The following is a 56976-nucleotide window of genomic DNA, read 5'->3' as shown; positions in this document are numbered from 1 at the left end:
ACGAATAGCCGAAACTGCCCGGCGCCCGCACGGTTTCGCCGCCGCGCACCACCGCCAGCTCGGCATCGGTGCGATAGGCGAACACCGGGCCCTTCGCGGCCTGCTCCTCGGCCGGCGTCAGCCGGGGCGGTGCGGGCTGGTCGACCTCACCGCAGCCCGCGACGACCGCCACGGCACCGAGCACCGCGATCCGCGCACGCCATCCGCTCGTCTTCGTCGCAATTCCCACAGCTCACACCCCTGCAATGTGTCGTCGGGCCCGGTCTCGCGCAGCAGCCTAGCCCGGGGCCGCGCCGAATCGGGCCTACTCCGCTACAACGTCCAGGCCGCGTCGAGCCTGGTCGCCACGTCGATATTGCGGACAGCCGCGATCTCCGGCTTGCGGATCTCTTGAGCGACGTACCGGGCGACGAACCGGCGGATCTCGTGGTCGACACTGGCCAGCACCCGCAGCAACTCACCGCGCTTGGAGCTGCTGGCGACGTTGACCCGCACGTCGCCGGGACGCGGCTCGGCGATATCGATGACCACCCGCAGCGGGTCGGCGGTGCGCGCGGTGAGGTGCAGATGCACGGTGCCGTCCACCCGGAACCGCGACCGGTCGACCGCCAGATCGAGAACCAGATCCACGTGCAGGGGAATGGTCAGTTCGAAGGAGATGAAAGCGTCGACGAAACGTACGATGCGTGGTTGCCCGAGCTCCACCTGCGCGGTGACCTTCGCCAGTCGGCCCGGCCCCACCCCGATCGGCCCGAAATCGAATGCGGCTCCGGTGAGTTGGCTGAACGCGTCGGCGATGCGCTGCTCGGAGACGGCGTATTCCAGGAAACGCCTGCCGAATTCCTCATAACTGATGTAAGAAGGCTGTCCGGGTTCCACTGACCGCAGAGTACGCGACGGCTACGCCATCACACGCCGAAACGGCGGTGGCGCGCCGCGTAATCCCTTAGTGCGCGCAGGAAATCGACACGCCGGAACTCCGGCCAATACGCCTCGGTGAACCAGATCTCCGAATACGCGCTCTGCCACAACAGGAATCCCGAAAGTCGCTGCTCGCCAGATGTTCTGATCACCAGATCCGGGTCCGGCTGACCGGAGGTGTAGAGGTGCTGGCCGATCGCGTCGACCGTGATCGACTGCACCAGATCCTCACCCGACTCGCCCGAGGCGATCTCCTGGCGCACCAGCGAGCGCACCGCGTCGGTGATCTCCTGGCGTCCGCCGTAACCCACCGCGACATTCACGTGCACGCCATCGCGCCCGCTCGTGCGCTCGGCGGCCACCCGCAGACGTTTGGCGATCAGCTCGGGGAACCCCTCGAGCGACCCGACGATCCGCACACTCCAGTTCTGCTCCGGGGCGGACAGTTCCTCGACGACATCGGTGATGACCTCGAACAGGGTCTCGAGCTCTTCGGGGTCGCGGCGCAGATTCTCGGTGGAGAGCAGGTAGACGGTGACCATCTCGATGCCCTGGTCGGAGCACCAGCCGACGAGCTCGGCGATCTTCAGCGCGCCGACGCGATGGCCGTGGCTCACATCGGTGAACCCGTTCTCACGCGCCCAGCGTCGATTGCCGTCGCACATGACGGCGACGTGGCGAGGGTGCTGCTTGTCTGCCAGCTGCTGCGACAGCCTGGCTTCGTAGATGCGGTACGGCAATCCACGCACCCGACCAAGAAACTCCACAGCCGCACCCTACGCCTGGACCGCCTCGCGCCCCCGCCTCCCCAGGGTTTGCCGTAACCTGAGGACGGTAACCTACGGTACCGTAGGTTTTGGCTCGGGAGGTTACGTGGACGATGTCCTGACTGAGATCGCCACGGTGATCAAGCCGCGCTTTCGCGGCTGGATCCATACGTGGGCGGTCGGAGTCGCCGCTGTCGCGGTGACCGTACTGGTGGTGTTCGGGTTCCTCACGTCGTTGACCGCGGGCTGGTCGACGCTGCTCTACGGGATCTCGGTGTGCGCGCTGTTCGGGGTGAGCGCGGTGTATCACCGGGTCACCTGGGCGAGCGTGCGCACGCGAGTGCGGATGAAGCGGGCCGACCATTCGATGATCTTTCTGTTCATCGCGGGCAGTTACACGCCGTTCGCGCTGCTCGGGTTGCCCGGGCGGACCGGGCAGATCCTGCTGGTCGTGGTGTGGGCGGGGGCCATCGCCGGGATCGCGTTGAAGTTGTTGTGGCCGACCGCGCCCGCGTGGGTGGGGGTGCCGCTGTACCTGCTGCTGGGGTGGGCGATCGTGCCGGTGATCCCCGAGCTGCTGCACAACGTCGGCGTGGCGCCGCTGGTGCTGCTCGCGATCGGTGGCGTGATCTACAGCGTGGGGGCTGTTCTCTACGCGACCAAGTGGCCCAACCCCTGGCCCGACTTCGGGCACCACGAGTTCTTCCACGCCGCGACGGTCGTCGCGGCACTGTGCCATTACCTCGCGATCTGGCTGGTCGTACTCGGCTGAACGGCGCGTGCGCGTCGCCTCGACCCGGGCGCCTTCTATGCTCGGTAGTTGTGTCACCCGTCAGCGCAGCTCGTGATGCCCGGGCGTCCTCGGGCGCCGGGCTCGGGCGTGCGCGGTGAACCGGCTGGTCCGGTGGGCGCTGCGGTCCTACTGGGGACTCGCGCTGGTAGTCATCACCGCCAACATGGTCGGGGTCGCGGCCATCTTCCTGGTCAGCTGGGCGGGTGGCGTGTTCACCCGGATCGGCGACGACTGGAGTGACGCGGCGGTACTGATCCTGATCTACCCGGTCCTCGCCTTCTGCCTCGGGATCGGGATCGCGCTCTACGACCGGCGCCGCTATATGCGCTGGCTCGACGACAACCGCAAACCGACGCCGGAGGAAGCGCGAGTCCTGATCCGGCTGCCCGCCGCGATCACCCTGCGCGCGATCATCCTGTGGACACCGGGCGTCGCGTTGACCGTCTGGCTCGTGGACCGGTTCACCGACTATCACAACATCACCGTGCTGCTGGCCGGATTCACCCTCGGCGGGCTGGAGGCGGCGGGCGCGATCTACCTGATCCTGGACCGCCTGATCCGCCCGGCCGTGCCGATCATCACCGCGGTGCTCGGGCCGACCGTGCACCCCAGTTCGACCGTGCTGGTGCGGGTGCTCGTCACCTGGGCGGTATCCAGTGCGCTGCCGGGGCTGATCATCATCGTCGTCCTCAGCGATACGACCACGCCCGCATCCGATCGAGTGCGCGCGGCGTGGTTGTTCTCGATCGTCGCGCTCGGCGTCGGCGCCCTCGCCACCGCCCTGCTCGCGCGCTCGGTGGCCACGCCGATGCGCGCGATGTACCGGGCGCTGGACCGGATCACCCGCGGCGAACTCGATGTGCGGGTGCCCGTCGGCAGCGCGAGCGAGATCGGCCGCCTCGAACACTCCGTCAACGAACTCGCCGCCACCCTGCGCGACCAGATGCACACCGAGGACGTGTTCGGCAGGCACGTCGGCTCCACGGTGGCCGAACGCGCCCTGTCGGGCAGCAGCGATCTCACCGGCGATGTGCGCATCGTCTCGGCGCTGTTCGTCGACGTCACCGGCTCGGTGCAGCTCTCCGCCGAAATGGCCCCCGAGGATTTCGTCCACAAACTCAACCGGCTGCTCGCCACCGTCGTAGCGGCCACCGAGGACAACGGCGGCCTGGTGAACAAATTCGCCGGCGACGCCGCGCTGTGCATCTTCGGCGCCCCCTCCGCCCTCCAGGACAACGCCACCCCCGCCCTGCGCGCCGCGCGCCGCATCCGCGACGAAGTAGTCGCCACCGGCGAACTCGACGTCGGCATCGGCGTCGCCCGCGGACAGGTGTTCGCGGGCGACGTAGGCGCCGACACCCGCCTCGAGTTCACGGTCATCGGCGACGCGGTCAACGAGGCGGCCCGCCTCACCACGGTGGCGAAGGAAGCGCCACGGCGGGTGCTGGTGAGCGATGCGATCTGGCAGGCCGCGACCCCCGCCGAACGCGCCAAGTGGAAGCGCTACAAGGACTTACGGCTGCGCGGAATCCCCGGCCGAACCCGGACCTGGACCGACATCTCACCGAGACAGTGAGACTCAGGCCCGTTACCGCCGAAGCGACGCCGTCAGCGCGGCGGGGTCGGTGACCGGGAGGTCGCAGACCGAGCCTCGGCAGACATAGGCGGCGGGGGTGCCGTTGACGAGGGGACAGTCGGTGAGCAGCGGGGCGGTGTTCGGTGGGGCCGCGAGGATGATCGAGCCGCCAGGCGCGGATGCGCGGGCGGCGGCTAGCAGTTCCATTGCGGTGGAGGTCTTTTCGGTGGCCGCGATGGCCACCTGGTAGGGACCGCGGACCGCCGCTTCGGCGACGGAGAGCCAGTTGCCCGCCGTGCGGGGTGCGCGGGCCAGCAGGATCGCGCCGAGGGCCAGGGTCTGGTCGGCGAGTTCGCGGTAGCGGATCGCGCGGTCGGGATCGGCGAGCGCCGAGGCGGTGAGCAGGGCCTCGGCCAGGGCGGAGGCGCCGGCGGGGGTGGCACCGTCGACGGGGTCGCGGGGACGGGCGACCAGGGTTTCGGCATCGTCGGCGGTATCGAACCAGCTGCCGGGGCGTTCGGCGTCGGCGAAGTGGTCGATCGTGTTGTCCAGCAACAGTTGTGCGGCGGCGAGCCAGTCGGGTTCACCGGTGGCCTGGTAGAGGGCGAGCAGGCCGTTGACGAACCAGGCGTAGTCCTCGAGAACACCGGGCGGGGCGCCCGCGACACCGTCGAGGGAGGCGCGGCGCAGCCGCCCGCCGACGAGGTGGACGTCGAGCAGGTAGCGGGCGCACCGCACGGCGGCGGCGATCCACGACGGTTCTTCCAGTGCCGCACCGGATTCCGCGAGCGCGGTGATGGCCATGCCGTTCCAGGCGGTGACCACTTTGTCGTCGCGGGCGGGCTGCGGGCGCCGGGTGCGGGCCTCGAACAGCTGGGCGCGCAGTCGATCGAAACGCGACGACTGATCGGCGTCGACGGGGTCGCTGTGCCGGGTGAGCACCGAGGTGCCCTGTTCGAAATTGCCCCCGGTGGTGACGCCGAGAGCGTCGGCGGCCCACATGCCGTCGAGCGGGCCGAGTTCGCCGATCAGCTCGGCGGGCGTCCACACATAGGTCGCGCCTTCGACGCCGGGCCCCTCCGGTTCGAGGTGGGTATCGGCGTCGAGAGCCGAGGCGAAACCGCCCTGCGCCGTCCCGAGATCACCGAGCAGGAATTCGACCGTTTCCCGGGTCACCCGGTGCGGCAACGACTCCAGTGGAGTCACGGGCGCGCGACGCGCGAGATGGGCGTAGGCGCGCAGCAGCAGAGCGTTGTCGTAGAGCATCTTCTCGAAGTGCGGGACGAGCCACCCGGCGTCGACCGAGTAGCGCGCGAACCCGCCGCGCAACTGGTCGTAGATCCCGCCGCGCGCCATCGCCTCGGCCGTGCGCTCGACCACGTCGAACACCGATCGGTCGCCGGTCCGCTCCCAGTGCCGCAGCAGTCCTTCCAGCAACGCCGACGGCGGAAACTTCGGCGCCCCACCGAATCCGCCGTGCGTCGAGTCCTCGTCGGCGACGATCGCGGACACCGCCTGGTCGAGAAGGTCAGGGGCAATGGCGAATTCGGCGTCGGGCAGTCCCGATGCCTGCGCCTGCAGCGCATCGGTCACCTGCCGCGCGGCCTTGTCCACGTCGTCGCGCCGGTTGCGCCAGGTCTCGGTCACCGCGCTGAGCAACTGCGTGAACGACGGCATGCCGCCGCGCGGCTGCTTCGGGTAGTAGGTACCGCAGTAGAACGGTGCGCCGTCGGGCGTGAGGAAGCACGTCATGGGCCAGCCGCCCTGCCCGGTCATGGCCACGGTGGCGTTCATGTACACCGCGTCCAGATCGGGACGCTCCTCCCGATCCACCTTCACGCAGACGAAGTCGGCGTTCATCTGCTCGGCCGTCGCGAGGTCCTCGAAGGACTCGTGAGCCATCACATGGCACCAGTGGCAGCTCGCGTATCCGATCGACAGCAGGATCGGCACATTCCGCTCGGCGGCCTCGGCTAGCGCGTCGGCATTCCACTCCCGCCAGTGGACGGGGTTGTCGGCGTGTTGACGCAGATAGGGCGAGGTAGCACCGGCCAATCGGTTCACAAGTTCCACCCTGCCATACGCGCCGAGCACAGGCCGCGCCCCATGTGCTGGGCGCGCCTTTCGTCCGGCCCGAAGTGCTCAGGCAATTTCTTCGCATCCACGCTGCGACGCACCGCGCGGTCACGAATCCGCCATCGATCATTAACCTTTCACGCTCAAATCAACGCGATCGCAACGGTGTTCGGCCGCTCCGCCTGGCCGTATACCTAGAACCCGGATCCAGCATCCTTCGTGATTCGCTCGGCCATAGGGGAGTGCATTGTCTGTGCAAGCGGAAACCGGCGAAATTCCGGCTTCCGCGGCAACACGCCGAGCAGTTGTCACAACGGCATGTGTCGCGGTCGCGGTCGCCCAAATGGCGACGACCATCTACCTGCCGAGCATGCCCGCGCTCGGCGCCGACATCGGTGCCGGTGACAGCGTCCTGCAGCTGTCGGTGGCCGTGTTCGTGGTGTTCGCCGCGCTCCCGGTGGTCGCGTGGGGAAGGGCAGCGGAAAGGTTCGGCCGGGTACCCGCCTTCGTGGCGGCCGGGCTGTGTTTCGTCCTCGCCAGCGCGGGCCTCGCGCTGATCACCAGCGCTCCGGAATTGCTCGGGCTGCGCGTGGTCCAGGCGATCGGCGCGGGCGGTATCGCGGTCGTCGGCCGGATGATGATCAAGGATCTGTTCACCGGCGCGGAGCTCGCGCGCCAACTCGCGCTGTTGTCGATGGCGTTCGTCGTCGCGCTCGGCGGCGGGCAGGTGATCGGCGGCATCGTCACCTCGACGGTGGGATGGCGCTACGGATTCGTCGTGCTGGCCGTGCTCGCCGCGGTGCCGGTCGCCTTCGCCCTGCGCATCTCACTGCCCCGGCGCGAACCGGGACCGAGGGACAAAGGCGCAGCTGGACGTCTTTTCACCGACCGCGTCTTCGTGGTCAGCGCGGTAGCGGGCGGGGTCGGATTCGCCGTCATCGTGATGATCCAGCAGAAGTCCGCGTTCATCTTCACCGACCGTTTCGCGCTCTCGCCGTGGGTGTTCGGCCTGTTCGGTGTCCTCTACGGCGCTGCCTACCTCGGCGGGGCGACCTACGTCCGGCAGCGCGTGCGAGGGGTGGGAGCGCACGCCATGATGCGCCAGGGCGCCGCGATCATGCTCGCGGGCTGCGTGCTCATCACCGCCGTGTGGGCCGTCGATCTGCCCAGGGCGCTCGCACTGCCGATTTTCCTCGCCGGCTACATCACCACGACCTTCGGCCAGGCGACGCTGTTCCCCAACAGCGCCGCGCACGCTGTCAGCCACCTCGCCACCGGAGCCGCCATCGCCGTCTCGTGGTGCGCGCTGGTGCAGCAGGGCCTGGCGGGCATCGCCTCGCTGGCCGGCCCCACCCTGTCCGGGCTGCTCCCCTGGTCCCTCGCCATCACGCTGCTCGCCGCGGTGAACGTCCTCGTCGTCGCGGCGCCCGAGAAAACTGACGCACCCTCGCCAACAAAGGAATGAACGGAATGGCCAGAAACCAATTCGCAAATATCCGCAGGCAGTTGCAACTGAGCAATACATTTTGGGACGACAGCACCGCCCACGGACTGGTCGATATCATCGCCGATGATATGCGCGAGGGAATTGTCCATTCTCGCGACGGCCGAACGATCGTCAACTTCTCATCCTATTCCTATCTCGGTCTTGACAGCGATCCACGAATCATCGAGGGCGCCCATCGCGGGCTCGACGAAACCGCGACGATCAATTCCTCCATTTCCCGGATGCGCATCCGGCTCGGTCTGCTGGAGGAGGCCGAACAGCGGCTCTCCCGGACCTTCGACGCGCAGGCGGTCACCGTGTCGTCGTGTGCGGCCGCCGCGTGGGCGACCTTGCCGCTGCTCGCCTCCGGTGAGCTCACCGACGGGCACCCGCCGCTGGTGGTCTTCGACAAGAACGCGCACTTCTGCCTGAACGCGATGAAGCCGCTGGTCGCGGACGAGACCGAGTTGGTCACGATCGAGCACAACGACATCGCCGCCTTGGAACAGTTGTGCCGCAGCCATTCGCACGTGGCCTATGTCGCCGACGGGGTCTACAGCACCGGCGGCGGCGCACCGCTCGCCGAGTTGCACCGGCTCCAGGATCGATACGGCCTGTTCCTGTATTTCGATGAGGCGCACGGCATTTCGACGCTGGGCAGCCACGGCCGCGGCTATGTTCTCGGAGCCTACGAGGGCTGGCGCGAACGGACCCTCGTGATCGCCTCGCTCAACAAAGGCTTCGGCGCCAGCGGCGGCGTGATCTTCTTCGGCGCGGCGGGCGACGCGTCGCGTACACCCACCCTGTTGCGCACGAGCGGCCCGCTGATGTGGTCGCAGCGCGTCAACACGGCCGGACTCGGCGCCATCATCGCCGCGTGCGACCTCCACGACGACGGCACCGTCGATCGGCTCCAGGTCGCGCTCCAGGAGCGGGTTCGCCTGTTCGACTCGCTGGTCGACACCGACCTCGCCGGTGACGGCCTGCCGATCAGATTCGTGAGCATCGGCCGCGAGGACGTCACCGTCGCCGTGGCTCGGGACATGCTCGACGCCGGTTTCTACACCTCGCCGGTGTTCTTCCCGATCATCCGCCGTGGCAGCGCGGGCCTGCGCCTGATGCTGCGGGCCGATCTGGACCCCGACACGATCCGCCGCTTCGCCGACACCCTGAGCTCGAGCCTCGCCGCGCATCAGGACCGGGAGGAACTACCAGCATGACCGCCGTCATCGAGAACACCCTCGGGTTCGAAGCCCAACGCGCCCTGCTGCGCGACCACACCGCCGAGATCGTGGCGCCGCGCCGCCGCCACGGCGACGCCAAACTGCCTGTGCGCGAACGGGTCAACCGCATTCTGGACCCGGGGACGCCGTTCCTGGAGATCGGTCGCCTCGCCGCGCACGAGGTCTACGACACCGATCTGCCCGCCGCCGCGCTGATCGTCGGCATCGGCACCATCCACGGCAGACCGTGCATGGTGTTCGCCAACGACCCGCACGTGAAGGGCGGAACCTTCTATCCGCTCACGATCAAGAAGCATCTGCGCGGGCAGAAGCTGGCCAGGGAGTACCGCCTGCCGTGCGTGTATCTGGCGGACTCGGGCGGTATCTACCTGCCGTTGCAGGAGGAGATCTTCCCCGACGAGGAACACCTCGGAAAGATGTTCCGCAATATCGCGGAGATGTCGGCCCTCGGCTTGCCGCAGATCTCGGCCGTGCTCGGCATCTGCACAGCGGGCGGCGCCTACATCCCGGCGATGAGCGACGAGACCGTGATGGTCAAGGATCTGAGCACCGTCTTCCTCGGCGGACCGCAGCTGGTGGAGGCCGCCACGGGCGTGGTGGTCGACGCGCAGACCCTCGGCGGCGCCGATCTGCACGTGCGCGACACCGCGGTGGCCGACCATCTCGCGGCCAACGAGCTGGAAGCGCTGGCGATGGTGCGCGACATCGTGTCCCGTACCCCCGGCGACCGCGTGCATCCGCCTGCCTTCGAGGCGCTCGAGCCCGCCGATGATCCGGCGCGACTGCCGGATCTGATTCCGGCGACCACCAAGAAGGAGATGGACGTCCGCGCGATTCTGCGCTGCGTGGTCGATGCCACCTCGTGGGTCGAGTACCGCAAGGACTACGGCATCACGATCGTGTGCGCGACCGCCCGGGTCGCGGGTTACGAGGTCGGGATCATCGCGAACCAGGGCGTGATCTTCCCCGACAGCGCGCTCAAGGCCACCAACTTCATCCAGATCTGCGAACAGCGCCGCATCCCACTGTTGTTCGTGCACAACGTGAGTGGGTTCATGGTCGGCGAGGAGTACGAGCGCGCCGGGATCGCCAAACACGGCGCGAAGATGGTGAACGCGGTCTCGTGCGCCACGGTGCCCAAGATCTCGCTGGTGATCGGCGGCAGTTTCGGCGCCGCCAACTTCGCGATGTCGGGGCGGTCGATGGGTGGCCAGTTCATGGCGATGTGGCCGAATGCCCGCTCCACCGGGGTCGGTGGCGAGCAGGCGGCGGCGGTGATGGCGATCCTCAAGCGCGACCGGTTGCGCCGCGAGGGCAAGGAGCTCAGCGCCGCCGAGGAAGCCGCCATCAAGCAGCCGATCATCGACAGTTTCGAGCGCCAATCGCTGCCGACCTACATCGCGGCCCGCATGTGGATCGACGCCGTGGTCGAACCGGAGGACACCCGCTCGTGGTTGGCGCGGTGCCTGTCGCTGGCGCACGAGCGCTGGGATCGGCCGCAACCCTCGGGTTCGAACTTCGGGGTGTTCCGGCTGTGATCTCCCGGCTACTCATCGCGAACCGGGGCGAGATCGCCGCCCGGATCGCCCGCACCTGCGATCGCCTCGGCATCGAGTACGTGACGGTGAGCGTGGCGGCGGACCGGTCGCTCACCTATCACGCGGCGGCGGTGTCGACCGTCGCGCTGCCCGAGCGTGACAGCCGCGACGCCGCGGCCACCAGGGCCGATACGTCGAACGGCTCGACGCGTGGCGAATCCGCGACCACCCGGCCCACCGGCTACCTCGACATCGACGCCCTGGTGCGCGCCGCGACCGAAACAGGTTGTGACGCGGTGCATCCCGGATACGGATTCCTGTCCGAGAACGCCGATTTCGCGCGTGCGGTCCGGGCGGCCGGATTGGTGTTCGCCGGCCCGAGTTCGCGGGTGATCGAGACGATGGCCGACAAGTCCTCCGCGCGCCAGGTCATGGCCGAGGCGGGTGTACCCGTGCTGCCCGGCACCGTGCGGGCGAGCGACGACCTCGATGCCCTGGTGGGCGGGGCAGCCGACATCGGGTACCCGCTGATCGTCAAGCCCGCGGGCGGTGGTGGCGGCAAGGGCATGTCGGTGGTGCGCTCGGCCGCCGGGCTGCGCGAGGCACTGGCGTCGGCTTCACGCACCGCGACAGCGGCTTTCGCCGACGGCCGCCTGCATCTGGAGCGGTACGTCGAGCGCGCACGCCACATCGAGGTGCAGGTCTTCGGCGACGAATTCGGCCACGCCGTCCACCTTTTCGATCGTGACTGCTCGCTGCAACGGCGGCATCAGAAGGTGATCGAGGAAGCACCGGCCCCACGGATTCCCGAGGCGGTGCGCGCGGCGATGTTCGCCGCCGCGGTGCAGGGCACGAAGGCTTTGCAGTACGTGGGCGCGGGCACGTTCGAGTTCCTGCTGGTCGGTGACGAGTTCTTCTTCATCGAGATGAACACACGATTGCAGGTGGAGCACACCGTCACCGAGGAGATCACCGGTCTCGACCTGGTGGAGTGGCAATTGCGGGTCGCCGCGGGCGAACCGCTGCCCGCCGACCAGGCCGAGATCGCCTACTCGGGCGCTTCGGTGCAGGTGCGGATGTATGCCGAGGACCCGTTCCGGTCGTTCCTGCCGTGCCCGGGCGGGCTCGAGGTCACCCACTGGCCGGATGTTCGCGTCGAACGCGCCTTCGCCCGCCACCTCGACGTCACCGGCGGGTTCGATCCGATGATCGCCAAACTCGTCGCGACCGGCGCCACCCGCGACGACGCGCTCACCGCGGCCCGCCGGGCCTGCGAAGACCTTCGCTGGCAGGGCATCTCGACCAACCTCGGTTTCGTCGCCCGCGTCCTGGCCGCCCCGATCGTCGCGGCGGCCGAGCACGACACCGCCTACCTGGACCGGATCGACCCGGTCGCCGAATTCGGCGATCCCGACGAGCTCAGCGCCCTCGCGGTGGCCGCCGCGCTCACCGCACCCGACCGCGCGACCCCCTGGTCGACCGGTGCGCCAGGGGGTGATCGAGCCTGGCTCGATCCCGCCGATCGCGACCTCGGCAGTCTCGACCTGTCGGTCGACGGGCGCGCGGTCACGGTGCGAGTCGGCGGCTACGAGGGCGACGCGGTGCTCGTGCGCGCCGACACCCTCGACCCGAGCGGCCCCGCTGCGCAGACCACCGACCGCAGCGCCGACACCCGGCAGACGACCGAGGTGGGCGTCACCGCTCGACGAACCGACAGCGACACGATCGCGGTCGGCTCGACCCCCTGCGTCGTACGACGCGACGGCGAGGGCTGGACCTGCCAGGTAGCCGGGGTTTCCCGGCAGGTGCGCTACGCCGAATACCGCTCGCTCGGCACGACCGCGACGGATCCCGAGATCCGCTCGCCCATGCCGGGCACTCTCGTGCAGCTCCACGTCGAATCGGGCAACCCGGTCGAGAAGGGACAGCTGCTCGGCGTGGTCGAGGCCATGAAGCTCGAACACGAACTGACCGCCACCCATGCGGGGATCGTCACCGTGACCGCGGCCGAAGGCGCCGTGGTCACCACAGCTCAATCACTGTTTCTCATCGAAGAGAGGGGCGCCGCGCTGTGATGCGACATCGGCGACTACTTGCCACAGCTCTGGTATCGGCGGTGGCCGTGCTGGCGACCGCGTGTGGTGGCACGGACACCACCGCGAGAGAATCGGCGCAACCGGTCAGCGGCGGCTCGTTGACGTGGGGGGTGGAGACCGAGCCGACCACGTTGAACCCGCACCTCAACGGCCAGAGCAATACGCACCTGATGCTGCGCAACGTCTTCGAGTCGCTCCTGTCTCGCACGACCGAGGGCGGTTTCGTCCCGTGGCTGGCCACCGGTCACGAGATCTCGCCCGACGGACTCACCTACACCTTCCCCCTGCGCGAGGGCGTGAAGTTCACCGACGGCAATCCGCTCACCGCGACCGCCGTGGCCCGCAACTTCACCACGATGCAGGATGTGTCCTATTCCGGCGGCTGGTCCGCCGGGCCGCTGTCACATCTGGCCGCGGTCACCGCCCGCGATGAGCGCACCGTGGTGTTCACCCTGAAGGACCCGTACGCGCCGTTCCTCGACTTCGCCGCCGGTTTCCCCATCATCTCCTCGGCCGCGTGGGACAAGCCGCAGCTCAAGGCCGGTGGGCCGGAGATCACGGGGACCGGTCCGTTCATCCTCGACCGCTATGTGAAGGGTCAGGAACTGCACTTCCGCAAGAACCCCGACTACAACTGGGCGCCGCAGAGCGCGAAGCATCAGGGTCCGGCCTACCTCGACGAGGTGACCTACCGTTTCCTGCCCGAGTCGTCGGTGCGCACCGGCGCGCTCACCTCCGGTCAGGTCGACCTCATCGAAGGCGTCTCCGGCAACGATGCCGCGCTGTTCCGGGACAACCCCGACTTCACCTATTCGACCGGGCTGAACAACGGCAGCCCGTACACGCTGTACTGGAACGCGACCTCCGGCCCCGCCACCGATGAACGAGTCCGCAAGGCGCTCAACAACTCCGTCGACGTGAACGCGGTGCTGCAGTCGATCTATCGCGGCGAGCGCACCCGCGGCTGGGGTATCGCCTCCAGCGTCGACACCCTGTTCTACGACAAGAGCATCGAGGGCACCTACGGCGCCGACAAGGCCGCGTCGAACCGGCTGCTCGACGAAGCCGGTTGGACGGCCAAGGATTCCGAAGGGTTCCGAACCAAGGACGGCCAGCGGCTGACCATCGAACTGGTGCAGGCCCAGTCGACGGTGCGCGATCAGCGTGAGGTGCTGTTGCAGGCGGTGCAGGCACAGGCCAAGCAGAACGCGGGCATCGATCTGAAGCTGTCCTACGTCGACCTGGGCACCTACAGCGAGCTCCGCAAGAAGAACGCCTTCGGGTCGATCGCCAACTCCGACACCATCACCGGCGGCATCGACATCGAGAACCACTGGTACCCGCCGACGCCGCTGGGCACGCTGAACTACAGCCGCGCCACCGATCCCGAACTGTCCACCTGGCTGCGGGCCGCCGCCTCGACCACCGACCCCGCCGAGCGGGCGAAGCAGTATGCGCAGTTGCAGCGGTTCGCGATCGTCGACAAGGCCTACGGTCTGCCGCTCTACATTCCCGAGAACCAGATCGCGACGGGAGCCCACGTGTACGGCGCGGGATACCGTCCGTACAAGCAGCTCGCGGAGAACGCCTACGACATCTGGGTCGATCGTGGATAGGCGCCGATGACGACGGAAGCGATCGCACCGGACGTCGTGACCGCCACGGCGGACAGCGACCGCGGTGCTCGCGCCGGCACTGCCAAACGGATTGTGCTGCGGGTGATCACGGGTTTCGGCGTGCTGTGGGGTGCGACCACGCTGTCGTTCCTCGGTGTGCGGCTGGCGCCGGGCGACACGGTCGACGTGTTGCTCGGCGAACAGCAGCGCACCCCGGAGGTCGAGGCGGCCATCCGCGCCGAATGGGGTCTCGACAGTCCGGCCGTTGTCCAGTACGCCCGCTACCTGTGGAATGTGGCGCACGGGGATTTCGGGCGCTCCTATGTGTTGCAGCGGCCGGTGTCGGAAGTCATCGGCTCGCAAGCCGGTCCCACCTTGGCGCTGACCGGCGCCGCGTTGCTGGTGGCGCTGGTGTTCGCGGTGGTCGTCGCCACGAGCACGGCACAGCGGCGGCGATCGCGGTCCATCGCGAATGCTGTTGAACTGGCCCTTGTTTCGACGCCTTCCTTCTGGCTGGGCATCGTGTTGCTGTCGGTGTTCAGCTTTCAGCTGAAGGTCTTCCCGGTGGCGGCGAACAAGGGACTGTCGGCCTTGGTCCTGCCCGCACTCGCGCTCGGTCTGTCGCTGGGCGCGGTGATCTCCCAGGTGCTGCGCGACGGGCTCGAGCGCGCGCTCGACGAACCGTTCGCGGTGACGGTGCGGTCGTGGTCGGTGAGCGAGAGCGCGTTGCGGCGGCGGCACTGTCTGCGGCACGCGGCCCTGCCCGCGGTGACCCTGACCGGCTGGCTGGTCGGCGGACTACTCGGCGGGGCGGTGATCATCGAAGAGGTCTTCGGCCGCCCCGGACTGGGACGGGTGACCGTCGAAGCCGTTCTCGCGCAGGACCTGCCCGTCGTGCTGGCCGTGGCGATTCTCTCGGCGTTCGTCTACGTCGTGATCAGCACGCTGGTCGATCTGCTCTACCTGTGGCTCGACCCGCGTCTGCGCCGCGACTCACGCAATGGAGGGCGACGATGACTGCCATCGAATCGCGGCGCACCGCCGGTCGCGCACCATCTTCACATTCACGACCCGGCTGCCGGCAAGGAGCGGCGTGATGACGATCGCGGATCTTCCGCGCGCAGCGGTCGACCGAATCAGCCAGCGCGCACGAGGTTTCGCGGTATCACCCGGCGTAGCCATCGCAGCACTGACGGTGGGGCTGGTCGCGATCGCGGTGCTCGCCCCCGCCCTGCTGACCGGCGCCGACCCGCTCGCGGCCGATCCGCTCGCCGCCCAGCTACCGCCGAGTGCGCGGCACTGGTTCGGTACCGATCACCTGGGGCGGGACGTCTTCACCCGGGTCATCCACGGCGCGCGCTACTCGCTGCTCATCGGCATCACCGCTGTCGCGATCGCGGTCGTCGCGGGCACGGCGCTCGGCCTGCTGTCCGGATTGGCGCGCGGGCCGCTCGACGAGCTGATCACCCGATTCCTCGACGTGGTCTCGGCGTTCCCCGATCTGCTGCTCGCGCTGGTCCTGATCTCGTTCACCGGCCCCGGCACCACGAACCTCATCTTCGCGCTCGGCATCGCCTCGATCCCCCGGTTCGCCCGGGTGGTGCGCGCGCAGACCCTCGTCGTGCAGGAGTCCGGGTACGTCGAACAGGCGAGGACCTTCGGGCTCACCAGAGCGACGCTGGTGCGGCGCCACGTCCTGCCGCACGCGGTCGCGCAGGTCCCCATCCTGGCCACCATCGGCCTCGGCACCGCCATTCTCGGCGCGGCCGGTCTGAGCTTTCTGGGGATGGGTCCGCAACCGCCGGAACCGGAATGGGGCGCGATGCTCGCCGAGGGACGCAACTATCTGCGCAATGCCTGGTGGATCGCGGTGCTGCCCGGCGTGGCGGTGACCGCCACGGTCATCGCGGTGAGCTCGCTCGGCCGGCACTGGCAGCGGCACTACGACGGAAGGCCATCGGTATGAGTCTGATCGCGGTCGAGAATCTGCGGGTCGGGTTCGCGGGCAAGGAGGTGGTGCACGGCATCGATCTGCGGATCGAGCCGGGCGAGGCCGTCGCCCTCGTCGGTGAATCCGGGTCGGGCAAATCGGTGACGGCACGCGCGCTGGTCGGCCTGGCCGGCCCTGGCGCCGGCGTGCGAGCCGACCGTCTCGAACTCTTCGGGCAGGACGCGCGCGGTCATCGCGAGCGGCAGTGGCGGCGAATCCGCGGCAGCGACATCGGATTCGTGCTCCAGGACGCGTTGGTCTCCCTCGATCCGCTGTACTCGATCGGTAGCCAACTCGGCGAAGCGCAACGCGCGCTGACCGACCTGCGCGGGCAGGCGCTCACCGCCCGCAGCGTGCGACTGCTCACCGATGTCGGCGTCCCCGAACCCGAACTGCGGCTGCGGCAGTATCCCCACGAGCTGTCCGGTGGGCTGCGTCAGCGCGTGCTGATCGCGACGGCCCTGGCAGGCGATCCGCGTCTCATCGTCGCCGACGAGCCGACCACCGCACTCGATGTGACTGTGCAGCAACAGATCCTGGAACTCCTTCGCGCCCGCAAGGCCGACGGCACGGCACTGCTGTTGATCAGCCATGACCTGGCGGTGGTCGCCGAGGTGGCCGACCGGGTGCTGGTCATGCGTGATGGGGAGGTCGTCGAGGAGGGCAGCACGCTCGACGTACTGACCCGACCGGAGCACCCGTACACGAAGAAACTGCTGGCGGCCGTACCGTCAGCCGCTTCCCGCGGTTCGAAACTGTCGGTTCCTGACCACCCCGGCGAAACACGGCTGCCCAGCGAGCCACCCCTCCCATCGCCGACTCCGGTCGCTACCGGATCGCCGCAAGCGGAGCCGCCAGCTCGCGCCGAACCATGCACGCGGACAAGCGAAATCGACCTGCGTGAGCTGCTGCCCCCGCGTTCGGTGGACAACACCCGGGTCGTACTTTCGGTCCGCGACCTGAGCAAGACCTACGGCTCCGGATCGGCCGCCCGCACCGTGGTGGACAACGTCGACTTCGACCTGTTCGGCGGCGAAACCCTCGGCATCGTCGGCGAATCCGGTTCGGGCAAGACCACGACGGCCCGCCTCGCGCTGCGGCTAGTCACACCGTCGTCGGGCCGGGTGGTCGTCGACGGGCAACCGTGGAGCGAGCTCTCCGACACGGCATTGCGCCCGCACCGCGGTGCCGCCCAACTGATCGCCCAGGACCCGCTCAGCTCCTTCGACCCTCGCTACACCGTGGAGCGTGTCATCGGCGAAAGCCTCGACACGGTCGGGCTGCGCGGCAAAGCCCGTACCGAGCGCGTCCGCGAAATCCTCGACGCGGTCGGCCTCGCCCGCGACCTGCTCCGTCGCCACCCCCGCACCCTCTCCGGCGGCCAACGCCAGCGCGTAGCCATCGCCCGCGCCCTCGCCCCCAACCCCGCCCTCCTGGTCGCCGACGAACCCCTCTCCGCCCTCGACGTCTCCGTGCAAGCCCAGATCCTCGACCTCCTCGCCGAACTCCGATCCGAATTCGGCACCGCCCTCCTGCTCATCTCCCACGACCTCGGCGTAGTCCACCACCTCGCCGACCGCGTCCTCGTGATGAAGGACGGCAAGATCGTCGAATCCGGCGAGGCCGACACGGTCCTGCGCTCACCCCAGCACGAGTACACCCGCCAACTCGTCGCCTCGGTCCCCCGCCTTCCCGAAGCCGTCGATCGCCGATGACCACCAGAGGGACACCGACCCGAATCACCGGTCGCGGCACACCCGGCGACACGTCGATACCCTGGTACGGGTGAGCGTCGATACCCGTTCGAAGATCCGCGGTGGCGCGCGGATGCCGACCGCGTGGACACGGCCGGGCCACATCGGGTACATCGGGCCGGATCTGCGGCCCGATACGCACGCGCCGCCGGTCGCGATGCTCACCGTGGGCCTGGACGGACCGCTGATCGTGCACACCACCCGCGGTCTGATTCGCACGGGCAGCTCCTTCGCGCCTGCCCGCACCGCCCACCGCGTCGTTGCCACCCAGGGGTGGATCCTGGTGTTGTTCATCGACCCGTCGAGTGCGCCCGCGACCATGATCGCCGACGAGATGACGGCTGCGGCAGGCACTTTCGGTCTCGGTCACCGCCGCGAGCGCGAACTCGTCGAGCTGTGTGGCCAACCCGTCGTCGACCCGGATCTGCTCTACAACCGCGCCGTCGCGGGCCCGAACCTCGGCACGGACGCACGCATCGCCAGACTCACCGCCGCGATCCGTGACCAGCCTGCCAACGCCCTGCGCGCCGACCAGATCGCCGCGAACCTCGGCCTGTCCACAGGCCATTTCCTGCACCTGTTCACCCAGCACTGCGGCACCACGTTCCGCGGCTACCAACGCTGGAACCGCATGGTCTCCGCGATCACCAACGCCGTGAACGGCCACGATCTCACCCGCTCCGCCATCGACGCCGGCTTCGCCACCCCATCCCACTTCAGCGAATCCTTCCGCGCCATGATCGGCCTACCCGCCACCACGATGCTGCAGGCCGGCATCCACTTCGACCTGGGTGCCGGGGCCGTCCGGCCCGGATGAGCAACTCGGCTGCGCGATCAGAGCAGCAGCCGCGCCAGATTCTTCCCCGCCGAACGCTCGGGTAGTTCGGCCTGACGAAACCGCTGCTCAGCGGGTGGCGCTGGGGCATGATGAAATGTGGAATCCTCGCCCAGTTCGTCTAGTAGGAAGAACCGAGATGGTGCAGCTCACGCTTTCCGCGCAGCGGGCTGCGCTGGAGCGGGAGTGGGCGATGTGGGTGCCGGGCGGGGTGGGGGTTTCGGGGGCGGGGGTGCGGACCGAGGTGGCGCAGTCCTGGTCGCGGTCGTTGCGGACCGTGGATCCGGGGCGCGATCACGCGCCGGTCAGTGAGACCGATATCGGGCCACGGTGGGCGGAGTCGCCGTTGCGAGGGCCGGTGACCGAGCTGAAAGAGCAGTTGCACAGCGTCGCCGATGACGCGGGCTACGTCGCGGCGGTCACCGATGCTTCGGGGACGATTCTGTGGACATATGGCGGACCCGTGATGCGCAGGCGCGCCGAGCAGGTGAACTTCGCGCCGGGTGGCCGGTGGGACGAGGCCCACATGGGGACCAACGCACTGTCGCTGGCGTTGCGCACCGACCAGCCGCACACGGTGTTCTCGGCCGAGCATCTCGTCGCGGCACTGCACGGTTGGGTCTGTTATTGCGCACCGATCCGCGCCGCCGACGGGACCTTGCTCGGCGTGCTCGACCTGTCGACGACCTGGAAACGCTCACATCCGCTGGCCATGGCCACCGTGCGCACCATGACCAGCGCCATCGAAGCGAAATTGCACGCCGCCGCGCCCGCGCCCGCGGGAATGCGGCTGACCTGTCTCGGCACCGGCCGGTTGATGCGTGACGGTCAGCAGATCCGGTTGCGGCCACGCCACCTCGAGATCCTGACCCTGCTCGCCCTCGACGACGACGGCTACAGCCACGAACGCCTGCACTACGCCGTCTACGGTGATCGCGCGGTCGGCGCCAGCACGCTCAAATCGGAGATGTCGTACCTGCGCCGCGCCACCGGCGGCGAGATCACCAGTCGCGTCTACCGCTTCACCACTGCCCTGTCCTGCGACGCCGTCGACGTGCTGCGCGCCATCGAACGAGGCGACCTGGACACGGCCGTTCGCCTGTATCACGGTCCGCTGCTTCCCGATTCGGATACACCGGGTATCAGCGAATGGCGCGACTACCTCGAAGTCGCCATGCGCAACGCGGTTCTGAACAGCCCGGATGCGAACCACGCACTGGCATACGGTGATTGCGCCCCCGACGACATCGCCGTCCACGAACACGCCCTCGCCCTGCTCCCCGCCCGCGACGCGCGTCGCGCCGTCGCCGCCGCGCGCTTGCACAGCGCCCTTCGCGCCTGATCGGTCCGGCTTCAACGTTTTATCAACCCTCGTACCGGATAGTGATGGGCGTCACGATTCACCGGAATCAGCGAGGAGCCACCGCACATGATCTACGCCAAGCCGGGCACCGAGGGCAGCGTCGTCAGCTACGCGCCGCGATACGACAATTTCATCGACGGCAAGTGGATTCCGCCGGTCGAAGGCCGCTATTTCGAGAACACCTCGCCGGTGGACGGGCAACCGTTCTGCGAGATCGCCCGCTCGAGCGCCGCCGATGTGGAATTGGCCCTCGACGCCGCCCACCGCGCGGCGCCGGCCTGGGGTGAGACCTCGGCCGCCGAGCGCGCCAATATCCTCAACAAGATCGCCGACCGCATCGAGGCCAACCTCGAGGCCCTCGCCGTCGCCGAAACCTGGGACAACGGCAAGCCGGTCCGCGAGACCCTGGCCGCCGACCTGCCCCTCGCGGTCGACCACTTCCGCTACTTCGCGGGCGTGCTGCGCGCGCAGGAAGGCGGCATCAGCGAGGTCGACAAAGACACCATCGCCTACCACTTCCACGAGCCGCTCGGCGTTGTCGCACAGATCATTCCGTGGAACTTCCCGATCCTGATGGCCACCTGGAAGCTGGCGCCCGCGCTGGCCGCCGGAAACGCGGTGGTGCTCAAGCCCGCCGAGCAGACCCCGGCCTCGATCATGAAGGTCGTCGAACTCGTCGCGGATCTGCTGCCGCCGGGAGTTCTCAACGTGATCAACGGTTTCGGTGTCGAAGCGGGCAAGCCGCTGGCCTCCAGCCCGCGCGTGGCGAAGGTCGCGTTCACCGGCGAGACCACCACCGGGCGGCTGATCATGCAGTACGCCAGCGAGAACATCATCCCGGTCACCCTCGAACTGGGCGGCAAGAGCCCCAACATCTTCCTCCCCGACGTGCTGGCCGCCGACGACGACTACCTCGACAAGGCGATCGAGGGGTTCGTCATGTTCGCCCTCAACCAGGGCGAGGTGTGCACCTGTCCGTCGCGCGCGCTGATCGCCTCGTCGATCTACGACGAGTTCATGGCACGCTGCGTCGAGCGCACCAAGGCCATCATCAGCGGCAACCCCCTCGACGAGGCGACCATGATCGGCGCCCAGGCCAGCAACGATCAGTTCGAGAAGATCCTGTCCTACATCGACATCGGCAAGAAGGAGGGCGCCGAGGTGCTCACCGGCGGCGCGGTCCGCAGCGTCGACGGGCTGGCCGAGGGCTTCTACATCGAGCCGACGATCTTCAAGGGCAGCAACGACATGCGCGTGTTCCAGGAGGAGATCTTCGGACCCGTCGTCGCGGTCACCACCTTCGACACCACCGAGGAGGCGCTCTCGATCGCCAACGACACCCTCTACGGTCTCGGCGCCGGTGTGTGGACGCGCGATATGAACACCGCCTACCGCCTCGGCCGCGGCATCAAGGCGGGCCGGGTCTGGACCAACTGCTACCACGCCTACCCCGCGCACGCGGCGTTCGGCGGCTACAAGAAGTCCGGCATCGGGCGCGAGAACCACAAGATGATGCTCGATCACTACCAGCAGACCAAGAACATCCTGGTCAGCTACTCGGCGACGAAGCTCGGCTTCTTCTGATGGTGCAGCGCGTCGACCTCACCGAACAGGCGGCGGCGCTGCTGCGGGACTTGACCGGGCAGCACGGCCCGGTCATGTTCCACCAGTCCGGTGGTTGCTGCGACGGCAGCTCGCCGATGTGTTACCCGCGTGGCGAGTTCCGGGTGGGCGGTTCGGACGTGCTGCTCGGGTACCTGCCCGGCGACACCCCGTTCTGGATGAGCGCCGACCAGTTCGAGTACTGGAAACACACCCACCTCACCGTCGACGTGGTGCCGGGCCGCGGCGGCGGGTTCTCGCTCGAAGCGCCCGAGGGCGTGCGGTTCCTGATCCGCTCACGCCTGTTCACCGACGAGGAAGCGGCCGCGCTCGAATCGGCGCCGCCGCGAACCGGGTGATCTGAAACACCCGTAATCAGGTCGTTTCCGCAGGTCAGCGGTGCTCGATACGCACCGCTGACCTGACGGATCCACGGCCGTAACAGTCGTCAACCATTCTTCAACCCTCGACGATCACCGTTGCCGGTCGAACGCGCTTTTGTTTGTTGATGAGGAGCTCGGAGTGAGTACAGAAATCAGCCCCGCCACCGGCGAGGGCGCACCGGTCGACGACTATCTCGCCAAACGCACCCTGCGCAAGGGCTCGGCGGGCTGGGTGCTGCTCGCGGGCCTCGGCGTGAGTTACGTGATCTCCGGCGACTTCTCCGGCTGGAACTTCGGTCTCGCCGAGGGCGGATTCGGTGGTCTGCTGATCGCCACCGTCGTCATCGCCGCGATGTATCTGGCCATGGTGCTCGGCATGGCCGAGATGTCCTCGGCGCTGCCCGCAGCGGGCGGCGGCTACACCTTCGCCCGCCGCGCGCTCGGCCCATGGGGCGGATTCGCCACCGGCACAGCCATTCTCATCGAATACGCGATCGCGCCCGCCGCGATCGCCACCTTCATCGGCGCCTACGTGGAATCGCTGAACCTGTTCGGGATCACCGACGGCTGGTGGGTGTATCTGGCGGTGTACGCGCTGTTCATCGGCATCCACCTGACCGGTGCGGGTGAGGCGCTCAAGGCGATGTTCGTGATCACCGGAATCGCGCTCGTCGGCCTGGTGATCTTCGCGTTCGCGGCCGTCGGCAAGTTCGACGCGGCCAACCTGACCGATATCGCGGCCGACCCGGCGGCGACCGGGTCGTCGTCGTTCCTGCCGTTCGGCTACCTCGGCATCTGGGCCGCCATCCCGTTCGCGATCTGGTTCTTCCTCGCCGTCGAAGGCGTGCCGCTGGCCGCCGAGGAGGCCAGCGAGCCCGAGAAGAACGTGCCGAAGGGCATCATCGTCGCGATGCTGCTGCTGTGCGTCACCGGCGCGGTGGTGCTGTTCCTGGTGACCGGCGCGCTCGGCGCCCAGAGCGCCTCCGCCTCGGGCAACCCCCTGGTCGAGGCGCTGGGCGACAGCTCGATGGCCAAGGTGGTCAACTACATCGGCCTGGCCGGTCTGGTCGCCAGCTTCTTCTCGATCATCTACGCCTACTCCCGCCAGACCTTCGCCCTCTCGCGCGCCGGCTACCTGCCGACCGTCCTGTCGATCACCAACTCCCGCAAGGCGCCGGTGCTGGCGCTGATCGTGCCCGGCGTCATCGGCTTCGCCCTCTCGCTCACCGGCAAGGGCGCGATGCTGCTGAACATGGCCGTGTTCGGCGCGGCGCTGAGCTACGTCCTGATGATGGTGTCCCACATCGTGCTCCGCGTGCGCGAACCGAACATGGCGCGCCCGTACCGCACGCCCGGCGGCATCGTCACCACAGCGTTCGCGCTGGTCATCGCGGCCGCATCGGTGGCGGCCACGTTCCTGGTCGACCAGCAGGCCGCACTGTGGACGCTCGGTGTGTTCGTCGCCTTCATGGCCTACTTCGGGCTCTACAGTCGCAAACACCTGGTCGCCAAATCCCCGGACGAGGAGTTCGCGGCGATCGCCAAGGCGGAATCCGAGCTCGAGTAGGCCGTCGGGCACCCGGCAGCGTCGCCCATGCCGCCGGGCTCCGGTGGCCGAGTACTTCTCTCGAAAGGGACCCGATGACCGTGTACCGCAGCACAATCGGCGTCACGACCCACACCTTCGACGGCTTGATCGAGCTGATGGCGAAAGCCACTCCCCTGCGCAGCGGCGACGAGCTCGCCGGTTGCGCGGCGGCCACCGATGCCGAACGTGCCGCGGCGCAGTGGGCGCTGGCCGAAGTTCCGCTCACCACGTTTCTGAACGACGTCCTGGTGCCGTACGAAACCGACGAGGTCACCCGGCTGATCATCGACAGTCACGACCGGGCGGCCTTCGGGCCGATCGCGCACCTGACGGTCGGCGGGCTGCGGGACTGGTTGCTCGCCGTCGCCGCCACCGAGGATTCGGCGGCGACCCTGGCCGCGGTGTCGCCGGGGCTGACGCCGGAGATGGTGGCCGCTGCCAGCAAGATCATGCGCAATCAGGACCTGATCGCGGTCGCCAAGGCGGCCGAGGTGACCGCGGGGTTCCGCACCACCATCGGCCTGCCCGGCCGGTTGAGCACGCGGCTGCAACCCAACCATCCGACCGACGATCCGCGCGGGATCGCCGCCGCCACCTTGGACGGGCTGCTGCTGGGCTGTGGCGACGCGGTGATCGGCATCAACCCCGCCACTGATTCACCGCAGGCCACCTCCGATCTCCTGCATCTGCTCGACGACGTGCGATTGCGCTTCGACATCCCGACCCAGTCGTGCGTGCTCTCCCACGTCACCACGACCATCGGATTGATCGAGGCGGGTGCGCCGGTGGATCTGGTGTTCCAGTCCGTCGCGGGCACCGAGGGCGCGAATACCGGCTTCGGCGTGAACATCTCGCTGTTGCGGGAGGGAAACGACGCGGGACGATCCCTGCGGCGCGGCACCGTCGGCGACAACGTGATGTACCTCGAGACCGGACAGGGATCGGCGCTGAGCGCCGATGCCCATCTGGGCGTGGGTGATCGGCCGGTGGACCAGCAGACCCTCGAAGCCCGCGCCTACGCCGTGGCCCGGGATCTGCGACCGCTGCTGGTGAACACGGTCGTCGGCTTCATCGGACCCGAATACCTCTACGACGGCAAGCAGATCATCCGGGCCGGACTCGAAGACCACTTCTGCGGCAAGCTGCTCGGCCTGCCGATGGGCGTGGATGTCTGCTATACCAACCACGCCGAGGCGGACCAGGACGACATGGACACCCTGCTCACCCTGCTCGGTGCGGCCGGATGCGCCTTCGTCATCGCGGTCCCGGGCGCCGACGACGTGATGCTCGGCTACCAGAGTTTGTCGTTCCACGACGCCCTGTACGCCCGCCAGGTCCTGAACCTGCGCCCAGCACCGGAATTCGAGGCCTGGCTGTCCGGTCTCGGCATGCTCGATGCGAACGGCCGTGTGCGACAAGTAGAACCGTTGTCGTCACCTCTGCGCGCGCTGACGGCCACCCGATGATCGCGTCCGAGCCGGAACCCACCGTCGATCGACGTTGCTCGCACGATGCCGACCACCGGAGCCGGGAGCCGAAGATGCCGAGCACGCAAGACTCAGCGATGCCGCACGATCCAGCGGGTTCCGACTTCTGGGAACTCCTGCGGGGTAGCACGCAAGCCCGGATCGGGCTGGGCCGCACCGGCGACGCGCTGCCGACGACAGACGTCCTCGCACTACGCGCCGCCCACGCGGCCGCCCGCGATGCCGTTCACCTTCCGCTCGACGTCGCGACCTTCACCGGGCAGATCGCGGCAGTCGGACTCGGCACTCCGGTGACCGTCGCCAGCAGGGCGGCCGACCGCGCCGAATACCTGCGGCGGCCAGATCTCGGCAGATTGCCCGCCGACCTCACCCCCGTCACCGGTACCGGCGCGGACATCGGCTTCGTCCTCGCCGACGGGCTCTCCCCGTTGGCTCTCACCGAACACGCGCCGGGCCTACTCGCCGCTCTCGCAACAGAACTCGGGCAGCGCCACACCCTGGCCCCGCCGGTCATCGCCACCCAGGCCAGGGTGGCGCTGGGCGACCACATCGCCGAAGCCATGGGCGTGCGCACGGTTTTGGTCCTGATCGGCGAACGCCCCGGCCTGTCGGTCGCCGACAGCCTCGGCATCTATCTCACCCACCTGCCTCGCCCCGGCCGTGCCGACGCCGAACGCAACTGCATCTCCAACATCCATCCGCCCGACGGTCTCACCTACGCCGATGCCGCCCACGTGGTGGCGGGCCTCGTCGCGGGCGCCCGCGCACTCGGTCGCTCCGGCGTCGACCTCAAAGACACCTCCCGTGCCCTGACCGGTGCCGATACCCCCATCATCACGCCATCACCGTGAACTGACCCAGACACCAGTGGGGTTCGATATGAACCGAAGCCGTTCGGTCCATAGAGTGATCCCCATGATCCGCACCGCCGCCCTCGCCCATGTCCGCGACCGCAGGCTGATTCAGACGCGTCCCGAAGGCAAGGACGTCTTCTACATGGCGGGCGGCAAGATCGACCCCGGCGAGACCCCTTTACAGGCGCTACATCGCGAGATCGAGGAAGAACTGGGCGTCGGCCTGGCCGGGGTCGCCGAGTTCGGCGTCTTCGAGGCCGAAGCCTTCGGCCACCGCCGCAACACCGGCCTGCACATGACCTGTTTCCGTGCCGAACTCACCGGAGAACCCCACGCCACCGGCGAAATCGCCGAATTCCGCTACTTCACCGTGAGTGAATACGCCGCGATGGAGCACGTCGCGCCCGGTTCGATGATGGTCTTCCGCCGTTTGCACGAACTCGATCTGATCGACTGGTAGTTCGCCACGGCGTCGATTGGGTATCGGCAGAAACGAACCTGTGAACAGCGACGATCCCATAGACGTGAACCTGCCGATAAGCACCGCGCCGATGACAGTCTCCGAGCGCCGCGCCGCACTACGCCAACTCGTCGCGCTGTTCGGCCTGATGAACACGATGATCGAGTTGAGCACCAGCGGCGCGCCGCGGTCGGTGGCCGAACACGCCGCCACCGCGCGCGACCTGGTCGGCGAACTCGTCGCCGACCTCGCCGCCGCGCGCTAAGAGTTCTGCTTCGGTTCGGATTCCTCGACGGCGATCACACCGGGCTCGGTGCCGTCGTCGGCCTGCTGATCCGGTTCCGGGTGCTCGGGTTCGAACGTTTCCGGCAGACCTTTGAGGTGCTTGTTCATCGAGCGGACCAGCAGCACCGTGCCTGCCAGCAGGATCAAGACGACCAGCAGGCCGAGCGGGGAGGCCTTGCCGAATTCGGGGCCCGTCGGTTGCTGTGCGAGGTAGACCAACATCACCGGTCGTTGTCCTCGATGCCGGCGAACAGGTCGGTCTCCGGGATAGCGGTGGACACGCGCGTCTTGGCCAATTCGAACTCCTCGGTCGGCCAGAGCCGCTGCTGCATCTCCAACGGGATCGCGAAGAACGCGCCGTTGGGATCGATCTGGGTCGCGTGGGCGCGCAGGGCGTCGTCACGCTGGGGGAAGTATTTCGAGCATTCGATCTGGGTGGTGACCCGGCCCATGATGTCGCCGCGGGCCGCCTGATACTGCTTCATCCGGTCCAGCCACTCCTGCAGCGGGAACGGTTCACCGATGCGCTCGTACTCCTCGGCGAAGGCTTCCAGGCGCTTCATGCTGAAGCCGTGGTCGTAGTAGAGCTTGAGCGGCGTCCACGGCTCGCCCGCCTCGGGGAACTTCGCGGGATCGCCCGACGCCTCGTAGGCGGCCATCGAGACCTCGTGGCAGCGGATGTGGTCCGGGTGCGGGTAGCCACCGTTCTCGTCGTAGGTGGTGATCACCTGCGGCTTGAACTCGCGGATCACGCGCACCAGCGCCTCGGTGGATTCCTCGAGGGGCACCAGCGCGAAGCAGCCCTCCGGCAGCGGCGGCAGGGGGTCGCCCTCGGGCAGGCCCGAGTCGACGAATCCCAGCCAGTGCTGGCGCACGCCGAGCGCGTGGGCGGCCGCGGCCATCTCCTCGCGCCGGACCTCGTTGATCCGGTCCAGCACACCGGGGGTGTCCATGGCCGGGTTCAGGATGCTGCCGCGCTCGCCGCCGGTCAACGTCACGACGAGCACCTCGACGCCCTCCGCGGCGTACCTTGCGGTCGTCGCGGCGCCCTTGCTCGATTCGTCGTCGGGGTGGGCGTGCACTGCCATGAGGCGAAGGCCACTCACTTCTCGTTCACCGTCGCTCTCGCTCGCGGGTGTCAGATGTCGTTACCTATAGTTCCATCCGACCCCCTGTTTGTTCCGACCACCCCCGGGAGCGCGAAACCGATGACCGAGCCCGCACCGGACTCCGCCGCGACCTCGGCCGCCGCAGCAGCGCGACACGCCGATCGATATGGCACCAAACCACCTGCGCGTCGCCTGTGGCTGATGGTTTTGCTCGGTGTCGGAGTCGTTGTCGCCGGCTTCGCGGTGGCCTATCTCGGCTTCCAGAAATACGGTCCGAAGGCGGTCGAGACCGAGCAGCTCGGCTATGTGGTCGTCGACGACGCCACCCTGGAAGTGCGGATCAAGGTCACCCGCGACGATCCGCAGCAGGCTGTGGTCTGCTTCGTCCGGGCGATGGATCGCGACGGCGCCGAGGTGGGGCGGCGCGAAGTACTCGTCCCCGGCTCGGATTCGACCAGCGTGCAGGTGAGCACCACGGTCAAGTCGTCGGCACGCGCTTCGGCGGGCGATATTTATGGTTGTAGCGACCAGATTCCCGGGTATCTGCGCACCAGCGATCAGTGACTCCGCGCCCGCGATCGGCTACTCAGCGCGGCGAATAGCCCGCCTGACTAGGCTGACCTGCATTTTTATGAGACATGCTAAAATGGGTTGATACACGGTTCCGGGGTTCGGAGCCGTGTTTGCTGCATTGGCGGCCAGCGGTGCTGTTTGCGGGTATCGGGTTCACCCCCAGGATCGCTCCAGCCGTCGGGCTGGTGCATGCCCTCCTTCGGGAGGTTTCGCGCTGGTTTCAGGGAATCCCGGTGCGCCGGGAACAACTACTAGGGAGTGATCGAGATGACCGAGAATGTGACCTGGCTTACCCAGGAATCGCACGACAGGCTCAAGGGTGAGTTGGACTCGCTCATTGCCAATCGTCCGGTCATTGCCGCCGAGATCAACGAGCGCCGCGAAGAGGGCGACCTCAAGGAGAACGGTGGCTACCACGCCGCGCGTGAGGAGCAGGGCCAGCAGGAGGCGCGTATCCGCCAGCTGCAGGAACTGCTGAACAACGCCAAGGTCGGCGTCGCCCCCACCAAGTCCGGTGTGGCCCTGCCGGGCTCGGTCGTCACGGTCTACTACGACGGCGACGAGGGCGATACCGAGACCTTCCTCATCGCGACCCGCGAAGAGGGACTCGGCGCCACCGGTCTCGAGGCCTACTCGCCGAACTCGCCGCTGGGCGGCGCGCTGATCGACGCCAAGGTGGGCGAGACCCGCGAGTACACCCTCCCCAACGGCAACACCATGAAGGTGACGCTGGTCAGCGCGGAGCCGTACCACAGCTGAGCTCGCTGAACCCGAACGTCGGGAACCCGAACGCAAGCGGCCGCATCCGGATACCGGATGCGGCCGCTTCGTCATGTGTGCCGGGTCCCGCTCAGCTCAGCGCCTGTTCGACATCGGCGAGCAGATCGCTGATGTCTTCGATGCCGACCGAGAGCCGGACCAGATCGGCGGGGACTTCCAGCGCCGAACCCTCGGTACTGGCGTGGGTCATCGCACCGGGGTGTTCGATGAGCGATTCGACACCGCCCAGCGATTCGGCCAGCGTGAAGATCTCGGTCCGCGAGCAGAACTTCAGCGCCGCTTCCCGGCCACCGGCCAGGCGCACCGAGATCATGCCGCCGCTGCGGCGCATCTGCTTCTGCGCGATCTCGTAGCCGGGGTGCGTGGGCAGACCGGGGTAGATGACCTGCGAGATGGCCGGATGGTTGGTCAGGAACTCGGCGATCACCTCGGCGTTGTCGCAGTGCTTCTCCATGCGCACGGCCAGGGTCTTGATGCCGCGCATCGTGAGGAAGGCGTCGAACGGGCCGGGGACCGCGCCCGCGCCGTTCTGCAGGAACGCGAAGTCCTTGTCGAGGTCGGCGCTGTTGGTGATCAGCGCGCCGCCGACGACGTCGGAGTGACCGCCGATGTACTTGGTGGTCGAGTGCAGCACCACGTCGGCGCCGAGCAGCAGGGGCTGCTGCAGGTACGGGGTGGCGAAGGTGTTGTCCACGACCAGCTTCGCGTCGGCCTCGTGGGCGATATCGGCCAGCGCGGGGATGTCACCGATGCTCAGCAACGGGTTGGTCGGCGTCTCGATCCACACCAGCTTGGTGTTGGGGCGGATGGCCGCGCGCACCGCGTCGAGGTCGGCGATGTGGGCGGGCGAGTGCTCGATGCCCCACTGGCTGAAGACCTTGTCGATGAGCCGGAAGGTGCCGCCGTAGGCGTCGTCGGGGATCACGATGTGATCGCCGGGGCGCAGCATCGCGCGCAGCGCACAGTCGGTGGCCGCCATGCCCGAGGCGAACGCGCGCCCGTAGCTGCCCGATTCGAGGGCCGCGAGGTTGGCTTCCAGTGCCGTGCGGGTGGGGTTGCCGGTGCGCGCGTACTCGTAACCACCACGCATGCCGCCGACGCCGTCCTGGGCGAAGGTCGAACTCGCGTAGATGGGCACGTTGACCGCACCGGTCTGAGGATCGGGTTCGTATCCGGCGTGCACGGCCCTGGTGGAGAATCCCAGCTCACTCATCACCTCAGACTAGTTGGCCTGTTCCGGGCGCGATCGCTGGGGTACAGCCCTGGTCGAAGTGTCGGTTTCGGGGCTGGTACTGCGGCTAAGCTCACGACATGGTCACTGTCGAAGAGTTGTTCGCCATCGATCCGTTGCTGTCGTCGGAGGAGCGCGAAATCCGCGATACGGTGGCGCGATTCGGGGAACGCAGGCTTCGACCGCACCTGGCCGACTGGTTCGAGCAGGGCACGTTCCCGGTCCGCGAGATCGCGCCGGAACTGGGCAAGCTCGGACTGCTCGGCATGCACCTCGACGGCTACGGCTGCGCGGGCGCGTCGGCCACCGCGTACGGGCTCGCCTGCCTGGAACTCGAAGCCGTCGACTCCGGCGTGCGCAGCATGGTGTCGGTGCAGGGCTCGCTGGCGATGGCGGCCATTCATTTCTTCGGTTCCGAGGAGCACAAGCAGCAGTATCTGCCCGCGATGGCGGCCGGTGAGGTGATCGGGTGCTTCGGGCTCACCGAACCCGATTTCGGGTCCAACCCCGGCGGCATGCGCACGCGGGCGCGCCGCGACGGTGACGACTGGATCCTGAACGGGTCGAAGATGTGGATCACCAACGGGTCGGTGGCCGATGTCGCCGTCGTCTGGGCCTACGCGGAGGAGCCCGGAACGGACAAGCCGAGGGTGCGCGGCTTCCTGGTGCCCGCAGGCACACCGGGTTTCACCACTCGCGAGATCCATCGCAAGCTGTCGCTGCGCGCATCGATCACCGCCGCACTGGATTTCGACGACGTGCGCCTGCCCGCCGATGCCGTGCTGCCCGAATCACGCGGGCTCAGTTCGCCGCTGGCCTGCTTGAGCGAGGCGCGATTCGGCATCATCTTCGGAGCGCTCGGCGCCGCACGCGACTGCCTGAGCTCCGCCATCGACTACGCCCGCACTCGCGACGTGTTCGACAAGCCGCTGGCGGCCTATCAGCTCACCCAGGCCAAACTGGCCGATATGGCCCTCGAACTCGGCAAGGGACAGTTGCTCGCCCTGCACCTGGGCCGGTTGAAGGATCGTCACGAGATCACCGGCGAGCAGATCAGCGTGGGCAAGCTGAACAGCACGCGCGAGGCCATCCGGATAGCGCGCGAATGCCGGACCATCCTGGGCGCCAACGGCATCACCCTCGACTACCCGGTGCTGCGGCACGCCAACAACCTGGAGTCGGTGCTGACCTACGAGGGCACCGCCGAGGTGCACCAGCTGGTCATCGGCAAGGCGCTCACCGACGCCAACGCCTTCCGGTAGCTCAGGTTCGGGCCGACAGGCTCGGCCTCGGCGCGGGCCGGATCATGCCGCCGGCGAAGGCCGCGGCGAGCATCACGATCACCACCGTGAGCACGGTCAGCGCGATCGGCACGGTGATCGCTGTGGGAATGCCGAGCACGGTCAGCCCGGCCACACTGCCGCAACCCCAGAAGATCGCGGCGGCGAGCCGACCGAACAACGGTGCGTAGGGCGAGCGCCGCCAGGCGCCCGAGATCCTCGTCTGCGCCGAATACCCTGCGCTAGCAGCGATTACCGTGCTCATGCCGAACAGGTGAACGGCCGGGTCGGTGACCTGCACTGCGGATCCCTTCGCTCGCCGAGCTGGTTTGCCGAAAGTTGTCTCGGAACGGTTATACCCATTCAGAGTCCATCGGACGCCCGGTTCACGCAACTCCGCGGTATCGATCACAGTGCGTCGGCTACGCCCCCGTCGTCGAGGTCGGCGCGGGCAGTTCCAGGTTCTCGCGGTAGGTCGCGCCCAGATAGTCGGTGTCGAGCAGCTTCCTGCGACGCAGCTCGGGCAGCAGACCGTTGACGACGAAATCATGGGTGCGCTCGTCGGTGAATCCGCCGAGGGAGATCACGTCGAGCACATTCGCCCGGTAGCGCTCCTCGATCGCGTCGGCCAGCTGTTCGGGTGTGCCCGCCGCCGCCCAGTGGCCGGTGTCCTTGGCGGCGATGACGAGTTCACGCAGCGTCGCGCCGGAGGCGGCGAGCTTGGCGAAGATCTCGACCCGGCCGCGCCGCCGATGTACCGAATCCAGCTGCGGGAGCAGTGTTTCCGGAATGGGTTTGTCCAGCGGCAGCTCGGACAGGTCGATGCCGCCACCCAGCATGTCGGCCAGTTGACGGCGCCCCGCCTCGAAATCGGTGGCTTCGGCGGCCTCACGAACCAACCTGCGGGCTTCCTCCTCCGTCGCGCCGTAGGTGGCGTGGAAGGAACTGAAGATGAGCGGAAGCCCGTCCGGCCTGCCCAGCTCGGCGGCGCGGGTGCGGATCTTCTTCGTGTAGGTGATCGCGTCCTCGAGCGTCGCGAGCGAGGTGAACACCACCTCCGCGAAGCGTGCGCCGAGTTCGACGCCGCCCGCGGATTGACCGGCCTGGAACTGTACCGGCCTGCCTTGGGGCAGCGGCGGGATGTTCAGCGGGCCGCGGACCGAGAAATGCTGTCCGGTGAAGTCGATGGGCCGCACGAGCGATTCGTCCAGGGTCGCGCCGCCCGCGCCGTCCGGCCGCAGCGCACCGGGCCGCCAGCTGTCGAACAGCGCGTTGACCACCTCGATGGACTCCGTGGCGCGCGCGTAGCGCTGCTCGGGGCTCGGCAGATCACGGTCGCCGTAGTTCTCCTCGCCCAGCGACGAGGTCACCGCGTTCCAGGCCGCGCGGCCGTTGCTGATGTGGTCGAGCGTGCCGAAGAGCCGGGCCAGGTTGTAGGGGTGATGGAAGGTCGTGGACACGGTAGCGATCAGGCCGACATCGGTGGTCACCGCGCCGAGGGCGGCGAGCTGGATCAGTGGTTCCTGCGCGCCGATCGCCCCCTGGGCGCCGAAGCTGAGCAGGTCTGCCGCGAAGATCGCGCCGATCTTGTTCTCCTGTGCGATCCGCGCGACCCGAATACCTTCCTCGAGCGTGGAACGGGTCGGGTCCAGTGCCGCGGCGTAGACATCACGCGATCCGCTGACCCCGGTGACGGTCTTCAATTTCCGACGTTCGCTGCCCATGTTCGACAGTCCAGCAGGGCGCAGCGCGAGCGGCCATGGTTGCGCTCAACCGAATCAGATCGAGCGTGATGTTGCCTTGTATTCGCCAGGTCACGCTATTGATCTTGAAATGCTCCAATTTCATCAGCGACGGAGAGATTGCTACCATATTGCAATGTTTGCGCCAGGTCCCGCGTTGCTCGAACTCTCGGCGCAACGACAATTACAGCAGTTGAACACCGATTTCGGAGCACCCGCGGCCGCCGTCGCCGCGGTCGTGCCCGCGCTGTCCGCCCAGCTCGACCAGCACGCCGCCGCGGTGCGTGACATTCTCGATCTCGGCGTCGACGACTCGGCGCGGGTGCCCCTCGTCATTCTGCTCGCCGGTTACGTCCGCGGACTGCTCGACCATTTCGCCGAGCGCGCGGACGGATTTTTGGCGGGCGCGCCGGACAACTGGCACGCCGCCGACTGGCTGCAGTTACGCCTCGCCGCGGTGTGCGCGTACGCCGCCGACTGATAGCGCACCGAACGACATCGGCGCACCGTCACCCGAAGGTAGCGGTGCGCCGACGTCCGTTTCTCACCTGGTTGTTTCGCCACTCCAGCCCGGCTCCCCACCGGGGTAGCTCGCGCCGGGCGTGACCCGCGCCTGCTCGGCCGCACTCGGCGCCACCTGCTCGCCCTGCCGCAGGGCGTCCTCACGGCCACGCTGGTAAGCCTGGGCATGCCCCTTCATCGCGGGCATCTCCGATTCCAGGTTGCCGAGCCAATTGCTCCAGCGCTGTTCCATGGGCCTGACCAGGCCGCCACCCACACCGACCACCAGGATGCCGCCGATAGTGGCGAGCACGGCGATCAGGACCGGGGTGGTCACCGAGGTCGCGACACCGATCTGGTTCAGCGCGGCGATGATGCCGATACCCCAGATGAACACCGCCGCGATCCGGCCGAGCATGTGCCCGTAGGACAGCCCACCGAGCGCGTTGGAGACGAGATCGCTCACCGCGTGCGCGATCGCCGCGGCGATCACCACGATCACGATCGCGACCACTGCCTTGGGCAGCCATGCCACGATGCTGGTGAGCAGCGCGCTGACCGGGTTCGGCCCGAACACCGCGAAACCGATCTGCAGCGCGATCAGCAGAATCGCGTAATAGGCGATCTTGGCGATGATGTCGGAGGCGTCATATTTACTGCGGGACATCATTTTCCGCAGTTCGCCGCGTTCGACGAGCCTGTCGAAGCCGACGCGTTCCAGCACCGCGTTCACGATCTTGGCGACCACCTTCGCGATGATCCAGCCGACGAGAAGAATGGCGATGAATGCCACCGCTTTGGGGACGAACTGTGCGACCGAACTCCATGCGTCGGTCAAGCCCTGCTGGAAATCTATCGCAATGACGGAGGTATCCACGGCCTATCCTTTCGCTCATTCCGATCAGTGCGGCTGATTTGCCGATGCACCTGTTCGTGCTGTTTACCCAGGCAATCCTCATCGAATCCGCAAGTTGCGACAAATTTGCTCCCGGCCGGTCAGGGCCACTGTGACCCACGGATCGTGATGGGGGCGCCCACTCGGCCTGCCGGCGACCGGACCGGAGCAGAAGCGGTTGGCGGCTCCCGAGGTCGCGCGAGCAGCGGTTCCGCCCGGCCCCCCGAGCCGATCGGCGCTGGTCCGAAAATCGGTTGCCGGGTTTTCGACCGCTTCCTAGAGTCGTTCGCATGTCGTGCCACTACTTCATTCGTCTCCGCTCCAGCCGGGCTCTGGCCCGCTAGCGGACGCGGATAACTTCATCGGCGTCCACCGGCGCGCCCAGGGCCCTTCGAGACTCATTCGACTCGAAGACCCGAAGGGGCAACTGCCGTGGCGCAGGATTTCGCACACCGAAACTACTCACACACTCAGCGCAAGGTCACCGGAAAGGGTGGCGGCCGGACCGCCCGTGACCACGCGAGAAGGACACTGTCCCAGAACTTTCTGGTGGATCGCGCCGCCGTCGACTCGATGGTGACCGTGGCCGATCCGGCCGGAACAGTTCTCGAACCCGGTGCGGGCGAAGGGGTTCTCACGCACGCACTGGCTCGCCGGGGCGCTCAGGTCACCGCGTACGAGATCGATCCACTGCTCGCGGCCAAGCTCTCGGCACGAACACGTGCCGAGGACGGAATCCGCGTCGTCCGTGGCGATTTCACCAAGGCAAGGGCTCCCCGCGAGCCGTTCGCCGTGGTGGGCAACATCCCGTTCTCCGTGACCGCCGAGATCGTCGACTGGTGCCTGACCGCACCGGCGCTGACCTCGGCGACGCTGCTCACCCAACGCGAATACGCCCGCAAACGCACCGGCGACTACGGCCGCTGGAGCCTGCTGACCGCGACAACGTGGCCATGGTTCGGCTGGGAACTCCACGGGCAGGTATCGCGCAACAGCTTTCGTCCGGTTCCGTCGGTCGACTCGGCGATCTTGCGGATCACCCGGCGACCGGAACCACTTGTCCGGCACCAGGATTCCTATACAGAACTGGTGCGGACCGGCTACTCCGGGGTCGGTGGCACCGTGCGCGCTTCCCTGCGTACCCGCTACCGAGGCGTCGACGACGCGTTGACCGCGACCGGCATCGGCCACGACACTGTCGTCGCCTACGTCCACCCGGACCAGTGGGTGGATCTGCACTCGATCCTCACCCGCTGACCGGGAGTCGGTGCTGCCTTCACCCGCGCGGGCAGCACCGTCTTCGCGCAGGCCGCGCTCAGGGAATGACGACCGGTCCGGTGAGCGGTGCCGGGTCGTCGGCCCAGCGGTGGCCGATCTCGCGGGGGGTGATGCTCGCGTCGGTCCATGCCGTCAGCAGCTGTGCGACCTTGTCGTGCATGGTGGTGCGGAGCCGGTCGAAGGAGGTGTCCGGGGCGTCGTCCACTTCGCCGAGCAGCAACCACCACGCCCAGGCCACCGCACCCGCGTTGGCGACGAAATCGGGCAGCACCGGGATGCCACGGGCGGCGAGCATGGCTTCGGCTTCCGGTGTGGTGGCGGCGTTCGCGGCTTCGACGACGACGCGGGCCCGGATGTCGAACGAGTTGTCCGGCGTGATCGCATACGAGATCGCCGCGGGCACAAGGATATCGACGTCGGCGGACATCACGGCGCTGCGCGGCATCTCCTCGATGCCCGCGGGCAGGCGCGACCGATCGATCTCGCCGTAGCCGTCGCGCAGCTCCAGCAGCGCCGGAATGTCGAGGCCCTCGGCGCGGTACAGGGTGCCCGCGGCATCGGCCACCGCGGTGATTCTCATGCCGGCCTCGTGCAGGTAGTACGCCGCCGCCCCGCCCATGGTCCCCACCCCTTGGATCGCGGCCGTCGTGTCGGCGGGTGCGAGCCCCCACTGCACCGCCGCGGCCAGACAGGCGTGCGCCACACCGAAACCACCGATGACGTCACCGAGCAGGAAGCCGCCGTCGACCGCGGTGTTGAGCCCGCTGCGGACCCGCGCCAGCGTCGCCGCCGGGTCGGCCGAGCGCCGGATCGCGGCGTGGAAGCTCTGGTCGAGGTCGAGCTTGTCGAAGACCTCGTCGATCAGGTGCTGCGGAACCCCCAGGTCCTCCGCCGTCACCCAGTGCGTGTCGAGCCACGGCCGCATCGCCTCACAGAACCGCTCCAGCACCTCCACCGCCCGCGGGTCCTTCGGATCGAAGTCGATCCCGCCCTTGGCGCCGCCGATCGGGAGGTCGAAAGTGGCGGTCTTGTTCGCCATGCCGCGCGCCAGGTCCTCGACCTCACGCAGGGTGCAACCGGCGCGCATCCGGGTGCCGCCGGTGGCCAGGCCGCCGCGCAGACTGTGGACGACAAGGTAGCCGACCGCGTCGGTGCGCGAATCCGTCCAGTGCAGACGCAGGTACGGCTCGCAACGACGGGTCGCGGGAGTGCCGGCCGGGTCCGTCGAGGTGCCCGGGTTCAGCATCGTCATGGTGCCCACCTCCGCATTTGTCGTGATCGCCCGTGGCGGACCTCGTCGCCCCCGGTAGCACCAAGCCTGCGCGGCCCCTGGCCGCGCGTCTATTTACGGTTCGTTCACGGCACCCTTCACGGTTCCTGCACAGTGCCTACGCTCGGTGCTATGGACCTGTCCCTGGCCCGTTTGCGAATGTTGCGCGAACTACACCGGCGCGGCACCATCACGGCCGCCGCGGCCGCTTTGCACTACACCGCGTCGGCGGTCTCCCAACAGCTCGCACAGCTCGAACGCGACGCGGGCACCCGGCTGTTCGAACGACGCGGGCGCCGAGTACAGCTCACCGACCTCGGGATCGTGCTGGCCGAGCACGCCGAAGAGATCCTGGCGGCGGTCGAACGCGCGACCCAGGCGCTCGAGGAAGCGGGCGGATCGGTGACGGCGAAGATCACCGCCGGGGTGTGGGCGTCGGTGGCCTCCGGCCTGCTCCCCGACGCGCTCACCACCCTCGCCGCCTCGCACCCGGGCATTCTGGTGCGCACCACCGAACTCGCGCCGGAGTCGACGGCCGCCGCGGTCCGTGACGGCACACTCGACCTGTCGTTCGTTCTCGACTACTCGAACTATCCGATGACCTGGGACCGCGGCCTGGAGCGGGCCGTCATCGGTGTCGAACGGATCCACGCCGCCGTCCCCGCCGGGGCGGTGCCCACGGCAGGGGTGACCCTCGCCGAGTTGTCCGAGCATCCGTGGATCATCGCGCCCGCCCGGTCGCACTTCGGGCACGCGGCGCGGCTGGCGTTCCAGTCCGCCGGGCTGCGGCCGCGCATCGACCACGAACTGGAAGAGCAGGCGACCTCGATGGCGATGGTCGCGGCCGGACTCGGCGTCACCCTGGTGTCGGATCTGGGTTTGGCGCTGCGCCCACCCGGGGTGGACATCGTCGCACTCGGCGACGCCCTCACCCGGACGGTGTCGCTGGCCTACCGCACCAATTCGGCGGGCCGGGCCGCGCTGCTGCTGGTGGTGGACGCGATCAGGACCGCTGCGGCGAAGAAGGGACTCGCCTCCGATATCCGCACCGCGCCCACCGTGCGCCGAACCTCAGATGCTGCCGGTGCTCAGGAAACCGAGTAGGTCGTGGCGGGTGATGACGCCGACGGGCTTACCGTCCTCGACGACCATCAGCGCGTCGGAATCCGACAGTGCCTTGGTGGCGGTCGAGAGGGGCTCGCCCGAGCCGATCAGCGGGAAAGACGGGCTCATGTGCTGGGCAACGGAGTCGGTGAGGTTGGCGCGGCCTTCGAAAACCGCCGAGAGCAGGTCGCGTTCGGTGACGCTGCCCGCGACCTCACCGGCCATGACCGGAGGCTCGGCGCCGACGACGGGCATCTGGGAGACGCCGTATTCGCGCAGGATCTCGATGGCGTCGCGCAGGGTTTCCGACGGGTGGGTGTGCACCAGATCGGGCAGGGCACCGGACTTGCCGCGCAGCACGTCGCCGACCAGCGGTTCCGGGCCCGCGTCCAGCGGAGTCTGGAGGAAGCCGTAGGAGCTCATCCACTTGTCGTTGAAGATCTTCGACAGGTAGCCGCGGCCACCGTCGGGCAGCAGCACGACCACCACGGCGTCGGGATCGCGGCGGGCGACCTCGATCGCGGCGACCACGGCCATACCGCAGGAACCACCGACCAGCAGGCCCTCCTCGCGCGCGAGGCGCCGGGTCATCTCGAAGGAATCCGCGTCGGAGACCGCGATGATCTCGTCTGGGATCGACGCGTCGTAGGCGGTGGGCCAGAAGTCCTCGCCGACACCCTCGACCAGATACGGGCGACCGGTGCCGCCGGAGTACACCGAGCCCTCCGGATCGGCGCCGATGATCTTGACCTTGCCGCCGGATACTTCCTTGAGGTAGCGGCCGGTGCCGGAGATGGTGCCGCCGGTGCCCACGCCCGCGACGAAGTGGGTGACCTTGCCCTCGGTGTCGGCCCAGATCTCGGGACCGGTGGTCTCGTAGTGGCTGTCGGGGCCGCCCGGATTCGAGTACTGGTTGGGCTTCCAGGCGCCCTCGATCTCCTTGACCAGGCGATCGGAGACGTTGTAGTAGCTGTCGGGGTGCTCCGGCGGCACGGCGGTCGGGCAGACCACGACCTCGGCGCCGTAGGCACGCAACACGTTGCGCTTGTCCTCGCTGACCTTGTCCGGGCACACGAACACGCACTTGTACCCGCGCTGCTGGGCGACCAGCGCCAGGCCGACACCGGTGTTTCCCGAGGTCGGCTCGACAATCGTGCCGCCCGGCTTCAGCAGTCCGTCCTGCTCGGCGGCGTCGATCATCTTGACCGCGATCCGGTCCTTGGAGCTGCCGCCCGGGTTCAGGTATTCGACCTTCGCGGCCACCAGGCCCGCGTTGGAGCCGACCACCGAGTTCAGCCGAACAAGGGGGGTGTTGCCGATGAGATCGACGACATGATCCGCGATGCGCATGGTGCCGAGGGTAGCCGAGCACTTGCGCCCGACGCCGAGCGGAGGGGCGCCCACCAGGCCGCAAGTGGCCGACATCTCCGTTCCTCGGGATCTCCGTCGTAGAATTTTCGGATGTGAGCGCACCTCGAATCAGCTGGCGGACCGCGGTCGTGACCGGAGCGACGACGGTGCTGGCCGGATCGAGCGCCGGAACCGTCTCCTGGGCGACCTATCGATTGCTGATGACACAGGCGGGTGCGGCGCGCGCGGTGATCGGCCGCGATACCTCCAAGCCGCCCGAGGCCGACGGTGTGTACGCGCCGGGCGCCACCCGGCCCGAGCCGTGGCGCAAGACGACGCCGGTGGACCTGCACCTGATGATCTTCGGCGACTCCACCGCGGCCGGGCTCGGCTGCCTCGGCGCCTCCGATGTGCCGGGGGTGCGGTTGGCCCGTGGGCTGGCCGAGGCCACCGGCCTGCGCATCCGGTTGAGCACCAAGGCCATCTCCGGCGCCACGTCCAAGGGCTTGGCCGGACAGGTCGACGCGATGTTCGTCGCGGGGCCGCCGCCGGACGCGGCGGTGATCCTGGTCGGCGCCAACGACATCACCAAGAAGCACTCCATCCGAGCCTCGGCGCGCAGGCTCGCGGCGGCGGTGTCGCGGCTGCGGGAGGCCGACGCGCTGGTGGTGGTCGGCACCTGCCCGAACCTGGGCACCGTGACCGCGATCCAGCAACCGCTGCGCACGATCGTCGCGAACTGGAGTGTGCGGCTGGCCAAGGCGCAGACGGTGGCGACCACCATCGCGGGCGGTATCGCGGTGCCGATGGGCTCGCCACTGGTCGCCTCGGAGTTCCGCGCCTCGCCCGAAATCCTGTTCGCCACCGACGGATTCCACCCGTCCGCGGCAGGCTACGAATTGGCCGCCGCGCAGCTGCTTCCCGTGCTGATCGCCCAGGTGCGCGACCGCCCTGCTCTTCCCGTCGCGCAGCTGGAGACGTAGATTCGAGAATGACCGGCATGTAAACAGCCGTTCACGTCCAACACGCGAAAAGGAGTCCTCATGCCCGAGGCCGTCATCGTCAGCACCGCCCGTTCCCCCATCGGCCGTGCCGTCAAGGGGTCACTGGCGGGTATGCGCCCGGACGACCTGACCACGCAGATGATTCGTGCCGCGCTGGCCAAGGTGCCGTCGCTGGACCCGACGCAGATCGACGACATCATCCTCGGCACCGGCTCCCCCGCCGGTGAGGGCGGCTTCGGCATGGGCCGCATCCTCGCCATCCAGCTCGGCCTCGACGTCGTCCCCGGCACCACCGTGCAGCGCTACTGTGCGTCGTCGGTGCAGACCACCCGGATGGCCTTCCACGCGATCAAGGCAGGCGAGGGTGACGTGTTCATCTCCGCCGGTGTGGAGACCGTCTCGCGCTACGCCCGTGGCTCCGCCGACAGCTCCCCCGACACCAAGAACCCCGAGTTCGCCGAGGCCGAGGCCCGCACCGCCAAGACCGCAGAGGGCGGCGCGGGCGCGTGGCACGACCCGCGTGAGGACGGCCTGCTCCCCGACGCCTACATCGCGATGGGCCAGACCGCCGAGAACGTCGCGTCGCTGACCGGCATCTCGCGCGAGGACCAGGACCACTGGGGCGTGCGCTCGCAGAACCGTGCCGAAGCGGCCATCAAGGCCGGCTTCTTCGAGCGCGAGATCACCCCGGTGACCCTGCCCGACGGCACGATCGTGAGCAAGGACGACGGCCCGCGCGCCGGCGTCACCTACGAGGCGGTCAGCGGGCTCAAGCCGGTGTTCCGTCCCGACGGCACCGTCACCGCCGGTAACTGCTGCGCGCTCAACGACGGCGCCGCGGCGCTGGTCATCATGAGCGACACCAAGGCCAAGGAGCTGGGCCTGACCCCGCTGGCCCGCATCGTCTCCACCGGTGTCTCCGGCCTGTCGCCCGAGATCATGGGCCTGGGCCCGGTCGAGGCCGTCAAGCGCGCGCTGGCGATCGCCGGCAAGTCGGTCTCCGACATCGACCTGTTCGAGATCAACGAGGCCTTCGCCGTGCAGGTGCTCGGTTCGGCGCGTGAGCTGAAGATCGACGAGGACAAGCTCAATGTCTCCGGCGGCGCGATCGCGCTGGGCCACCCGTTCGGCATGACCGGTGCCCGCATCACCACCACCCTGCTGAACAACCTGCAGACCTACGACAAGCAGTTCGGCGTGGAGACCATGTGCGTCGGCGGCGGCCAGGGCATGGCGCTCGTGATCGAGCGCCTGAGCTGAGGTAGACCGAGAAAAGCGGCCCACCTCGTCGAGGTGGGCCGCTTTTGTGTCTGCTGTCAGTCGCGCTGGAAGTAGCTCAGCAGGCGCAGGATCTCCACGTAGAGCCAGACCAGGGTGATGGTGAGGCCGAGGGCGACGCCCCAGGCGGCCTTTTCGGGGGCCTGGGCGCGGATCAGCTGGTCGGCGGCGTCGAAGTCGAGCAGGAAGCTGAACGCGGCGATGGCGATGCAGACCAGGCTGAACACGATCGCCAGCGCGCCACCGTCGCGCAGGCCGAAGCCGCCGTCGGTGAAGAAGCTCGCGATCAGGTTGCCGACCATCAGCACCAGCACGCCGACCATGGCGCCGATCAGCATGCGGGTGAAGCGCGGGGTCACGCGGATGGCGCCGGTCTTGTAGACGACGAGCATGCCGAAGAACACGCCGAACGTGCCGAGCACCGCCTGGCCGATCAGGGCGCTACCACCCACACCGCCGAATTCGGTGCCGGTGAACATCAACGACAGCGCGCCGAGGAACAGACCCTCGAAGGCCGCGTAGGACAGGACGATGGCCGGGTTGTCCATCTTGCGGCCGAAGGTCGCGATCAGGACCAGCACCAGGCCGACGATGGCGCCGCCGATGACGAACAGTGGCGCCAGCGACGGGTTCGCGCTGGACAGCGCGAAGGAGATGATCGCCGAGACGGTCAGCACCGCGAGGGTGATGCCGGTCTTGGTGACCACGTCGTCGATGGTCATCGCGCGGGTGGCGGGGGCCTGCTGGAATTGCTGGCCGTACTGCTGCCCGTATTCGCCGTACTGCTGGTTGCCCAGCTGGCCTGCGCCGGCTACGCCCGAACCGAAGTTCGCGTAACCGCCGACACCCTCCTGGCGGGGAAGGTTCTTGAACACCGGATTCGATGAGGTACGCACCGTGCGCCTTTCTTGGAGTTACGAGTCGCTGTACAAGCTCCAACTGCCCTGTTCAACGCGCCACGATCGGACAAAGTTCCCAGCGATCCGGTCCAGGACCACACCGCCCACCCGTTCGGACAAATCGGACTCTACCGCTTTCGGGTCGCCCTATCGTTGTACGTCGCGCAGACCACGAACGGACCGCGTCACCGTGAACTTCTGGTTCCGGCCGATCACATCGGTGCGCCCCACCATCCGCTCCACCACGCCGCGATAGTTCAGGTGCGAGTTGTACACCGTCCACAGCTCGCCGCCGGGCCGCAGCACGCGGCCGGTCTCGACGAACATCTTGATCGCCGAACCGGTGTGCACGGCCGCGCCGACATGGAAGGGCGGATTGCACAGCACCAGGTCGGCGCTGTTGTCGGCGGCCGAGGACATGGCGTCGTCGCGCACCACCGTCACCCGGTCGGCGACACCGTTGGCTTCGGCGGTGGCCCTCGCCGAAGCGACGGCGGCGGCGGACTGGTCGGTGCCGACCACCCGGATGTGCGGGCGCGACTTGGCCAGCGCGACCGCGAGAATGCCGGTACCGCAACCGAGATCGACGGCATCGCGCGCGTCGGGCTTCATCCGGTCCATGTGCTCGAGCAGGAAGCGGGTGCCGATGTCGAGACGCGAGCCCGAGAACGCCGCGCCGAACGCGACGACATCGCCGTCGATCTCGATGACGTGCTCGCGCACCGGGAACCGGGGTTCCCCCACCGGCAGCGGTTCGCCGACCACGAGCACGCGCGACTTCTGCCTGCCCCGGCCCGCACGGACCCGCGCGAAGAATTCGGCGAGTACCTCGTTCATGGCCGGGGTGAGGTACTTGTCGCGACCGCCCGCGAACACCACCACGTCCTCGGCGGCGTGGCGGGCGACGGCCTCGGCGATCTCGGCGACGCCCGACAGCATCCGCGGCAATCGCATCACGACCACGCGCGCCCCGGCGAGCAGGTCGGCGTCGAGGGCGTGGGTGGTGTAGCGATCGGTGAGCCCGAGGTTCTTGGCGTTGGCCGCCAGCGCCGATTCGCCGGTGATCAGGTCCTGATGCACGCGAATGCCGGCGAGTCCGTGCTGCGCGGCGATGCCGAGGGTGAGCGCGCCGTAGGCATCGCCGATCACCGCAACCTCACCGCTACCCGCGGCCGCGAGGGCGTCGGCAGCCGTGTCGAGGATCAGTCGGTCGGCGGCGTCGACGGCATAGAGGTTCGGCGCCTCCACATCCGGATACCGGCGTAGTCGGTCGAATACGTCCTCGAGACTGTCCACCCGGCAAGTGTGCTAGATCGTTGCCCCACCGTCACATCCGGCCCCGGTATCGGCCGGCGGGGCGGCTCCCGAGGGGTCGTCGTGAGATGTATTTCACTGAGCAATAACGGGTTCCATCGATTTGCGACGCCCTTGCAGCTCGCTCCGGATTCGGGGTTCTCACGAATTCCGTTGTTCCCCAATGTTTCGACGAAGGCGGCCGCCCGGCCGACGGCAGCAGCGATCACCGCGGGTCGCGCTAACTGCGAAACTGGTACGCGTTCGCCGAAAATCCCGGCCCCGACCTGCGCGCATCGACTGCAACCGCTCCCATTTCGAAGTAATCAGCAAACTTTCGGTTGCCCGAACACACCCCGTGCTCCTTCGCCCACGACGCCGCCGTCCTGCGTAGCATCAGCCCCATGCGCAACGCCCTCGTGTTCGTGCTGATCGCCGCGGCCGCGGTGTCGGCATCCGGCTGCGGCACCGACGACACACCGGCCGCGGCGCCGCCGACAACGACGAGCACCACCAGCACGTTCGCCGATGCCACCGGCGAGGTGCCCACCGACGCGAGCCCGAAGTCCGGCGCGGCCTCCCCGGGCGCCGCGCTGACCGTCAGCGATATCCGGCTCGGCCGGCAGCCCGGCTTCGACCGCGTGGTCTACGAGCTCGGCGGCACCGGGTCCCCCGGGTGGCAAGTGGCCTATACCGATCGCGCGGTGCAGGACGGCAGCGGCAAGACCGTCGACGTGGCAGGCCGCGCGATTCTCGAGGTGCGCATCCTCGGCTCGGCGTATCCGTTCGACTCGACGGTCCCCCCGTTCGCCGGGCCCGATCCGGTGACCGATCCGGGCACACCGGCCATCACCGGTGTCTACAAGAAGCTGGTCTACGAGGGCGTCACCCAGTCGTTCATCGGCATCGACGCCGACCAGCCACCGTTCTCCGTCACCGCCCTCGCCGATCCCCCACGCCTGGTCGTCGACATCGCCACTCCGTGATCACTACCCCTACCGGGTATCACCAAGGCGATCGCTAGACTGGTCGCCGTGATGGAGCAGCATCAGCCCGCGCGCGCACCCGGCATTGCCAGGGCGCTCGCCGTGTTGATGCTGCTGGCCGGGATCGTCGCCATGCACTCCGCGGTCTTCGGCACCGCTCACGCGAGTGAGGGTTCGCACGGCGGGGCGGCTCCGGTTGTCACCGACCACGCGGACTCGGGTTCGGCCGACGGCCACCCCGCGTTCGACCATTCCACGCAAGTTCTCGCCGGAGCACCGTCAACAGATTCGACGCTGCCCGTCGCCACTCCCGCCGACCCGCACACAGGCTGCGGAGCGGCGGGCTGTGATGAGCACGCCGCTGTCCACGCCTGCGTTTTCGTTCTGACCGCACTCGCCGTCGCACTGACCCTGGTCCTGCTCTACCGCCTCGGCGACACCGCCGAAACCGCCCGGCATCCATCGAGGGCATGGCGCGGGCGGCGCGAACGCCCGCCGCCGTGGACCGTTCTCACCCTTTCCCAACTGGCGATTCTGCGGATCTGACAGGTGCGGCACCACGCGTGCCTCGCCCGTTTCGACACCTCACCCGAATCCCCAGGAGGATCACCATGTCCATCAGCCGTACCCACGTCCTCGTCGCCGCGGCCGCCACCGTCTTGTTGGCGGCCGGTTGTAGCGACGACAGCACCACCACGCACACCACCGAGCACTCCACCACAGCCGCGATCGCGACCAGCGCCGCCGCGAGCACCGACTTCAACGATGCCGACGTCAGCTTCCTGCAGATGATGTACCCGCATCACGCGCAGGCCGTGGAGATGGCGAAGATGGTGCCGAGCCACACCCAGAACCAGCAGCTCATCGCACTGGCCGCCCAGGTGGAGAAGGCGCAGGCCCCGGAGCTGCAGCAGATCACCGATCTGCTGGCCGGTTTCGGCAAGCCCGCGCCGAGCGCGAGCGAAGGACACGGCGGGCACGATATGCCCGGCATGATGACCGACGCGCAGATGAGCAGTCTGCAGGCCGCGAACGGCGCCGATTTCGACCGGCAGTGGCTGGAGATGATGATCGCCCACCACGAGGGTGCGGTCGAGATGGCCCAGACCGAGCTGAACGCCGGCGTGAATCCGCAATCACGCCAGCTCGCGACGGCGATCGTGGCCGATCAAGAGGCTGAGATCGCCACCATGCGCGGCATGCTCGAACAGAACTGATCGGGTGCGGCGCCGGGCCCGACACCCCGGCGCCGCGTCTCGGTTCGTCATCGAAATCGCCACCGCGACCTGACGTCACCCGGAAGTAGCCAGTACGGTCGATATGTTCGGCTCCGGCCCAACCGGTGCCTGCAATCTCGAGGCAGGAGAGAGACATGCGAGTACTGGAACGGCTGGGGCTCGGGACCGCGCTCGCGGCCACCGCGACCGGAGTGATCTTCATCGGCGCCTGCTCCACGCAGGTGCCGGGCACCGCCGAGGTGAACCAGAGCGAGCTCGCCTCCTACACCTCCGAGGTGGCGGCGTCCTCGGCGGCGGCATCGTCGTCGAAGGCGGCGAAGATCGAGGCGGCCAACGACACGGCGTGCGACGGCCTGCGCTCGGCCAACAAGACCTCGGTCACCTCGTTCAACGCCTACATCGCGGCGTCCAACGATCAGGCGCCCGATGCCGACGCCAAGGCCACGGAGGCGGTCACCACCCTGCGTAACAGCGCCAAGGACCTCGACCGCAAGATCACCGGCGATGTGATCCCCGATCTGTCCGTGCCGCTGCGCACCTACATCGAGAAGACCAACACCCTCGCCGACACCCTCGAGCGCAGGGCGCCCACCGACGAACTCAACGGTGTGATCGACATTTTCAACACGGCCAAGGACGAAGCGATCGCGGTGTGCACGCCGTACGGCAGCTGATCACCTCGTAACAAGAACGTGATCGTTCACGATTCCCTTCCGGACACACCATCGGGAGGGTTTCGTGCAGGGCTATCTGAAATACGTTGTGGCGGCGACGGTTACGGCGATGACCCTGATTTCGGGGGCATGGCTCCCGAGTCCGGCGACGGCCGACCCGGTCACCGCGAAGCAGTGCGAGGTCACCACCGGCCGCACCCCACAGTCCGCGACACCGGCCGAAGCCGCGCTCGACCCCGCCGTGCTGGCCGCCGCCATGGCGCGGGCCACCGATGTGACCCGATTCAACATCCAGCTGTACCGCAACAACTGCCTGATCGCGACCGGCCCGCGCAACGCCGAATCCGGTGGGGTGGCGTGGAATCTGTGGAGCGGCACCAAGAGCGTCGTGGCGCTCGTCGCCGGGGCCGCCGTCGACGAGGGGCTGCTGCGGATCGACGAGCCGATCGGCCGCTACCTACCGCCCGGCCTCGGTGACGCCGCGCACCGGGAGATCACCGTGCGCAACCTGCTCACCGAGTCCTCCGGCATGGAGGTCGCCGTCGCCGCGGAAGGCGCGACCGGGCTGGCGCAACTCGATCCCAACGTCGTCGCGCAGGCACTCGCGATGCCGATCGAACGCCCGCAGGGCACGATGTTCCGCTACAGCCAGCGCGCGGTGGACCTGCTGGTCTATGTGGTCCAGCAGTCGGTCGGCGAGGACTTTCAGGCCTTCGCGCAGCGAAAACTGTTCGACCCGTTGGGCATTGCCCGCAGCGACTACTACTGGGCCCGCGACCGCGCCGGAAACACCTACGGCCACGCGCATTTGATCCTGCCGCCCGACGACTTCGCGAAACTCGGCCTGCTCGTGGGCAATCGGGGCAGCTGGAACGACCGGCAGGTGATCTCCGAGGACTACATGCGAGCGGCGGTCTCACCGTCGCCGAGCATGCCCTGCTACGGCTTCCTGTTCGTGATCAACGGCGCGCCGTGCCGCCTCGAGTTCCCCGGACTGCCCGATGATGCCGTGAAAATGTCGGGCATGCTGCGCAACGACAGTTTCATCGTGCCCAGCCTCGGCCTGGTGCTGAACTGGACCGGGGTCGCGACGGTGGGCAGTTCGACCACCTACACCCACGATGTGATGCGCACGCTCGTCTCCGCGTTCCGCGACCAGCAGATTCCCGATCCCGGCGAGTACCGGGAGCGTCCCGATGTGAGCGTCACCGATCCGATGATCGCCCGGCCCGATGCCTTCTTCGGCACCCTCGGCGTCGGCCCGTATGCCTACCCCGGCTGCAACTTCCTCGACTGCCTCGGCGAAACTCCGAAGGCACCGTTCGCGGATTCTCCCCCGGGATGCGTCATCCTGGGATGCATCGGCACCGATCCGCGCACCCCGGGCATCCGCTGATCGGGGTGCAGATCTCTGGGCTCCGCGGCGCCGGTCGCGTATTCTCGAAGCGACCGGATAGGACCAGTAGGGACCGGTAGGCCTACCAGGAAAAAGGAGCCACTGGCGATGCCCGCACCGCTGCGCGACAGCGCAGTGCCCAAACACGAACAGCTGCGCGCGATCCTGCTGCAGAAGTGCACGCGCGAGCTGCAGCCGGGTGATCTGCTGACCAGCGAGCGCAATCTGATGCAGGACTACGGCGTCAGCCGGATCACCGTGCGCGAGGCGGTCGGCCAGCTGGTGAACGAGGGATACCTGGTCCGGGTGCGCGGCAAGGGCACCTTCGTCGCGCACCGGCCGGTGCAATCGCGGCTGCACCTGGCCTCGTTCACCGAGGAGATGCGCGCGCTCGGCCACCATCCGACCACCCTGGTGCTCGTCGCCGAGGAGGCGATCGCGCCCGAGTCCACCGCCCGCGCGCTACGTCTGCCACAGGGCGTGCTCGCCTATCACGTGCGCCGATTGCGGCTGGCCGACGACGATCCGGTCAGTGTCGACGACGCCTGGTTCAACCCCGAACTGGTACCCGGCCTGATCTCGCACGACCTCACCGGCTCGATCTACCGGACCACGGCGGACCGCTACGGCAGGCCGATCGAACGCGCCGTGCAGACGGTCGACGCCCAGGCCGCCGAGGCCGGTGTCGCGGCCCTGCTCGGCGTCAAGAAGGGCGCTCCCGTACTGCATTTCGACCGGGTGTCGTTCAGCGCGGAGGTGCCGATCGAGCACACCCAGAGCTGGTACCGAGCCGACCGCTACCGCGTCCAGATGGAAGTGGGCCAGCGGCCGCAGGCATAGCGGACCACGCCGATCTGGTGTGAAATCAACGTATTTCAGTTACCGTCTGGGAGCTATCACAGCAAAGCTCTCGGAGGTATCACCCATGTCCATCCGTCAATCCACCGCCGCCAGGGCGGGCCTGCTGGCCGTGCTCGCCGCGGGAACCCTGCTCGGCACCGCCGGCCCCGCCACCGCGGTCGGCAGCGCCGACTGGGACCTGCTCCCCTCCGGTTCGGTCGAGATCGGCCCGCCCACCGGCAGCTCGATGGGCTCGGTCGACGTCGGCAGCGGTACCGGCTCGTTCGACGCCGACCTCGGCTCCAGTGCTGCGCGCCCGCCCTCGACGGGCTCGGCCGCGCTGCCGATCTTCGGACGCTGATCCACCGCCGTGGCCGACCACTCGGCCACGGCGGCGCGGCCGCCGGTCGCTTGCGGCACAGCCTGTTTCGGATCGGAAAAACCGGGCATTCGGCCATTGTGGGTGCCCTCCGGTATTCCACAATCCCGACACCCAACAAGGTGAGATCTGATGATTATTCTCGGCGCAATTCTTCTCATAGCTGGACTCGTTTTCGGCATCCCGCTTCTCAACACCGTGGGAGTCATCCTCCTCGTGGTCGGCGTCGTCCTGGCATTGGTCGGTAGCACCGGGCGCGCTATCGGTGGCCGGCGACACTACTACTGACCATGCGCAGAATCCGCAGAAGTAGAGGACCAGTCATGGCAGGCAGTAGATCACGCATCATCTCGATCGTTGTGCTGGTGTGGTTGCTGATCGGAATCCTGGCCGCGGGCCAACGCGGCTACTACACCGAACGCGATCAGAACTGCGCGACCCTCGGCACCATCGCGGTGACGATCATCGCGGGCCCATTGAACTATGTGGGCGCCAATCCGAAGGTCGACGACTGCGACCTACCCCAGCCGAGCTAGTGGATGCCGCCGTGGCCGAATATTCGGCCACGGCGGTCAATCCGGCTGACGCGGCCGGTACTTTTCGCTGTCGCCGACTTCCCATTCGGCCAGCCCGACCACGATCACCAATCCGGCGACCACCAGCGACACCGTCGCGATCAACGGCAGTAGCAATTGCACCGGCGTGACACCGTCCCCCACGGTCATCGATTCACCCTGGTGCACGCGCATCGCCGCCATCGCCGTGTAGTGCATGCCGCACACCGCGATTCCCATGACCAGCGCGGCGCCCAACGTCATCAGCGGGCCACGCACGTGCAGCATGAACCACAGCGCCGCCGTGGCCGCGACCATCGCGATCACGAGCGACAACACCATCAGCGCCGGCTCGTATTCGATGACGGCCTGGGTGCGCATCGCCCACATCCCCAGATAATGCATGGCAGCCACCCCGAGCCCGGTGATCGCGCCACCCATCGGCAGCGTCACCCACTCGTTGCCACCTCCGGTGACGATGGTGAGCCCGATCAGTACCACCACGACCGCGATGACCGCGCTGAGCAGCGTCAACGGCACGTTGTAGCGGATCGGCGCGCCGCTGATGCCGAACCCGAGCATGGCGGTGAAGTGCATGACCCAGACGGCCGCTCCGCCCAGCGCGACCGAGGCCGCGACGAGCCACCCCAGCGGTGCGGACGACGCTTTGGCGTGCACCGCGCACCGTAGCCCCAGGACCGAACCGATGAACGACAGGCCGAAGGCCAGTACCGGATTCACCCAGCCATTGTTGAAGTGCTCGATATGAAGCACGCGCGTTCCCCTGATCCACCCTGTGCATGTCGATAGTGGGCTAGAGACTAATCCACATGCGCTAGCAGAACATGGGGTCAGAGAATTCCGCGAAACCATTTCAGCGCGAAATACTCGCTATCGAGAAATACGAACCGGTCGGAATTCCCGCGAGTCATTCATTCTGCGAACGCGCACGGATCAAAGCGGCCAGCCGATCCAGGGATTCCTGGTTGCGGGCCGAGAAGAGCAGGTCTTGCGCCAGGCCGGGGATCAACTGCGCGGGCCCGCGAGCAGCGCGTTCGACCATCCGGATCGTGGTGTGTCCCGGGGATTGTTCGACGAGGGTGAGCGTGATCCATGCCGAGCCGACCGACCACAGCCGCGCCTCCAACTCCAGCCGGTGCGGCGGGTCGATTGCCCGCACCACCGTCGTATCGCTGATCAGCACCGGCCACAGCCCGAATCGGTAGTGGATGCGGCTGCCGATGGCGGGCCAGCCGGGGTCGACCTCGCCGATGTGCGAGGCGCCGACCACCCAGCTCGCGTAGAGCCAGCCGTCGGCCAGGGTCGCGAACGCCCGCTCCGGCCGCACGGGCACGGTCACCTGGGCTGTCAGCACGTCTGATTTCCTCGTCCGTCGCGGGAGTCCGGTCACCACAGCCTAATTGGTGCCGGCGCCCGCCGCCGGACATGTTCGCGCCCGCCCGGCGGGGGCGGCACGCCGAACCCGCGACGATGCGGGAAAATTGCTGTCCACCGTTTCGACGTGGGATCGTTCCCTTATGCCCACGGAAGAAGCACGGCTCGGCGACCCGCCGAGCCCCGCCGACACGGCGGCCGAACGCACCCTGTTCGGTCACCCCATCGGTTTGACCAACCTGTTCGGCGTCGAGCTGTGGGAGCGTTTCTCCTTCTACGGCATGCTCACCATCCTGGGCTACTACCTCTACTACTCCACCACCGAGGGCGGCCTCGGAATCGCGCAGAGCACCGCGCTCGGCATCGTCGGCGCGTACGGCGGCTTGGTATACCTTTCCACCGTGCTCGGCGGCTGGATTGCCGACCGGGTGCTGGGAATGGAGCGAACGGTCTTCTACGGCGGTGTCGTGGTCGTGGCCGGGCATCTCGCGCTGGCGGTGTTGCCCGGGCTCACCGGTGTCGGCGTCGGTCTGGTGCTGGTCGCGCTGGGCAGTGGCGGGTTGAAGGCGAACGCGTCGTCGTTGCTCGGCACCCTCTACGCGCCGACGGACGCGCGGGTCGACGGCGGGTTCACGCTGTTCTATCTCGGCATCAATATCGGCGCGTTCTGCGGCCCGCTGCTGACCGGCCTGCTGCAGCGCGAATGGGGGTTCCACGTCGCCTTCGGCGCCGCGGCCATCGGCATGGCGCTCGGCCTTGCCCAGTACGTCATCTTCCGCCGCAACCTCGGCACCCACGGACGCGAGGTGCCCAATCCCATCACCCGCCGCGAACTGACCCCGGTGCTGATCGGCGTCGCCGTCGCGGCGGTCGTGGTGCTGGTCGCCGTGCTGACGAAGCTGATCACTCTGGAGAATCTCTCCGACGTCACCACCGGCGTCATCGTGGTCGCCTCGGTCGTCTACTTCGCGGTGATGCTGCGCAGCGCCAAGGTGACCCAGATCGAACGAACAAGAGTGGTCGCGTTCATTCCGCTGTTCATCGCCAACGCGGTGTTCTGGTCGCTGTTCCAGCAGATGTTCACCATGCTGGCGGTGTATTCCGACGAGCGCGTCGACTGGCGGATCTTCGGCTGGGAGGCCCCGGCCAGCTGGATCGGGTCGGTCGAGCCGGTGTGGATCATCGCGCTCTCGCCGCTGTTCGCGCTGATGTGGACCAAGCTCGGCAATCGCGCGCCGAGCACGCCGATCAAGTTCGCGCTCGGCGTCATCGGGATGGGCATCGCGTTCTGGTTGTTCGCACTGCTCAGCGGTTTCGATGGCAAGACCGTGCCGGTGCTCGCGGTCTTCGCGATCCTCGGCGGCTTCGCGATCTCGGAATTGCTGCTCTCGCCGATCGGTCTCGCGGTGACCACGCACCTCGCGCCCGCCGCGTTCCGCTCGCAGATGATGGCCCTGTATTTCTTCTCCGTCGGTATCGGCACCTCGATGGCGGGCACACTGGCCCGCTTCTACAGCCCCGAGAGCGAAACCGCCTACTTCGGATTCAGCGGTGCCGCGGCCATCGTGGCCGGTCTCGTCGTCGTCGCGTGTGCGCCCTGGATCAAGCGCCGCATGCAGGGCGTGCACTGACCGGGTTTCCGGGTACCCCCCGAATACGTTCGTAAGCAGAAGGAGAAATACGTGCCGACACCGAAAGACGCTCCGGGGGCAGGCCGATCACCCGCCCGAGGGAGCGGGTTGTTCCGCACCAAATCCGTCGAACAGTCGATTCTCGACACCGACGATCCCGATTCCAAACTCCGCAAGGATCTGACCGCCTGGGATCTCACGATCTTCGGTGTCGCCGTTGTCGTCGGCGCGGGCATCTTCACCCTGACCGCGCGCACCGCGGGCAATGTGGCCGGGCCGTCGGTGTCGCTGGCCTTCGTTTTCGCGGCGATCGCCTGTGGGCTCACCGCGGTCTGTTATGCGGAATTCGCATCGACCGTGCCCGTCGCCGGTAGCGCCTATACCTATTCCTATGCCACTTTCGGTGAATTGGTGGCGTGGATCATCGGCTGGGATCTGATCTTGGAATTCGCGCTCGCCGCGTCGGTGGTCGCGAAAGGCTGGTCGCAGTATCTCGGCACGGTCTTCGGATTCGATTCCGCCACTGTGCAATGGGGGTCGGTCACCTTCGACTGGGGCGCGGTGTTGCTGCTGGCCGTGCTCGGCGTGCTGCTCGCCGTCGGCACCAAGGTGTCCTCACGGGTATCGGCCGTCGCGGTGGCGATCAAGCTCGCCGTCATCGCGCTGGTGCTCGTACTCGGCATCACCTATTTCAAGGCGTCCAACCTGAGCCCGTACATCCCGCCGTCGCAGCCCGCCGAGGAAAGCGCCAGCGGACTGCACCAGACGCTGTTCCAGTTCATCACCGGGGCGGGTGACACCAACTTCGGCTGGTACGGCCTGCTCGCCGCGGCCAGCATCGTGTTCTTCGCGTTCATCGGTTTCGACGTCGTGGCGACCGCCGCCGAGGAGACCAAGAACCCGCAGAAGGCGGTGCCGCGCGGCATTCTCGGTTCGCTGCTGATCGTCACCGTGCTCTACGTGGCGGTGACGCTGGTGCTCACCGGCATGGTGCCCTACACCGAACTGGCCGGCGAGAACGCCACGCTGGCAACGGCATTCCAGATCCACGGCGTCGACTGGGCCAAGAACGTCATCTCCATCGGCGCACTGGCCGGCCTCACCACCGTGGTGATGGTGCTGTTCCTCGGGCAGACCCGCGTGCTGTTCGCGATGTCACGCGACGGCCTGCTGCCCCGCGGGCTGGCCCACACCGGCAAGCGCGGCACGCCGGTGCGGCTCACCGCCATCGTCGGCGTGGTCTGCTGCGTGCTGGCCGGTTTCGTCGACTTCGGCACGCTGGAAGAAATGGTGAACATCGGCACGCTGTTCGCCTTCGTCCTGGTCTCGGTGGGCGTCATCGTCCTGCGCCGCACCCGCCCCGACCTGCCCCGCGGCTTCCGCGTCCCCCTGGTCCCCCTCATCCCCATCCTGGCCGTGGCTGCCTGCCTGTGGCTGATGGTGAACCTCTCGGTGGAAACCTGGCTGCGCTTCGTGATCTGGATGGCCATCGGCTTCGCCGTCTACTTCGCCTACGGCCGCCGCCACTCGGTCCTCGGCAAAAAGGCCGCGAGTGACGACTGACCAGCCCCTTCGATGACATGATCGGTCCCGGCGTGGTCTGTTCCGACACGCCGGGCCGACCTTGTCGACCAACAGGATTCCGGTACACCCGTACGATTCGCTACGCTATCCGGGACGCCCCTATAGCCCAATTGGCAGAGGCAGCGGACTTAAAATCCGCACAGTCAGGGTTCGAGTCCCTGTGGGGGCACTCTTTCAACGCAGGTTGGTGTGGTGCGGCGCAGGTCACCGCACAAATCGGCCTCGCCACCCCGGCGCGCGGGCAGTTTGGCCGGGCTGTTCTCCATTTCGAGGCACTGCTTGATGGCCGACACCGTGCGGTCCGGCGGAATGTGCTCAGGCCACAGCACGACCCCGACGATCACGGCCAACGGCAGGCCAATCGCTACGACGAACCCGAGGGTGATCACCCGTCCGCCCGCGCACCCGCGAGCCTGGTTACCGGAGGCTGTCCGTGCCGTTGTTCGGCTGCGGTGAGCCAGGCTTCCACGTTGTCGAGCGAGCCCGTGACGACTACCCGGAACGGGCTGTACAACTCCCAGCCGTACGGCGGCTCAGGAGCCCGGCGGATTGCCATGGACCGCTTCGCGGCTCGCTCGGTCAGCACGTCAAGCTGAGGTTTGATCGCGTCGCTCATCAGTCCCCCTGTGGGTCATCGGGTGAATGCGCCCACCGCCGGGGAGCTTTCGCCATCGTCCGCGCAGCTCACTGCGCCCGATGCGCCGCGACATTCCACGGCGTCGGCCCGGCGGTGGGGCTGAGAACTACTCTCGGGGACTACCGAGAAATTCACCCGCCCCATACGGTTTACCTATGTTTACCGATGGCGGGGCGGTGACCGGAAGCCTGTTGCGCGAGCTGCGCATAATCGCCGGAATCGGCCTGCGAACGATGGCCGTACGAACGTGCTTCACCACCGGTTACTTGTCGTTGGTCGAGACTGGGCGCAAGCCGGTTACCCCGGCTGTCCTGGCCGGGTACCGCGCCGTGCTGGGCGATCCGACGTTGGGGCTTGCGAACGTGGACCCGGAGCGGCTACAGGCCACCGTCACCGACCCGTCCACCGCTGGCAGTTCCAGCCTGGAGGATGTGGCTGTAATCCTCGAGCGCACAAGGCATTTGGAGGATGTGGCGGGTTCAGCGCTGGTTGCGCCGGTGATCCGGGGGATGGACGGGATAGCGCGGGCGCTGGCCGCCGAGCGCGTAGGCGGCGACGCGGCAGCGTGTATGGCGTCGGAGGTAGCGCGGTATCGGGGGTGGCTGGAGCACGCTATCGGCAGCCCGCACGTGTCCAACCGCGCCCTGGAGGATGCGGCCAAGTTGGCGGAAGTGGCCGGGGACCGTTCCCAGCTTGCGCATTCTTACAGCTTCCGCGCGTACACCGCGCGCCACCAGGGCGACACCGCGCGGGCGATCGCACTTACGGACGCCGCTATAGGCGTGGACGGCGCGCATCGAATTCTCGGCGTATACGACCGGTATCAGCGCGCGGAACTCCTCGCAGTGCGCAAGGAATCACGCCAAGCCGGTAAGGCGCTCGCGGCTGCCGACAAAGCTGCCGAGGCGTCCGACGGCACTGAGCTGCCGAGTTTCGGCTACTGGTACACCGCCGGGTTCTGGGGCGTTCAGCGCGGCATCGTGCTGGCGCTGCTCGGGCGCAAGGCCGACGCCATTGCCGAGGCCACGCAGGGCATTGCCGCGATGCCTGCCGCGCACCAGTCCGCCGGATGGTTGGCGTCAATGCTGGTGCAGATCGACCCCGACATGAACGCTGGCGCTTGGGCCGCCAACCTGCCGACCGACGACCAAACAGCGGTACCACATTCGACGGAAGCTCAATCGCTGGAGCAGGCGTAATCCCCGCCGGGGCGGGCGGTTCGGGCAGCAGGTCAGCCGCGCCGCCGTCCTCTTCGGGAATCCAATCGCCGTAGGTGTTCAGGGTGAGGGTGAAAGTGCTGTGCCCCAACCACTTGGACACCTGCATGAAGTGCGTCCCGGCCATCAACTGCATTACCGCGA

57 protein-coding genes and 1 tRNA gene (1 of these 58 running past the window's edge) are annotated in these 56976 nt (G+C 67.9%); 40 read left to right on the top strand and 18 right to left on the bottom strand.

The genetic code is table 11. The features are described from left to right. From ACFWFP_RS22185 to ACFWFP_RS22175, 3 genes are all read right to left on the bottom strand, one after another. Window positions 1–229, bottom strand: partial view of a hypothetical protein gene (locus ACFWFP_RS22185; protein WP_379297897.1) — the 5' portion only. The gene continues 890 nt to the left of window position 1, outside the view; 229 of the gene's 1119 nt are visible here — the first part of the coding sequence; the start codon lies at window positions 227–229; its stop codon lies off the left edge, out of view. Between the two features lie 83 nt (window positions 230–312). After that, window positions 313–879, bottom strand: a complete 567-nt coding sequence (locus tag ACFWFP_RS22180; RefSeq protein WP_379297895.1) for a hypothetical protein — start codon at window positions 877–879, stop codon at window positions 313–315. Between the two features lie 29 nt (window positions 880–908). Then, window positions 909–1688 (bottom strand): isoprenyl transferase, encoded by a 780-nt coding sequence (locus tag ACFWFP_RS22175; protein ID WP_266293063.1) that lies wholly within the window; start codon window positions 1686–1688, stop codon window positions 909–911. Window positions 1689–1794: 106 nt separating this feature from the next. Between ACFWFP_RS22175 and ACFWFP_RS22170 the strand changes: the two genes are divergently transcribed. Continuing rightward, on the top strand, window positions 1795–2460 hold the full coding sequence (locus ACFWFP_RS22170) for a hemolysin III family protein (protein WP_379297893.1): 666 nt from the start codon (window positions 1795–1797) through the stop codon (window positions 2458–2460). 115 nt (window positions 2461–2575) lie between these two features. Next, window positions 2576–4057: an adenylate/guanylate cyclase domain-containing protein gene (locus ACFWFP_RS22165; protein ID WP_379297891.1), complete on the top strand. Its 1482-nt coding sequence runs from the start codon at window positions 2576–2578 to the stop codon at window positions 4055–4057. A gap of 12 nt (window positions 4058–4069) precedes the next feature. On the opposite strand, the gene ACFWFP_RS22160 is transcribed toward ACFWFP_RS22165, so the two are convergent. Beyond that, window positions 4070–6121 carry a thioredoxin domain-containing protein gene (locus ACFWFP_RS22160; protein WP_379297889.1) on the bottom strand — a complete coding sequence of 684 codons (2052 nt, stop codon included), beginning with the start codon at window positions 6119–6121 and terminating at the stop codon, window positions 4070–4072. A 265-nt stretch (window positions 6122–6386) separates the two neighbouring features. On the opposite strand from ACFWFP_RS22160, the gene ACFWFP_RS22155 reads away from it, so the two are divergent. The 17 genes from ACFWFP_RS22155 to ACFWFP_RS22075 all read left to right on the top strand — a co-directional run bounded on the left by ACFWFP_RS22155 (window position 6387) and on the right by ACFWFP_RS22075 (window position 26694). Next, window positions 6387–7598, top strand: a complete 1212-nt coding sequence (locus ACFWFP_RS22155) for an MFS transporter (RefSeq protein WP_379298347.1) — start codon at window positions 6387–6389, stop codon at window positions 7596–7598. After that, window positions 7595–8839 carry an aminotransferase class I/II-fold pyridoxal phosphate-dependent enzyme gene (locus ACFWFP_RS22150; RefSeq protein ID WP_379297887.1) on the top strand — a complete coding sequence of 415 codons (1245 nt, stop codon included), beginning with the start codon at window positions 7595–7597 and terminating at the stop codon, window positions 8837–8839. Before ACFWFP_RS22155 ends, ACFWFP_RS22150 begins: the two co-directional genes overlap by 4 nt. Next, a complete protein-coding gene (locus ACFWFP_RS22145; RefSeq protein ID WP_379297885.1) occupies window positions 8836–10401 on the top strand; it encodes an acyl-CoA carboxylase subunit beta in 1566 nt (521 codons plus the stop codon). The genes ACFWFP_RS22150 and ACFWFP_RS22145 overlap by 4 nt, the downstream gene beginning before the upstream one ends. After that, on the top strand, window positions 10398–12476 hold the full coding sequence (locus ACFWFP_RS22140; protein ID WP_379297883.1) for an acetyl/propionyl/methylcrotonyl-CoA carboxylase subunit alpha: 2079 nt from the start codon (window positions 10398–10400) through the stop codon (window positions 12474–12476). Before ACFWFP_RS22145 ends, ACFWFP_RS22140 begins: the two co-directional genes overlap by 4 nt. 41 nt (window positions 12477–12517) lie before the next feature. After that, window positions 12518–14113: an ABC transporter substrate-binding protein gene (locus ACFWFP_RS22135; RefSeq protein WP_379297881.1), complete on the top strand. Its 1596-nt coding sequence runs from the start codon at window positions 12518–12520 to the stop codon at window positions 14111–14113. A gap of 6 nt (window positions 14114–14119) precedes the next feature. Further along, window positions 14120–15130 (top strand): ABC transporter permease, encoded by a 1011-nt coding sequence (locus tag ACFWFP_RS22130; RefSeq protein ID WP_379297879.1) that lies wholly within the window; start codon window positions 14120–14122, stop codon window positions 15128–15130. Between the two features lie 79 nt (window positions 15131–15209). Next, window positions 15210–16079 carry an ABC transporter permease gene (locus tag ACFWFP_RS22125; RefSeq protein WP_379297877.1) on the top strand — a complete coding sequence of 290 codons (870 nt, stop codon included), beginning with the start codon at window positions 15210–15212 and terminating at the stop codon, window positions 16077–16079. Further along, complete coding sequence (locus ACFWFP_RS22120; protein WP_379297875.1) at window positions 16076–17818, top strand: dipeptide ABC transporter ATP-binding protein; 1743 nt, start codon at window positions 16076–16078, stop codon at window positions 17816–17818. The genes ACFWFP_RS22125 and ACFWFP_RS22120 overlap by 4 nt, the downstream gene beginning before the upstream one ends. A 70-nt stretch (window positions 17819–17888) precedes the next feature. Then, window positions 17889–18674 (top strand): helix-turn-helix domain-containing protein, encoded by a 786-nt coding sequence (locus tag ACFWFP_RS22115; protein WP_379297874.1) that lies wholly within the window; start codon window positions 17889–17891, stop codon window positions 18672–18674. A gap of 157 nt (window positions 18675–18831) precedes the next feature. Further along, entirely contained in the window at window positions 18832–20034 is a 1203-nt protein-coding gene (locus tag ACFWFP_RS22110) for a transcriptional regulator (protein WP_379297872.1), read from the top strand. Window positions 20035–20121: 87 nt separating this feature from the next. Further along, window positions 20122–21639, top strand: coding sequence for an aldehyde dehydrogenase (gene adh, locus ACFWFP_RS22105; protein WP_379297870.1), 1518 nt, complete (start codon window positions 20122–20124; stop codon window positions 21637–21639). Continuing rightward, window positions 21639–22016, top strand: a complete 378-nt coding sequence (locus ACFWFP_RS22100) for a DUF779 domain-containing protein (protein WP_378636257.1) — start codon at window positions 21639–21641, stop codon at window positions 22014–22016. Before adh ends, ACFWFP_RS22100 begins: the two co-directional genes overlap by 1 nt. A gap of 163 nt (window positions 22017–22179) precedes the next feature. Further along, window positions 22180–23607 (top strand): ethanolamine permease, encoded by a 1428-nt coding sequence (gene eat, locus ACFWFP_RS22095; protein WP_379297868.1) that lies wholly within the window; start codon window positions 22180–22182, stop codon window positions 23605–23607. A gap of 74 nt (window positions 23608–23681) precedes the next feature. Then, window positions 23682–25094 carry an ethanolamine ammonia-lyase subunit EutB gene (locus ACFWFP_RS22090; protein ID WP_379297866.1) on the top strand — a complete coding sequence of 471 codons (1413 nt, stop codon included), beginning with the start codon at window positions 23682–23684 and terminating at the stop codon, window positions 25092–25094. A gap of 74 nt (window positions 25095–25168) precedes the next feature. Then, window positions 25169–25966, top strand: a complete 798-nt coding sequence (gene eutC, locus ACFWFP_RS22085) for an ethanolamine ammonia-lyase subunit EutC (protein ID WP_379297864.1) — start codon at window positions 25169–25171, stop codon at window positions 25964–25966. A 64-nt stretch (window positions 25967–26030) separates the two neighbouring features. Continuing rightward, window positions 26031–26429: an NUDIX domain-containing protein gene (locus ACFWFP_RS22080; protein ID WP_378636247.1), complete on the top strand. Its 399-nt coding sequence runs from the start codon at window positions 26031–26033 to the stop codon at window positions 26427–26429. A gap of 91 nt (window positions 26430–26520) precedes the next feature. Continuing rightward, window positions 26521–26694 carry a hypothetical protein gene (locus ACFWFP_RS22075; RefSeq protein WP_379297862.1) on the top strand — a complete coding sequence of 58 codons (174 nt, stop codon included), beginning with the start codon at window positions 26521–26523 and terminating at the stop codon, window positions 26692–26694. On the opposite strand, the gene ACFWFP_RS22070 is transcribed toward ACFWFP_RS22075, so the two are convergent. After that, window positions 26691–26936 carry a hypothetical protein gene (locus ACFWFP_RS22070; protein ID WP_379298345.1) on the bottom strand — a complete coding sequence of 82 codons (246 nt, stop codon included), beginning with the start codon at window positions 26934–26936 and terminating at the stop codon, window positions 26691–26693. The genes ACFWFP_RS22075 and ACFWFP_RS22070 overlap by 4 nt on opposite strands. Beyond that, the gene (gene mca / locus ACFWFP_RS22065) at window positions 26936–27802 is read right to left on the bottom strand and encodes a mycothiol conjugate amidase Mca (RefSeq protein ID WP_379297860.1); all 867 of its coding nucleotides are present in this window, start codon (window positions 27800–27802) and stop codon (window positions 26936–26938) included. Before mca ends, ACFWFP_RS22070 begins: the two co-directional genes overlap by 1 nt. 120 nt (window positions 27803–27922) lie before the next feature. Between mca and ACFWFP_RS22060 the strand changes: the two genes are divergently transcribed. Together ACFWFP_RS22060 and greA are read left to right on the top strand one after the other, a co-directional pair. Next, entirely contained in the window at window positions 27923–28387 is a 465-nt protein-coding gene (locus tag ACFWFP_RS22060) for a DUF4307 domain-containing protein (protein ID WP_379297858.1), read from the top strand. Between the two features lie 276 nt (window positions 28388–28663). Further along, a complete protein-coding gene (gene greA / locus ACFWFP_RS22055) occupies window positions 28664–29155 on the top strand; it encodes a transcription elongation factor GreA (RefSeq protein WP_056813695.1) in 492 nt (163 codons plus the stop codon). A gap of 91 nt (window positions 29156–29246) precedes the next feature. Here the strand turns inward: greA and ACFWFP_RS22050 are convergent, their stop codons facing one another. Continuing rightward, entirely contained in the window at window positions 29247–30389 is a 1143-nt protein-coding gene (locus ACFWFP_RS22050; protein WP_379223790.1) for a cystathionine gamma-synthase, read from the bottom strand. A 98-nt stretch (window positions 30390–30487) separates the two neighbouring features. Here ACFWFP_RS22050 and ACFWFP_RS22045 point away from each other — a divergent pair, with 98 nt between their 5' ends. Then, a complete protein-coding gene (locus ACFWFP_RS22045) occupies window positions 30488–31669 on the top strand; it encodes an acyl-CoA dehydrogenase family protein (protein ID WP_379297856.1) in 1182 nt (393 codons plus the stop codon). A 1-nt stretch (window position 31670) separates the two neighbouring features. On the opposite strand, the gene ACFWFP_RS22040 is transcribed toward ACFWFP_RS22045, so the two are convergent. Both ACFWFP_RS22040 and ACFWFP_RS22035 read right to left on the bottom strand, forming a co-directional pair. Further along, entirely contained in the window at window positions 31671–31952 is a 282-nt protein-coding gene (locus ACFWFP_RS22040; protein ID WP_379297854.1) for a hypothetical protein, read from the bottom strand. 157 nt (window positions 31953–32109) lie between these two features. Beyond that, window positions 32110–33411, bottom strand: a complete 1302-nt coding sequence (locus tag ACFWFP_RS22035) for an NtaA/DmoA family FMN-dependent monooxygenase (RefSeq protein ID WP_379297852.1) — start codon at window positions 33409–33411, stop codon at window positions 32110–32112. 154 nt (window positions 33412–33565) lie between these two features. Here ACFWFP_RS22035 and ACFWFP_RS22030 point away from each other — a divergent pair, with 154 nt between their 5' ends. Beyond that, on the top strand, window positions 33566–33910 hold the full coding sequence (locus ACFWFP_RS22030) for a DUF6401 family natural product biosynthesis protein (RefSeq protein ID WP_379297850.1): 345 nt from the start codon (window positions 33566–33568) through the stop codon (window positions 33908–33910). A gap of 63 nt (window positions 33911–33973) precedes the next feature. On the opposite strand, the gene ACFWFP_RS22025 is transcribed toward ACFWFP_RS22030, so the two are convergent. After that, window positions 33974–34807, bottom strand: coding sequence for a hypothetical protein (locus ACFWFP_RS22025; RefSeq protein ID WP_379297848.1), 834 nt, complete (start codon window positions 34805–34807; stop codon window positions 33974–33976). A gap of 450 nt (window positions 34808–35257) precedes the next feature. Here ACFWFP_RS22025 and erm point away from each other — a divergent pair, with 450 nt between their 5' ends. Then, a complete protein-coding gene (gene erm / locus ACFWFP_RS22020) occupies window positions 35258–36082 on the top strand; it encodes an ErmE/ErmH/ErmO/ErmR family 23S rRNA (adenine(2058)-N(6))-methyltransferase (protein ID WP_379297847.1) in 825 nt (274 codons plus the stop codon). Between the two features lie 58 nt (window positions 36083–36140). Here erm and ACFWFP_RS22015 read toward each other — a convergent pair whose 3' ends face one another. Further along, on the bottom strand, window positions 36141–37349 hold the full coding sequence (locus ACFWFP_RS22015) for a Glu/Leu/Phe/Val dehydrogenase dimerization domain-containing protein (protein WP_379298343.1): 1209 nt from the start codon (window positions 37347–37349) through the stop codon (window positions 36141–36143). Window positions 37350–37505: 156 nt separating this feature from the next. Between ACFWFP_RS22015 and ACFWFP_RS22010 the strand changes: the two genes are divergently transcribed. Next, window positions 37506–38477, top strand: a complete 972-nt coding sequence (locus ACFWFP_RS22010) for a LysR substrate-binding domain-containing protein (RefSeq protein WP_379297845.1) — start codon at window positions 37506–37508, stop codon at window positions 38475–38477. Here the strand turns inward: ACFWFP_RS22010 and ACFWFP_RS22005 are convergent. Further along, window positions 38445–39827, bottom strand: coding sequence for a cystathionine beta-synthase (locus ACFWFP_RS22005; RefSeq protein WP_379298341.1), 1383 nt, complete (start codon window positions 39825–39827; stop codon window positions 38445–38447). The genes ACFWFP_RS22010 and ACFWFP_RS22005 overlap by 33 nt on opposite strands. A 113-nt stretch (window positions 39828–39940) precedes the next feature. Here ACFWFP_RS22005 and ACFWFP_RS22000 point away from each other — a divergent pair, with 113 nt between their 5' ends. Next, window positions 39941–40810, top strand: a complete 870-nt coding sequence (locus ACFWFP_RS22000; RefSeq protein ID WP_379297843.1) for an SGNH/GDSL hydrolase family protein — start codon at window positions 39941–39943, stop codon at window positions 40808–40810. A gap of 60 nt (window positions 40811–40870) precedes the next feature. Further along, the gene (locus ACFWFP_RS21995; protein ID WP_379297841.1) at window positions 40871–42091 is read left to right on the top strand and encodes an acetyl-CoA C-acetyltransferase; all 1221 of its coding nucleotides are present in this window, start codon (window positions 40871–40873) and stop codon (window positions 42089–42091) included. A 56-nt stretch (window positions 42092–42147) separates the two neighbouring features. Here ACFWFP_RS21995 and ACFWFP_RS21990 read toward each other — a convergent pair whose 3' ends face one another. Together ACFWFP_RS21990 and ACFWFP_RS21985 are read right to left on the bottom strand one after the other, a co-directional pair. Next, window positions 42148–43005, bottom strand: coding sequence for a Bax inhibitor-1/YccA family protein (locus tag ACFWFP_RS21990; protein ID WP_379297839.1), 858 nt, complete (start codon window positions 43003–43005; stop codon window positions 42148–42150). Between the two features lie 150 nt (window positions 43006–43155). Continuing rightward, window positions 43156–44304, bottom strand: coding sequence for a class I SAM-dependent methyltransferase (locus tag ACFWFP_RS21985; protein ID WP_379297837.1), 1149 nt, complete (start codon window positions 44302–44304; stop codon window positions 43156–43158). 401 nt (window positions 44305–44705) lie between these two features. On the opposite strand from ACFWFP_RS21985, the gene ACFWFP_RS21980 reads away from it, so the two are divergent. From ACFWFP_RS21980 to ACFWFP_RS21940, 9 genes are all read left to right on the top strand, one after another. Beyond that, entirely contained in the window at window positions 44706–45287 is a 582-nt protein-coding gene (locus ACFWFP_RS21980; RefSeq protein ID WP_379297835.1) for a hypothetical protein, read from the top strand. 51 nt (window positions 45288–45338) lie between these two features. Continuing rightward, entirely contained in the window at window positions 45339–45833 is a 495-nt protein-coding gene (locus tag ACFWFP_RS21975; RefSeq protein ID WP_379298339.1) for a DUF6153 family protein, read from the top strand. 65 nt (window positions 45834–45898) lie between these two features. After that, entirely contained in the window at window positions 45899–46504 is a 606-nt protein-coding gene (locus ACFWFP_RS21970; protein WP_379297833.1) for a DUF305 domain-containing protein, read from the top strand. Between the two features lie 155 nt (window positions 46505–46659). After that, window positions 46660–47199 carry a hypothetical protein gene (locus ACFWFP_RS21965; protein WP_379297831.1) on the top strand — a complete coding sequence of 180 codons (540 nt, stop codon included), beginning with the start codon at window positions 46660–46662 and terminating at the stop codon, window positions 47197–47199. Window positions 47200–47308: 109 nt separating this feature from the next. Next, window positions 47309–48595, top strand: coding sequence for a serine hydrolase domain-containing protein (locus tag ACFWFP_RS21960; RefSeq protein WP_379297829.1), 1287 nt, complete (start codon window positions 47309–47311; stop codon window positions 48593–48595). Between the two features lie 108 nt (window positions 48596–48703). After that, window positions 48704–49435, top strand: coding sequence for a GntR family transcriptional regulator (locus ACFWFP_RS21955; RefSeq protein ID WP_379297827.1), 732 nt, complete (start codon window positions 48704–48706; stop codon window positions 49433–49435). Window positions 49436–49520: 85 nt separating this feature from the next. Continuing rightward, on the top strand, window positions 49521–49796 hold the full coding sequence (locus ACFWFP_RS21950; RefSeq protein WP_379297825.1) for a hypothetical protein: 276 nt from the start codon (window positions 49521–49523) through the stop codon (window positions 49794–49796). Between the two features lie 150 nt (window positions 49797–49946). Beyond that, window positions 49947–50102 (top strand): DUF6131 family protein, encoded by a 156-nt coding sequence (locus ACFWFP_RS21945; protein ID WP_170112138.1) that lies wholly within the window; start codon window positions 49947–49949, stop codon window positions 50100–50102. A gap of 35 nt (window positions 50103–50137) precedes the next feature. After that, window positions 50138–50350: a hypothetical protein gene (locus tag ACFWFP_RS21940; protein WP_378993115.1), complete on the top strand. Its 213-nt coding sequence runs from the start codon at window positions 50138–50140 to the stop codon at window positions 50348–50350. A 36-nt stretch (window positions 50351–50386) separates the two neighbouring features. Here the strand turns inward: ACFWFP_RS21940 and ACFWFP_RS21935 are convergent, their stop codons facing one another. Both ACFWFP_RS21935 and ACFWFP_RS21930 read right to left on the bottom strand, forming a co-directional pair. Then, on the bottom strand, window positions 50387–51142 hold the full coding sequence (locus tag ACFWFP_RS21935) for an MHYT domain-containing protein (RefSeq protein ID WP_379297823.1): 756 nt from the start codon (window positions 51140–51142) through the stop codon (window positions 50387–50389). Window positions 51143–51296: 154 nt separating this feature from the next. After that, the gene (locus ACFWFP_RS21930; protein ID WP_378636173.1) at window positions 51297–51743 is read right to left on the bottom strand and encodes an SRPBCC family protein; all 447 of its coding nucleotides are present in this window, start codon (window positions 51741–51743) and stop codon (window positions 51297–51299) included. 163 nt (window positions 51744–51906) lie between these two features. Between ACFWFP_RS21930 and ACFWFP_RS21925 the strand changes: the two genes are divergently transcribed. The 3 genes from ACFWFP_RS21925 to ACFWFP_RS21915 all read left to right on the top strand — a co-directional run bounded on the left by ACFWFP_RS21925 (window position 51907) and on the right by ACFWFP_RS21915 (window position 55147). Beyond that, the gene (locus tag ACFWFP_RS21925) at window positions 51907–53394 is read left to right on the top strand and encodes a peptide MFS transporter (protein WP_379297821.1); all 1488 of its coding nucleotides are present in this window, start codon (window positions 51907–51909) and stop codon (window positions 53392–53394) included. Between the two features lie 51 nt (window positions 53395–53445). Continuing rightward, the gene (locus ACFWFP_RS21920) at window positions 53446–54957 is read left to right on the top strand and encodes an APC family permease (RefSeq protein WP_379297819.1); all 1512 of its coding nucleotides are present in this window, start codon (window positions 53446–53448) and stop codon (window positions 54955–54957) included. Window positions 54958–55073: 116 nt separating this feature from the next. After that, window positions 55074–55147 (top strand) — tRNA-Leu (locus ACFWFP_RS21915). Here the strand turns inward: ACFWFP_RS21915 and ACFWFP_RS21910 are convergent. Both ACFWFP_RS21910 and ACFWFP_RS21905 read right to left on the bottom strand, forming a co-directional pair. Beyond that, on the bottom strand, window positions 55122–55367 hold the full coding sequence (locus ACFWFP_RS21910; RefSeq protein WP_379297817.1) for a hypothetical protein: 246 nt from the start codon (window positions 55365–55367) through the stop codon (window positions 55122–55124). The genes ACFWFP_RS21915 and ACFWFP_RS21910 overlap by 26 nt on opposite strands. Further along, a complete protein-coding gene (locus tag ACFWFP_RS21905) occupies window positions 55364–55594 on the bottom strand; it encodes a hypothetical protein (protein WP_379297815.1) in 231 nt (76 codons plus the stop codon). The genes ACFWFP_RS21910 and ACFWFP_RS21905 overlap by 4 nt, the downstream gene beginning before the upstream one ends. A 176-nt stretch (window positions 55595–55770) precedes the next feature. Here ACFWFP_RS21905 and ACFWFP_RS21900 point away from each other — a divergent pair, with 176 nt between their 5' ends. After that, on the top strand, window positions 55771–56814 hold the full coding sequence (locus tag ACFWFP_RS21900; RefSeq protein ID WP_379297813.1) for an XRE family transcriptional regulator: 1044 nt from the start codon (window positions 55771–55773) through the stop codon (window positions 56812–56814). Window positions 56815–56976 lie beyond the last annotated feature (162 nt).

Origin of the sequence: Nocardia sp. NPDC060249, from assembly GCF_042728755.1 — a bacterium.
Taxonomy (GTDB): domain Bacteria; phylum Actinomycetota; class Actinomycetes; order Mycobacteriales; family Mycobacteriaceae; genus Nocardia.
Note: the sequence above shows the minus strand (reverse complement) of the source record. Positions and strands in the feature narration are given on the sequence as shown.

Coding starts and splice junctions, on each gene's coding strand:
- ACFWFP_RS22150 (WP_379297887.1), top strand. CDS start 7,595: ATGAACGGAATGGCCAGAAACCAATTCGCAAATATCCGCAGGCAGTTG.
- ACFWFP_RS22145 (WP_379297885.1), top strand. CDS start 8,836: ATGACCGCCGTCATCGAGAACACCCTCGGGTTCGAAGCCCAACGCGCC.
- ACFWFP_RS22130 (WP_379297879.1), top strand. CDS start 14,120: ATGACGACGGAAGCGATCGCACCGGACGTCGTGACCGCCACGGCGGAC.
- ACFWFP_RS22125 (WP_379297877.1), top strand. CDS start 15,210: ATGACGATCGCGGATCTTCCGCGCGCAGCGGTCGACCGAATCAGCCAG.
- ACFWFP_RS22120 (WP_379297875.1), top strand. CDS start 16,076: ATGAGTCTGATCGCGGTCGAGAATCTGCGGGTCGGGTTCGCGGGCAAG.
- ACFWFP_RS22110 (WP_379297872.1), top strand. CDS start 18,832: ATGGTGCAGCTCACGCTTTCCGCGCAGCGGGCTGCGCTGGAGCGGGAG.
- adh (WP_379297870.1), top strand. CDS start 20,122: ATGATCTACGCCAAGCCGGGCACCGAGGGCAGCGTCGTCAGCTACGCG.
- ACFWFP_RS22100 (WP_378636257.1), top strand. CDS start 21,639: ATGGTGCAGCGCGTCGACCTCACCGAACAGGCGGCGGCGCTGCTGCGG.
- ACFWFP_RS22090 (WP_379297866.1), top strand. CDS start 23,682: ATGACCGTGTACCGCAGCACAATCGGCGTCACGACCCACACCTTCGAC.
- eutC (WP_379297864.1), top strand. CDS start 25,169: ATGCCGAGCACGCAAGACTCAGCGATGCCGCACGATCCAGCGGGTTCC.
- ACFWFP_RS22080 (WP_378636247.1), top strand. CDS start 26,031: ATGATCCGCACCGCCGCCCTCGCCCATGTCCGCGACCGCAGGCTGATT.
- ACFWFP_RS22075 (WP_379297862.1), top strand. CDS start 26,521: ATGACAGTCTCCGAGCGCCGCGCCGCACTACGCCAACTCGTCGCGCTG.
- ACFWFP_RS22070 (WP_379298345.1), bottom strand. CDS start 26,936: ATGTTGGTCTACCTCGCACAGCAACCGACGGGCCCCGAATTCGGCAAG.
- mca (WP_379297860.1), bottom strand. CDS start 27,802: ATGGCAGTGCACGCCCACCCCGACGACGAATCGAGCAAGGGCGCCGCG.
- ACFWFP_RS22060 (WP_379297858.1), top strand. CDS start 27,923: ATGACCGAGCCCGCACCGGACTCCGCCGCGACCTCGGCCGCCGCAGCA.
- greA (WP_056813695.1), top strand. CDS start 28,664: ATGACCGAGAATGTGACCTGGCTTACCCAGGAATCGCACGACAGGCTC.
- ACFWFP_RS22050 (WP_379223790.1), bottom strand. CDS start 30,389: ATGAGTGAGCTGGGATTCTCCACCAGGGCCGTGCACGCCGGATACGAA.
- ACFWFP_RS22045 (WP_379297856.1), top strand. CDS start 30,488: ATGGTCACTGTCGAAGAGTTGTTCGCCATCGATCCGTTGCTGTCGTCG.
- ACFWFP_RS22040 (WP_379297854.1), bottom strand. CDS start 31,952: ATGAGCACGGTAATCGCTGCTAGCGCAGGGTATTCGGCGCAGACGAGG.
- ACFWFP_RS22035 (WP_379297852.1), bottom strand. CDS start 33,411: ATGGGCAGCGAACGTCGGAAATTGAAGACCGTCACCGGGGTCAGCGGA.
- ACFWFP_RS22030 (WP_379297850.1), top strand. CDS start 33,566: ATGTTTGCGCCAGGTCCCGCGTTGCTCGAACTCTCGGCGCAACGACAA.
- ACFWFP_RS22015 (WP_379298343.1), bottom strand. CDS start 37,349: ATGCTGAACCCGGGCACCTCGACGGACCCGGCCGGCACTCCCGCGACC.
- ACFWFP_RS22010 (WP_379297845.1), top strand. CDS start 37,506: ATGGACCTGTCCCTGGCCCGTTTGCGAATGTTGCGCGAACTACACCGG.
- ACFWFP_RS22005 (WP_379298341.1), bottom strand. CDS start 39,827: ATGCGCATCGCGGATCATGTCGTCGATCTCATCGGCAACACCCCCCTT.
- ACFWFP_RS21995 (WP_379297841.1), top strand. CDS start 40,871: ATGCCCGAGGCCGTCATCGTCAGCACCGCCCGTTCCCCCATCGGCCGT.
- ACFWFP_RS21980 (WP_379297835.1), top strand. CDS start 44,706: ATGCGCAACGCCCTCGTGTTCGTGCTGATCGCCGCGGCCGCGGTGTCG.
- ACFWFP_RS21975 (WP_379298339.1), top strand. CDS start 45,339: ATGGAGCAGCATCAGCCCGCGCGCGCACCCGGCATTGCCAGGGCGCTC.
- ACFWFP_RS21970 (WP_379297833.1), top strand. CDS start 45,899: ATGTCCATCAGCCGTACCCACGTCCTCGTCGCCGCGGCCGCCACCGTC.
- ACFWFP_RS21965 (WP_379297831.1), top strand. CDS start 46,660: ATGCGAGTACTGGAACGGCTGGGGCTCGGGACCGCGCTCGCGGCCACC.
- ACFWFP_RS21960 (WP_379297829.1), top strand. CDS start 47,309: ATGACCCTGATTTCGGGGGCATGGCTCCCGAGTCCGGCGACGGCCGAC.
- ACFWFP_RS21955 (WP_379297827.1), top strand. CDS start 48,704: ATGCCCGCACCGCTGCGCGACAGCGCAGTGCCCAAACACGAACAGCTG.
- ACFWFP_RS21950 (WP_379297825.1), top strand. CDS start 49,521: ATGTCCATCCGTCAATCCACCGCCGCCAGGGCGGGCCTGCTGGCCGTG.
- ACFWFP_RS21945 (WP_170112138.1), top strand. CDS start 49,947: ATGATTATTCTCGGCGCAATTCTTCTCATAGCTGGACTCGTTTTCGGC.
- ACFWFP_RS21940 (WP_378993115.1), top strand. CDS start 50,138: ATGGCAGGCAGTAGATCACGCATCATCTCGATCGTTGTGCTGGTGTGG.
- ACFWFP_RS21925 (WP_379297821.1), top strand. CDS start 51,907: ATGCCCACGGAAGAAGCACGGCTCGGCGACCCGCCGAGCCCCGCCGAC.
- ACFWFP_RS21905 (WP_379297815.1), bottom strand. CDS start 55,594: ATGAGCGACGCGATCAAACCTCAGCTTGACGTGCTGACCGAGCGAGCC.
- ACFWFP_RS21900 (WP_379297813.1), top strand. CDS start 55,771: ATGTTTACCGATGGCGGGGCGGTGACCGGAAGCCTGTTGCGCGAGCTG.